Source organism: Nocardia sp. JCM 38205 (assembly GCF_058222935.1).
Map to the genome: position 1 here is coordinate 56,573 of NZ_JBYHFL010000005.1, position 56,579 is coordinate 113,151.

The 56,579-nt window shown below is 68.4% G+C and carries 53 protein-coding genes and 1 tRNA gene (2 of these 54 running past the window's edge); 18 read left to right on the forward strand and 36 right to left on the reverse strand.

Going from position 1 to position 56,579, the window contains the following annotated elements; translation table 11 throughout:
- The 4 genes from AC4HOU_RS19110 to AC4HOU_RS19125 form a co-directional block, all read right to left on the reverse strand.
- Positions 1–497 carry the 5' portion of an alpha/beta hydrolase gene (locus AC4HOU_RS19110; RefSeq protein WP_195020982.1) on the reverse strand. It extends 274 nt beyond the left edge of the window, so the window shows 497 of its 771 coding nt (coding positions 1–497); the start codon lies at positions 495–497; its stop codon lies off the left edge, out of view.
- Between the two features lie 137 nt (positions 498–634).
- A complete protein-coding gene (gene pheT / locus AC4HOU_RS19115; RefSeq protein ID WP_490724874.1) occupies positions 635–3,136 on the reverse strand; it encodes a phenylalanine--tRNA ligase subunit beta in 2,502 nt (833 codons plus the stop codon).
- Between the two features lie 30 nt (positions 3,137–3,166).
- Positions 3,167–4,228: a phenylalanine--tRNA ligase subunit alpha gene (pheS, locus tag AC4HOU_RS19120; RefSeq protein ID WP_163813769.1), complete on the reverse strand. Its 1,062-nt coding sequence runs from the start codon at positions 4,226–4,228 to the stop codon at positions 3,167–3,169.
- 251 nt (positions 4,229–4,479) lie between these two features.
- Positions 4,480–6,015, reverse strand: coding sequence for an MFS transporter (locus AC4HOU_RS19125; protein ID WP_195020984.1), 1,536 nt, complete (start codon positions 6,013–6,015; stop codon positions 4,480–4,482).
- 121 nt (positions 6,016–6,136) lie between these two features.
- Between AC4HOU_RS19125 and AC4HOU_RS19130 the strand changes: the two genes are divergently transcribed.
- Positions 6,137–6,676, forward strand: a complete 540-nt coding sequence (locus AC4HOU_RS19130) for a TetR/AcrR family transcriptional regulator (protein ID WP_163813767.1) — start codon at positions 6,137–6,139, stop codon at positions 6,674–6,676.
- A 30-nt stretch (positions 6,677–6,706) separates the two neighbouring features.
- Here the strand turns inward: AC4HOU_RS19130 and AC4HOU_RS19135 are convergent, their stop codons facing one another.
- The 4 genes from AC4HOU_RS19135 to infC form a co-directional block, all read right to left on the reverse strand.
- Positions 6,707–7,519 carry a TrmH family RNA methyltransferase gene (locus AC4HOU_RS19135; RefSeq protein ID WP_163813766.1) on the reverse strand — a complete coding sequence of 271 codons (813 nt, stop codon included), beginning with the start codon at positions 7,517–7,519 and terminating at the stop codon, positions 6,707–6,709.
- Positions 7,520–7,617: 98 nt separating this feature from the next.
- Positions 7,618–7,998 (reverse strand): 50S ribosomal protein L20, encoded by a 381-nt coding sequence (rplT, locus tag AC4HOU_RS19140; protein ID WP_011208447.1) that lies wholly within the window; start codon positions 7,996–7,998, stop codon positions 7,618–7,620.
- 102 nt (positions 7,999–8,100) lie between these two features.
- Complete coding sequence (rpmI, locus tag AC4HOU_RS19145; RefSeq protein WP_036535836.1) at positions 8,101–8,295, reverse strand: 50S ribosomal protein L35; 195 nt, start codon at positions 8,293–8,295, stop codon at positions 8,101–8,103.
- Between the two features lie 61 nt (positions 8,296–8,356).
- Positions 8,357–9,010, reverse strand: a complete 654-nt coding sequence (gene infC, locus AC4HOU_RS19150) for a translation initiation factor IF-3 (RefSeq protein ID WP_163813829.1) — start codon at positions 9,008–9,010, stop codon at positions 8,357–8,359.
- A 375-nt stretch (positions 9,011–9,385) separates the two neighbouring features.
- Between infC and AC4HOU_RS19155 the strand changes: the two genes are divergently transcribed.
- The 3 genes from AC4HOU_RS19155 (at position 9,386) to AC4HOU_RS19165 (ending at position 11,554) form a co-directional block, all read left to right on the forward strand.
- Positions 9,386–9,907 (forward strand): DinB family protein, encoded by a 522-nt coding sequence (locus tag AC4HOU_RS19155; RefSeq protein ID WP_195020985.1) that lies wholly within the window; start codon positions 9,386–9,388, stop codon positions 9,905–9,907.
- A gap of 33 nt (positions 9,908–9,940) precedes the next feature.
- Positions 9,941–10,282 carry a DUF1844 domain-containing protein gene (locus AC4HOU_RS19160; RefSeq protein WP_048833249.1) on the forward strand — a complete coding sequence of 114 codons (342 nt, stop codon included), beginning with the start codon at positions 9,941–9,943 and terminating at the stop codon, positions 10,280–10,282.
- Positions 10,283–10,849: 567 nt separating this feature from the next.
- The gene (locus AC4HOU_RS19165; protein ID WP_195020986.1) at positions 10,850–11,554 is read left to right on the forward strand and encodes an alpha/beta fold hydrolase; all 705 of its coding nucleotides are present in this window, start codon (positions 10,850–10,852) and stop codon (positions 11,552–11,554) included.
- A gap of 38 nt (positions 11,555–11,592) precedes the next feature.
- Here the strand turns inward: AC4HOU_RS19165 and uvrA are convergent, their stop codons facing one another.
- Positions 11,593–14,520 carry an excinuclease ABC subunit UvrA gene (gene uvrA, locus AC4HOU_RS19170; RefSeq protein WP_195020987.1) on the reverse strand — a complete coding sequence of 976 codons (2,928 nt, stop codon included), beginning with the start codon at positions 14,518–14,520 and terminating at the stop codon, positions 11,593–11,595.
- Positions 14,521–14,719: 199 nt separating this feature from the next.
- Between uvrA and AC4HOU_RS19175 the strand changes: the two genes are divergently transcribed.
- Positions 14,720–15,352, forward strand: a complete 633-nt coding sequence (locus AC4HOU_RS19175; protein ID WP_163813763.1) for a response regulator transcription factor — start codon at positions 14,720–14,722, stop codon at positions 15,350–15,352.
- Positions 15,353–15,355: 3 nt separating this feature from the next.
- Here AC4HOU_RS19175 and AC4HOU_RS19180 read toward each other — a convergent pair whose 3' ends face one another.
- The gene (locus AC4HOU_RS19180) at positions 15,356–16,111 is read right to left on the reverse strand and encodes a sigma 54 modulation/S30EA ribosomal C-terminal domain-containing protein (protein WP_195020988.1); all 756 of its coding nucleotides are present in this window, start codon (positions 16,109–16,111) and stop codon (positions 15,356–15,358) included.
- 164 nt (positions 16,112–16,275) lie between these two features.
- Between AC4HOU_RS19180 and AC4HOU_RS19185 the strand changes: the two genes are divergently transcribed.
- Positions 16,276–18,111 carry a sensor histidine kinase gene (locus tag AC4HOU_RS19185; RefSeq protein WP_228816011.1) on the forward strand — a complete coding sequence of 612 codons (1,836 nt, stop codon included), beginning with the start codon at positions 16,276–16,278 and terminating at the stop codon, positions 18,109–18,111.
- 21 nt (positions 18,112–18,132) lie between these two features.
- Here the strand turns inward: AC4HOU_RS19185 and AC4HOU_RS19190 are convergent, their stop codons facing one another.
- On the reverse strand, positions 18,133–19,278 hold the full coding sequence (locus tag AC4HOU_RS19190) for a beta-ketoacyl synthase N-terminal-like domain-containing protein (protein ID WP_163813826.1): 1,146 nt from the start codon (positions 19,276–19,278) through the stop codon (positions 18,133–18,135).
- A gap of 228 nt (positions 19,279–19,506) precedes the next feature.
- On the opposite strand from AC4HOU_RS19190, the gene AC4HOU_RS19195 reads away from it, so the two are divergent.
- A complete protein-coding gene (locus tag AC4HOU_RS19195) occupies positions 19,507–20,838 on the forward strand; it encodes a diguanylate cyclase domain-containing protein (protein WP_175585893.1) in 1,332 nt (443 codons plus the stop codon).
- Positions 20,839–21,003: 165 nt separating this feature from the next.
- On the forward strand, positions 21,004–23,328 hold the full coding sequence (locus tag AC4HOU_RS19200; protein ID WP_195021505.1) for a HelD family protein: 2,325 nt from the start codon (positions 21,004–21,006) through the stop codon (positions 23,326–23,328).
- A gap of 145 nt (positions 23,329–23,473) precedes the next feature.
- Here AC4HOU_RS19200 and AC4HOU_RS19205 read toward each other — a convergent pair whose 3' ends face one another.
- From AC4HOU_RS19205 to AC4HOU_RS19215, 3 genes are all read right to left on the reverse strand, one after another.
- Positions 23,474–23,926 (reverse strand): universal stress protein, encoded by a 453-nt coding sequence (locus AC4HOU_RS19205; RefSeq protein WP_014350356.1) that lies wholly within the window; start codon positions 23,924–23,926, stop codon positions 23,474–23,476.
- A 463-nt stretch (positions 23,927–24,389) separates the two neighbouring features.
- On the reverse strand, positions 24,390–24,803 hold the full coding sequence (locus AC4HOU_RS19210) for a DoxX family protein (RefSeq protein ID WP_490724875.1): 414 nt from the start codon (positions 24,801–24,803) through the stop codon (positions 24,390–24,392).
- 79 nt (positions 24,804–24,882) lie between these two features.
- A complete protein-coding gene (locus AC4HOU_RS19215; RefSeq protein ID WP_490724876.1) occupies positions 24,883–25,773 on the reverse strand; it encodes a DUF6597 domain-containing transcriptional factor in 891 nt (296 codons plus the stop codon).
- Between the two features lie 52 nt (positions 25,774–25,825).
- On the opposite strand from AC4HOU_RS19215, the gene AC4HOU_RS19220 reads away from it, so the two are divergent.
- A complete protein-coding gene (locus tag AC4HOU_RS19220; RefSeq protein ID WP_194991988.1) occupies positions 25,826–26,296 on the forward strand; it encodes a VOC family protein in 471 nt (156 codons plus the stop codon).
- Between the two features lie 138 nt (positions 26,297–26,434).
- Here AC4HOU_RS19220 and uvrB read toward each other — a convergent pair whose 3' ends face one another.
- Positions 26,435–28,609 (reverse strand): excinuclease ABC subunit UvrB, encoded by a 2,175-nt coding sequence (gene uvrB, locus AC4HOU_RS19225; protein WP_104359525.1) that lies wholly within the window; start codon positions 28,607–28,609, stop codon positions 26,435–26,437.
- 100 nt (positions 28,610–28,709) lie between these two features.
- Here uvrB and AC4HOU_RS19230 point away from each other — a divergent pair, with 100 nt between their 5' ends.
- Entirely contained in the window at positions 28,710–29,234 is a 525-nt protein-coding gene (locus AC4HOU_RS19230) for a ribonuclease FAU-1 family protein (protein ID WP_163813757.1), read from the forward strand.
- Between the two features lie 7 nt (positions 29,235–29,241).
- Here the strand turns inward: AC4HOU_RS19230 and coaE are convergent, their stop codons facing one another.
- Together coaE and AC4HOU_RS19240 are read right to left on the reverse strand one after the other, a co-directional pair.
- Entirely contained in the window at positions 29,242–30,447 is a 1,206-nt protein-coding gene (gene coaE / locus AC4HOU_RS19235; RefSeq protein ID WP_194992560.1) for a dephospho-CoA kinase, read from the reverse strand.
- Between the two features lie 671 nt (positions 30,448–31,118).
- Positions 31,119–31,835 carry a TetR/AcrR family transcriptional regulator gene (locus AC4HOU_RS19240; protein WP_195007339.1) on the reverse strand — a complete coding sequence of 239 codons (717 nt, stop codon included), beginning with the start codon at positions 31,833–31,835 and terminating at the stop codon, positions 31,119–31,121.
- 104 nt (positions 31,836–31,939) lie between these two features.
- Here AC4HOU_RS19240 and AC4HOU_RS19245 point away from each other — a divergent pair, with 104 nt between their 5' ends.
- Positions 31,940–32,617: an NAD(P)-dependent oxidoreductase gene (locus AC4HOU_RS19245; RefSeq protein ID WP_163813754.1), complete on the forward strand. Its 678-nt coding sequence runs from the start codon at positions 31,940–31,942 to the stop codon at positions 32,615–32,617.
- Between the two features lie 142 nt (positions 32,618–32,759).
- Here AC4HOU_RS19245 and rpsA read toward each other — a convergent pair whose 3' ends face one another.
- On the reverse strand, positions 32,760–34,226 hold the full coding sequence (gene rpsA / locus AC4HOU_RS19250; RefSeq protein WP_014350347.1) for a 30S ribosomal protein S1: 1,467 nt from the start codon (positions 34,224–34,226) through the stop codon (positions 32,760–32,762).
- A gap of 167 nt (positions 34,227–34,393) precedes the next feature.
- Here rpsA and AC4HOU_RS19255 point away from each other — a divergent pair, with 167 nt between their 5' ends.
- Positions 34,394–35,251 (forward strand): class I SAM-dependent methyltransferase, encoded by an 858-nt coding sequence (locus AC4HOU_RS19255; RefSeq protein ID WP_490724877.1) that lies wholly within the window; start codon positions 34,394–34,396, stop codon positions 35,249–35,251.
- Between the two features lie 41 nt (positions 35,252–35,292).
- Here the strand turns inward: AC4HOU_RS19255 and AC4HOU_RS19260 are convergent, their stop codons facing one another.
- The 3 genes from AC4HOU_RS19260 to AC4HOU_RS19270 all read right to left on the reverse strand — a co-directional run bounded on the left by AC4HOU_RS19260 (position 35,293) and on the right by AC4HOU_RS19270 (position 37,846).
- Positions 35,293–35,475: a type II toxin-antitoxin system antitoxin gene (locus AC4HOU_RS19260; protein WP_163813752.1), complete on the reverse strand. Its 183-nt coding sequence runs from the start codon at positions 35,473–35,475 to the stop codon at positions 35,293–35,295.
- Between the two features lie 12 nt (positions 35,476–35,487).
- Positions 35,488–36,372 (reverse strand): SPFH domain-containing protein, encoded by an 885-nt coding sequence (locus AC4HOU_RS19265; protein ID WP_163813751.1) that lies wholly within the window; start codon positions 36,370–36,372, stop codon positions 35,488–35,490.
- A gap of 85 nt (positions 36,373–36,457) precedes the next feature.
- On the reverse strand, positions 36,458–37,846 hold the full coding sequence (locus tag AC4HOU_RS19270) for an FAD-binding oxidoreductase (protein ID WP_490724878.1): 1,389 nt from the start codon (positions 37,844–37,846) through the stop codon (positions 36,458–36,460).
- Positions 37,847–37,917: 71 nt separating this feature from the next.
- On the opposite strand from AC4HOU_RS19270, the gene AC4HOU_RS19275 reads away from it, so the two are divergent.
- Positions 37,918–38,850, forward strand: coding sequence for a LysR family transcriptional regulator (locus tag AC4HOU_RS19275; RefSeq protein ID WP_195020995.1), 933 nt, complete (start codon positions 37,918–37,920; stop codon positions 38,848–38,850).
- A 44-nt stretch (positions 38,851–38,894) separates the two neighbouring features.
- Here AC4HOU_RS19275 and AC4HOU_RS19280 read toward each other — a convergent pair whose 3' ends face one another.
- The 4 genes from AC4HOU_RS19280 to AC4HOU_RS19295 all read right to left on the reverse strand — a co-directional run bounded on the left by AC4HOU_RS19280 (position 38,895) and on the right by AC4HOU_RS19295 (position 42,764).
- A complete protein-coding gene (locus tag AC4HOU_RS19280; RefSeq protein WP_163813824.1) occupies positions 38,895–39,647 on the reverse strand; it encodes an amino acid ABC transporter ATP-binding protein in 753 nt (250 codons plus the stop codon).
- A 41-nt stretch (positions 39,648–39,688) separates the two neighbouring features.
- A complete protein-coding gene (locus AC4HOU_RS19285; RefSeq protein ID WP_104359452.1) occupies positions 39,689–40,600 on the reverse strand; it encodes an amino acid ABC transporter permease in 912 nt (303 codons plus the stop codon).
- 1 nt (position 40,601) lies between these two features.
- A complete protein-coding gene (locus AC4HOU_RS19290; protein WP_324197419.1) occupies positions 40,602–41,516 on the reverse strand; it encodes an ABC transporter substrate-binding protein in 915 nt (304 codons plus the stop codon).
- A 156-nt stretch (positions 41,517–41,672) separates the two neighbouring features.
- Positions 41,673–42,764 carry an isocitrate/isopropylmalate dehydrogenase family protein gene (locus AC4HOU_RS19295; protein ID WP_195007338.1) on the reverse strand — a complete coding sequence of 364 codons (1,092 nt, stop codon included), beginning with the start codon at positions 42,762–42,764 and terminating at the stop codon, positions 41,673–41,675.
- A gap of 68 nt (positions 42,765–42,832) precedes the next feature.
- Here AC4HOU_RS19295 and AC4HOU_RS19300 point away from each other — a divergent pair, with 68 nt between their 5' ends.
- The gene (locus AC4HOU_RS19300; protein ID WP_163813746.1) at positions 42,833–43,363 is read left to right on the forward strand and encodes a 2'-5' RNA ligase family protein; all 531 of its coding nucleotides are present in this window, start codon (positions 42,833–42,835) and stop codon (positions 43,361–43,363) included.
- A gap of 48 nt (positions 43,364–43,411) precedes the next feature.
- Positions 43,412–43,783: a thioredoxin gene (gene trxA / locus AC4HOU_RS19305; RefSeq protein ID WP_163813745.1), complete on the forward strand. Its 372-nt coding sequence runs from the start codon at positions 43,412–43,414 to the stop codon at positions 43,781–43,783.
- A 63-nt stretch (positions 43,784–43,846) separates the two neighbouring features.
- Here trxA and AC4HOU_RS19310 read toward each other — a convergent pair whose 3' ends face one another.
- Together AC4HOU_RS19310 and AC4HOU_RS19315 are read right to left on the reverse strand one after the other, a co-directional pair.
- Positions 43,847–44,275 carry an alpha-isopropylmalate synthase regulatory domain-containing protein gene (locus AC4HOU_RS19310; protein WP_194992274.1) on the reverse strand — a complete coding sequence of 143 codons (429 nt, stop codon included), beginning with the start codon at positions 44,273–44,275 and terminating at the stop codon, positions 43,847–43,849.
- A 90-nt stretch (positions 44,276–44,365) separates the two neighbouring features.
- Positions 44,366–44,497: a hypothetical protein gene (locus AC4HOU_RS19315; protein WP_256673274.1), complete on the reverse strand. Its 132-nt coding sequence runs from the start codon at positions 44,495–44,497 to the stop codon at positions 44,366–44,368.
- A 265-nt stretch (positions 44,498–44,762) separates the two neighbouring features.
- Between AC4HOU_RS19315 and AC4HOU_RS19320 the strand changes: the two genes are divergently transcribed.
- Positions 44,763–45,377 carry a PepSY domain-containing protein gene (locus tag AC4HOU_RS19320; protein WP_163813744.1) on the forward strand — a complete coding sequence of 205 codons (615 nt, stop codon included), beginning with the start codon at positions 44,763–44,765 and terminating at the stop codon, positions 45,375–45,377.
- Between the two features lie 38 nt (positions 45,378–45,415).
- Here AC4HOU_RS19320 and polA read toward each other — a convergent pair whose 3' ends face one another.
- From polA to AC4HOU_RS19355, 7 genes are all read right to left on the reverse strand, one after another.
- The gene (gene polA, locus AC4HOU_RS19325) at positions 45,416–48,187 is read right to left on the reverse strand and encodes a DNA polymerase I (protein ID WP_163813743.1); all 2,772 of its coding nucleotides are present in this window, start codon (positions 48,185–48,187) and stop codon (positions 45,416–45,418) included.
- 61 nt (positions 48,188–48,248) lie between these two features.
- The gene (locus AC4HOU_RS19330; RefSeq protein WP_228807136.1) at positions 48,249–48,980 is read right to left on the reverse strand and encodes an ABC transporter ATP-binding protein; all 732 of its coding nucleotides are present in this window, start codon (positions 48,978–48,980) and stop codon (positions 48,249–48,251) included.
- Positions 48,977–49,945, reverse strand: a complete 969-nt coding sequence (locus tag AC4HOU_RS19335; RefSeq protein ID WP_163813742.1) for an ABC transporter ATP-binding protein — start codon at positions 49,943–49,945, stop codon at positions 48,977–48,979. Before AC4HOU_RS19335 ends, AC4HOU_RS19330 begins: the two co-directional genes overlap by 4 nt.
- A complete protein-coding gene (locus AC4HOU_RS19340) occupies positions 49,942–51,369 on the reverse strand; it encodes a branched-chain amino acid ABC transporter permease (protein ID WP_490724879.1) in 1,428 nt (475 codons plus the stop codon). Before AC4HOU_RS19340 ends, AC4HOU_RS19335 begins: the two co-directional genes overlap by 4 nt.
- Complete coding sequence (locus AC4HOU_RS19345) at positions 51,366–52,403, reverse strand: branched-chain amino acid ABC transporter permease (protein ID WP_163813740.1); 1,038 nt, start codon at positions 52,401–52,403, stop codon at positions 51,366–51,368. Before AC4HOU_RS19345 ends, AC4HOU_RS19340 begins: the two co-directional genes overlap by 4 nt.
- A gap of 94 nt (positions 52,404–52,497) precedes the next feature.
- Complete coding sequence (locus tag AC4HOU_RS19350) at positions 52,498–53,694, reverse strand: branched-chain amino acid ABC transporter substrate-binding protein (RefSeq protein ID WP_490725064.1); 1,197 nt, start codon at positions 53,692–53,694, stop codon at positions 52,498–52,500.
- 228 nt (positions 53,695–53,922) lie between these two features.
- Positions 53,923–54,537 carry an ANTAR domain-containing response regulator gene (locus AC4HOU_RS19355; RefSeq protein ID WP_014350328.1) on the reverse strand — a complete coding sequence of 205 codons (615 nt, stop codon included), beginning with the start codon at positions 54,535–54,537 and terminating at the stop codon, positions 53,923–53,925.
- A gap of 222 nt (positions 54,538–54,759) precedes the next feature.
- Here AC4HOU_RS19355 and AC4HOU_RS19360 point away from each other — a divergent pair.
- A tRNA-Leu gene (locus AC4HOU_RS19360) sits at positions 54,760–54,843 on the forward strand.
- Positions 54,844–55,562: 719 nt separating this feature from the next.
- Here AC4HOU_RS19360 and AC4HOU_RS19365 read toward each other — a convergent pair.
- The gene (locus tag AC4HOU_RS19365; RefSeq protein WP_163816290.1) at positions 55,563–55,898 is read right to left on the reverse strand and encodes a YnfA family protein; all 336 of its coding nucleotides are present in this window, start codon (positions 55,896–55,898) and stop codon (positions 55,563–55,565) included.
- A gap of 114 nt (positions 55,899–56,012) precedes the next feature.
- Positions 56,013–56,291, reverse strand: a complete 279-nt coding sequence (locus tag AC4HOU_RS19370; RefSeq protein ID WP_490724880.1) for a hypothetical protein — start codon at positions 56,289–56,291, stop codon at positions 56,013–56,015.
- A 24-nt stretch (positions 56,292–56,315) separates the two neighbouring features.
- Between AC4HOU_RS19370 and AC4HOU_RS19375 the strand changes: the two genes are divergently transcribed.
- Positions 56,316–56,579: the 5' portion of an ArsR/SmtB family transcription factor gene (locus AC4HOU_RS19375; protein ID WP_163816288.1), read on the forward strand. Its footprint extends 102 nt past the window's final position; only the first 264 of its 366 coding nucleotides appear in the window; the start codon lies at positions 56,316–56,318; the stop codon falls past the right edge of the window.

A 56,579-nucleotide genomic window follows, 5' to 3' on the forward strand; every position in this document is an offset into this window, starting at 1 on the left:
CGGGCGGCCTCGCGCATCCCGGTGAAGGTGGACATCAGGATCAGGCCCGCGGGCGGATGCGCGAGTGCGAGCTCGAGCATCACCGCCCCGCCGAGTGATTCGCCCAGATACAGCACCCGCCCCGGATCGACGCCGGGCTGGCCGAGCAGGATCGTGCGGGCCGCTCGGGCATCCAGTGCGGTGCCGCGTTCGCTGGGCCGTCCGGTGCTGCGGCCGTAGCCGCGATAGTCGAAGGCGAGCACATCGAACCCGGCCTCGGCCAGCAGCGCGTAGATCGGCACCCGGTCGCCGATATTGCCGCCGTTGCCGTGCGCGTACAGCACATGCCCGATCGACCGCGGCGCCCGCACCCACCAGCCGTGCAGTGTCTCACCATCGGCGGTCGGGATGGACAGTTCGGCGTAGTCCAGGCCGAGCCGCGCCGGGGTCTGCTCGATCCGCCGCGGTTGTGGTTGGAAAACCAGCGCGTTCAGGACGGGAGTTGCCGGGTGACGCATGCTCTAGTCCTACCGCATCCGGGGCCGGCCTTCATCCCGCCGGATACCCGGCACCCGGCATCGGTACCTGGCGAGGCCGACACATGCCGCGGCCCGGCCGCCGATCGAAGGCGGGCCGGGCCGTGGACACCAGGTAGTTATCCGCGCAGCACCGCGCCGACCGCCTCCGACGCCGCCGCCACCGCCGCATCGCGCGCGGCGCTGGCCTCGTCTTCGGTCAGGGTGCGATCCGGGGCACGGAATCGCAGCGCGTAGGTGAGCGATTTGCGGCCCTCACCGGCCTGCGCGCCCTCGTAGACGTCGAACAGCGCGATGTCCTCGAGCAGCTCGCCGCCGCCACCGCGCAGCGCGGACTCCACCCGGGCGGCCGGTACGGCCTTGTCCACGCTCACCGAAACGTCTTGCAGCACTGCGGGGAACGGCGAGACCACCGGCACCGGACGCGCCTCGCGCAACGGCAGCGCGTCCAGGTTCAACTCGAAGGCACAGGTGCGCGGCGGCAACCCGGAACGCTCCAGCACCGCCGGATGCAGCTCACCGGCATGCCCGACGACCACACCGTCGACCACCAGTTCGGCGCAGCGGCCCGGATGCCACGGCAGGTACGCCCCGGCCCGGCGTTCGATGACCACTCCGGCGGCGTCGGCGACGGCATCGGCCAAGGCGAAGGCGTCGGCGGCCTCGGCCGGGCGACCCTCACCCCACGGGCCGCGCGGTTCCCGGCGTCCGCTCAGCACGGCGGCGACGTGCACCGGCTGGTCGGGCAGCGAGGCCAGCAGTTCGGCGATCTCGTCATCGGTCGGACGCCGATCCACCGGCAGCGGGTCGACCGGGCGGGTGTCCGGGCCCGGCAGCACGACCTGCGCGATGCCGTAGATGGCCAGGTCCTTCGCGCCGCGCGAGATATTGCGTCCGGCGACCTCGAGCAGGCCGGGCAGCAGCGTGGTGGCCAGTTCGGGGCGCTCGACATCGAGCGGGTTGAGCACCGAGGTGGTGGTGCGGCGCGGATCGTCGGCGTCCAGGCCCCAGGTGTCGAACACCCCGGCAGGCAGGAACACCGGCGGCGGCACCTCGACGGCCCCGGCGAAGGCCAGCGCGCGGCTCACCGCGCGACGGCGCCGCTGGGTGGGGGTCAGGCCACGGCCTGCGGGGGCTGCGGGCAGCACCGACGGGATCTGCTCGAGACCCTCCAGCCGCAGCACCTCCTCCACCAGGTCGGCGGGCTGGGTCAGGTCCGGACGCCAGCTCGGCGCGGTGACCACGAGCTGGCCGTGACCGGACTCGGGCACATCGACCTCGACGGTGCAGCCGATCTGCGCCAGCCGCCGCGCGGACGTGCCGGTCGGGTAGGTCACGCCGGCCACCCGGTCGGCGAGGTCGATGTCCATGTGGATCGGCTCGGGCGCGGGCAGCGGCACCCGGATGTCGGTGAGCGCGGATTCGATGGTGCCGCCGGCGATCTCGGCCAGCAGCGTGGCGGCGCGGTCGAGCGCGGCGACGTTGATCTCCGGATCGACCACCCGCTCGTAGCGCTTGCTCGCCTCGGAGACCAGCTTGTGCCTGCGCGCGGTGCGGTAGACCAGCAGCGGATTCCAGGTCGCGGCCTCGAGCACGATATCGGTGGATTCCGCCGACACCTCGGTGCTGGCACCGCCCATCACACCGGCCAGCGAGATGACCCCGGAATCGTCGGCGATCACGATGTCCTCGGCGTCCAGGGCGCGCTCGGTGTCATCGAGGGTGCGCAGGGTCTCCCCCGCGTTCGCCGGGCGCACCACCAGGCCACCGCTCAGCTTGGCGGCGTCGAAGGCGTGCAGCGGCTGGCCCAGTTCGAGCATCACATAGTTGGTGACGTCGACCGCGGGCGAGATCGGCCGCACCCCTGACAGCAGCAGCCGCCGCTGCAACCACCACGGGCTCACCGCGTTCGGATCGATCCCGGTGACCCGGCGCACCGCGAACCGGGTGCACTGCGATTCCGGCTCCAGCCGCACCGGCCAGGCATCGGCCTCGTCGTCGGGCAGCGTGCGCACCGCGGGATCGGCGTATTCCAGGTCGAAACCGCAGGCCAGCTCGCGCGCCAGACCGCGCACCGAGAAGCAGTAGCCGCGGTCGGGGGTGATGTTGAGTTCGATGACGGTGTCGTCGAGACCGAGCAGCTCGTTGGCGTCGGCGCCGGGCTCGGCGGTACCGGGCTCGAGCACCAGAATGCCCGAATGATCCTTGCCGATACCGAGTTCGGCGACCGAACAGATCATGCCGTTGGAGACATGGCCGTAGGTCTTGCGCGAGGAGATGGCGAAACCACCCGGCAGCACGCCACCGGGCAGCACCACGACCACCAGATCGCCGACGGCGAAATTACGGGCACCGCAGACGATTTCCTGCGGCTCGGGATTGCCGACGTCGACCTTGCAGAAGCGGATCGGCTTCTTGAACTCGGTGAGCTCGGTGATCTCCAGGACGCGGCCGACCACCAGCGGCTTCTCGATCTCACCGCCCACCCGCTGCAGGGTGTCGACTTCCTCGACCTCGAGGCCGACGCGGACGAATCCGGCGTCGAGTTCCTCGGGCGTCACCGACCACTCGGGGGCGGTGCGCGCGATGATGTCGGTCAGCCAGGACTGCGCTACTCGCACTTGACGTTTCGCTCTCTCGATCGAAGGTGGTCAGGACCGGATACCGAAGGGCAGCGTGAACCGCACGTCGCCCTCGACGATGTCGCGCATATCCGGAATGCCGTTGCGGAACTGCAGGGTCCGCTCCAGGCCCATGCCGAACGCGAAACCGCTGTACTCCTCGGGGTCGATCCCGCTGGCGATGAGCACCTTCGGGTTCACCATGCCGCAGCCGCCCCATTCGACCCAGCCCGCGCCGCCCTTCTTGTCCGGGAACCACACGTCGACCTCGGCGGAGGGCTCGGTGAAGGGGAAGTAGTTGGGGCGCATGCGGGTCCGCGTCTCGGGACCGAACAGTGCGCGCGCGAACGCGTCCAGCGTGCCGCGCAGATGCGCCATGGTCAGGCCCTTGTCCACCGCAAGACCCTCGACCTGCGAGAAGACCGGGGTGTGGGTGGCGTCGAGCTCATCGGTGCGGAAGGTGCGGCCCGGGCACACGACATAGATCGGCAGTTCGCGTTCCAGCATCGAGCGCACCTGCACCGGCGAGGTGTGGGTGCGCAGCACCTGCCGCGATCCCTCGGGCGCGATGTGGAAGGTGTCCTGCATGGTGCGCGCGGGGTGGTCGGGCAGGAAGTTGAGCGCATCGAAGTTGAAGTGCTCGGTCTCCACCTCGGGGCCCTCGGCGACCTCCCAGCCCATCGCGACGAACACATCGGCGATCTGCTCGGAGATGACGGTGATCGGATGCCGGGCGCCCACCGGCTGCCTGCGCGCGGGCAGGGTGACGTCGATGCTCTCGGCGACCAGCACCGCGGCGTCGCGTTCGGCCAGCAGCGCCGCGCGCCGGGCCTCGAAGGCCTCCGAGACCCGGGTGCGCGCCACGTTGACGCGCTTGCCGGCGTCGGCCTTCTCCGTCTTGGGCAGCGTGCCGAGGGCACGCTGGGCCAGCGCGATGGGTGACTTGCCGCCGATGTGCTCGGTCTTGGCGACCGCGAGCGCATCCAGGTCGGCGGCCGCCGCGAACGCTTTCTCGGCCGCCGCCGCGGCCGCGGCCAATGCCTCCTCGGTCAGCGAGGCGTTCTGCTCGACTGCGCTCTTGTCGTCGCCCACGATCGTTCGTCTCTCCCCTGGGGATCGGTTCTCCGGGTGCGGACCATTCCTTACCCACATTGCTGCTGGTCGAATCGTATGCGATGCGGATCGGGCGATTCATCCGGATTACCTCGGGCCGGGCGCGGGTGTTGTGCTAGCGCCGCCCTCGCGCTGGTCGGCGTGTCGACTCGGCAGCGTGCGCGGTGTGTCGGCCCCATACCGGCGGCCCGGTGGTCGCCGTGGACCACCGGGCGTACCGGGACGGGCGGTCAGGCGGTGCCGACCGGTACCTCGCCGTCCTCGGCCGGATGGAACCGAGCGTCGAGCGACTCCGCGTCGCTGGTTCCGGCCTTGCGGCCGGGCGCTTCGGCGGAACCCGCCGGTTCGATCCGGCTGGGCAACAGCAGCGCGACGAACGCGCCGACCGCGACGATCGCGGCGCCCACCCACACCGCGGGGACCAGGCCGTCGACATAGCGCTGCGGGTCGAGGTAGGAACCGTGCGAGGCGAACACCGACGCCAGTACCGCGACCCCCATCGCGACGCCGACCTCGCGGACGGTGTTGTTGGTGCCGGAGGCGATCGCGCGGTCCTCCGGGTCGGCGGCGGCCATCACCACGGTGGCGCCGGGGGCGAAGGTCAGGCCCATGCCGAGCCCGCCCAGCAGAAACGGACCGACGAAGGCGCTGTAGCTCGTGTCGACGGTGATGACGGTGGCCATCCAGGCCAGCGCCACCGCCAGCGCGACCTGCCCGGCCGCCAGCAGCTGCCGTGCGCCGACCCGATCGACGATCAGCCCGGCGATCGGAGCGACGACCATCGGGGCCAACGTCCACGGCAGCGTGCGGATGCCCGCCGCCAGCGGGTCCAGCCCCTGCACCACCTGGAAATACTGCGCAAGCAGGAAGATCGATCCGAAGACGCCGACGGAGAAGGTGAAGCCGGTCGTATTGCTCACCCGGAAGGCGCGCGAGCGGAACAGCCGCAGCGGAAGCATCGGATCCGGCGTCCGCAACTCCCAGGCAACCAGGCAGGCCAGCAGGATCGCGCCGCCGATCAACGCGCTCAGCACACCGGACGAGGTCCAGCCGTCCTCGGCACCATGGATCACGCCCCACACCACCGCGAGCACGCCCGCCGAGGCCAGCACCAGCCCGACCGGATCCAGGCGGCGCGCACCGCCGCGCGATTCGTCCAGGATCCTGGCCGCGAACGGCAACGCCAGCACACCGATCGGCACGTTGATCCAGAAGATCCACTGCCAGCTCAATCCGTCGACGACGGCGCCGCCGACCACCGGGCCCAGCGCGACCCCGAGGCCGGTGATCCCGCCCCAGATGCCGATCGCGGCGCTGCGCATCTTCTCCGGCACCGCCGCCGACAGCAACGTCAACGACAGCGGCATGACCGCCGCCGCCCCGAAGCCCTGCACCGCGCGGGCGGCGATCAGCTGCCAGGGCTCGGAGGCCACGGCGCAGGCCGCGGACGCGAGCGTGAACACCGCGATGCCGGCCAGGAAGATGCGCCTGCGCCCGAGCCGGTCACCGACCGCGGAGGCGGTGAGCAACAGGGACGCGAATGCCAGCGTGTAGGCGTTGACGAACCACTGCAGGTCGGCCAGCGAGGCGCCGAGTTCGGCCCGGATCACCGGCAGCGCATTGGTGACCACGAGGTTGTCCAGCGTGACCATGAAGGTCGGGATGCCGACCGCAGCCAGCACCGCCGCCAGCGGACGGCTGCCCGGCGTGCGGCGCTCGGTGGACGGTGGCGCGGCAGACGCCGCGGTGGTGAGTATCTCGGTCATGTCCAGCCCTTGTTGTAATCGACTGATAACTAATATCGAGAAGAGTATGCATCGACTGATAACATGTCAATGCATGGCCCGCACGAGACGATCAGGAGCACCTTTGACGACAAGGACCCGGATGAGCGCGACCGAACGCGGCGAGCAGGTGCTGACGGCGGCGATCCAGGCCTTCGCCGAAACCGGTTATGCGGCAACGAAAACCGATGACATCGCCCGACTGGCCGGGGTGTCCCAGCCGTATGTGATCCGGCTGTTCGGCACCAAACAGCAGCTGTTCCTCGCCGCGCTGAACCGGGTGTGCGACCGGATCGAGACGGTGTTCCGGGAAGCGGCGGCGACCGATCCGAACCCCACCGCGGCGACGCTGGGCCACGGCTACAGCACGTTTCTCGCCGAACGCGAACTGCTCCAGCTGCTCCTGCACGGCTTCGCCGCCAGTGCGGACCCGGTGATCGGCGAGCAGACCCGCGCTCGCTTCGGGCAGATCTATGATCTGGCGGGTGCGCTGACCGGCGCGTCGGTCACCGAGGTGCGCAGGTTCATGGCCACCGGCATGCTGCTGACGGTGATGACGTCGATGCAGGTGGCGGGGCCGAACGCGGTGCCTGCGCCATGGGCGGCCGAGATCCTGGAGGACCTGGGAAAGTCCGGCGACTGAGGCCGGCCGGGTACCTTGCGGCCGGCGCGTTCACGGCTGCCGGTAGCGCACCCGCGAGTTCGCGTAGAGACAGATCGAGGCCGCGGTGGCCAGATTCAGGCTTTCGGCACGGCCCCGAATCGGGATGCGCACCCGATGGTCGGCGCGGGCGGCGACAGCCGGATCGAGGCCGTGCGCTTCGTTGCCGAACAGCCAGGCGACGGGGCCGGTGAACAATTCGTCGGCGTCGTCGAGATCGACTTCGCCGCCTGCCGCGGTGGCCAAGATCGTGATGCCTGCGCCCGCGATGTCCTCGAGGATCGCACCGACGTCTCGGCTGCGGGCGATCGGCACATGGAACAGGCTGCCGGCCGCGGCGCGCACGCATTTGCCGTTGTGCGGGTCGACGGAATCGCCCGCGAGGATCACCCCGTCGCCGCCGACGGCGTCGACGACACGGATCAGTGTGCCCGCGTTGCCCGGGTCGGCCATCTCCACGGGCACCGCCAGCATGCGCGGCTCGGCGGCCAGGACCGCGCCCGGTTCGACGTCGAGCGTCTCGCAGACGGCCACCAGTCCCGGCGGCGTCACCGTCTCCCCCAGCGCCTGCGCGGCCCGATCGCTCACCAGCGTGGTCCGCACCCCTTGGGCGGCGGCGCCGGCGACGAGTTCGTGCTCACGGGTCGCGGCGGCGGCCGAGTAGAACAGCTCGCGTACCCGTCCGGTCTCCAGGGCCGCGGTCACCGAATTGGCGCCTTCGGCCAGGAACAGGCCGGACTTGCGGCGCTGCGCGGCGCGATGGAGCTTGACCGCGGCCACGATTCGCGGATTGCGCAGCTCGATCGCCTCAGCAGCCACGATCATCCGCCGGGATCAGACAGCGCAGAACGACCCGTGGGTTGCGCTCGTCGAGCGCGTCCACGGGTCGTTCCGAAAGATGTCCGCGAATCACGGCACCCGGCTCAGGCGGCCGGGGCGTTGACGTCCTGCGGCAGCGCGGCCTTGGCGATGGCGACCAGGCCGGCGAAGGCTTCGGCGTCGGAGACGGCCAGCTCGGCGAGGTTCTTGCGGTCGACCTCGACACCGGCGGCCTTCAGGCCCTGGATGAAGCGGTTGTAGGTGATGTCGTTGAGCCGCGCCGCGGCGTTGATGCGGGCGATCCACAGCTTGCGGAAGTCACCCTTGCGCGCCCGGCGGTCCCGGTAGGCGTAGGTGAGCGAGTGCAGCTGCTGTTCCTTGGCCTTGCGGTACAGCCGCGAGCGCTGGCCGCGGTAGCCCTTGGAGGCCTCGAGGATGGAACGGCGCTTCTTCTGAGCGTTGACGGCCCTTTTGACGCGTGCCACTGGTCAGTCCTGTTCGATCGGGGGGCGCGAGCGGGCGCCCGGGTGTTGTCGGATTGGTCGGCGTCCGTGATCGGAGCGCGCGAGCGTGCCTGTGCGGCGGTATCAGATACCGAGCAGCTTCTTCACGCGAGCGACGTCGGCGGACGCGACGACCTCCTTGCCGTCCAGACGACGAGTACGGCGCGTGGGCTTGTGCTCGAGCAAGTGGCGACGGTTCGCCTGCTGACGCAGCAGCTTGCCCTTGCCGGACACCTTGAATCGCTTCGAGGCGCCGCTGTGGCTCTTCATCTTCGGCATGGATTCCTCAATCTGTCTCGTGCCCGCGGTCGCGCATGGACCGCCGGCGTTCTGATCGGTATTACTGCGGGCCGGCCTGCTCGGCCTGCTCCGCCTGCCCCGCGGTGCTCGGCTGCGGGCGGGCGGCCGAGTCCTGCTGCGCCTTGGCGCGCGTCTTCGCGCCCTTGTGCGGCGCGAGCACCATGGTCATGTTCCGGCCGTCCTGCTTGGCCGAGGTTTCGACGAAACCCAACTCCGCGACGTCGGAGGCCAGCCGCTGCAGCAACCGGAAACCGAGCTCGGGCCTGGACTGTTCACGACCCCGGAACATGATCGTGACCTTGACCTTGGACCCTGCCTCGAGGAAGCGAACCACGTTGCGCTTCTTGGTCTCGTAGTCGTGGTCGTCGATCTTGGGGCGGAGCTTCTGCTCCTTGATGACGGTCTGGACCTGGTTCTTCCGGGACTCGCGCGCCTTCTGCGCGGTCTCGTATTTGAACTTGCCGTAGTCCATGATCTTGCAGACCGGTGGTCTGGCATCCGGGGCCACCTCGACCAGGTCGAGGTCGGCTTCGAGCGCGACGCGTAGTGCATCTTCAACACGCACGATCCCAACCTGTTCACCGCCGGGTCCGATGAGGCGGACTTCGGGAACGCGGATGCGATCGTTGATGCGGGTCTCAGTGCTGATGGGGCCTCCTAGGTCAAGCGGTGTCGTCGGACGACCGCAGGCAATAACTGCAACCCCTTGTTCAACACAAAGGCCCCGTTGCGGTATTTCCCGCTACGAGGCCCGAGGTCGACCGATCATCGCAGGTGATCACACCTGCGATCCCGCATCGAGAGCAATGCGGGAACCCGCCGCGAAGGGCGAGCGACCGGACCGTTGTACCGTACGAATGCTCGCCGGCAACGGTGGGAGTCGGGCTCCACTTATCTGCCCCGGCATCGTCGTGCGCACACCGTCACCGGCCACACGCACGAACCACCCAGGGCGGTCGTCGCAGAACAGCGTAGCAGCTGCGCCGCCCGGAACCCAATCGGGTCGCGCGCACACAGGCAGCGGCGAAAATCGCTTGCCCGCGCATCGGCCGCGTGCGACCGTCCCCCGGTGCCTGATTCTCGCCGCGAGCTGCTGGCCTGGCAATTCGAGCTCACCTGGGCCCTGGCCGATTATCACCTCGACGCCCTGAGCGAGGACGACGTCCTCGCCACGCTCGCCCCATCGCACTGGACCGTCCATCCCGACGCCGACGGGGTCTGGCGCCCGGACTGGGCCGAGACCGAACCCGATCCGGTCCCGGTACCGACCATCGGGTGGCTGACCTGGCATATCGACTGGTGGTGGAGCACCGCCCTCGATCAGGTGCGCGGCCGCGCGCTGCGCTCGCGTGCGAGCGTGCACTGGCCGGGGACGGGCGCGGCGGCCGTCGCGCGGATCCGGCAACTGCACACCGACTGGCTGGCGGCATTGAACGCGCTCACCGACGCCGATCTCGACGCGCCCGTCGCGTATCCATGGCCCTCGGAGGCGGGCCTGACGGTGGCCCACCTGGTGGCGTGGGTCAACGCCGAACTCATGAAGAACATCGCCGAGATCGGCCAGCTGCGAATGATCCGGGCGGCGGCGTGAGCGGGCCCGGCCCGGGGTTCTAGCCTGATAGCCATGACTGAACAGCCCGACAGCTCTGTGCGTGAACTGGCCGATATCCCCGCGGTGGAGGTGATCAGCCGGGCCGCGGTGATGTTGATGAGTTCGGCGGCGGAGAAACTGGGGCTGGCCGATGAGGATCCGGAGACCAGCAGCCGCCGCGATCTGGACGAGGCACGGCGGGTGATCACGGCACTGGCCGGCCTGGTGACGGCGTCGGTGGAGTATCTGGGTCCGCACGCGGGGCCGATCCGCGAGGGCTTGCAGTCGTTGCAGAAGGCCTTCCGGGAATCGTCGGCGCATCCCGACGAGCCGGGTAAGGGGCCGGGCGAGAAGTACACCGGTCCGGTGTACTGACGCGGCGTCGGCACGCCGGACACCACGAAGGCCGGGTCCCGAGGGACCCGGCCTTCGTGCGTCGATCACATCCCTGGCGTCACCGAGATGGCCGAGCCGGTGCTCAGCATGTTCGCGATGGCGGTGAAGATGTCGCCGAGGCCCGCGCTTCCTGAGTTCATGATGGGTGGTTCCTTTCGGTGGATCCGCGCTCAGGCAGGCGTGCCCGGGGTGTAGTTGAGAGACGAGCCACTGCTCAGAAATCCGAGGATCTGAGTGATCAGGGCCCCGATGTCGACGCCTTCCATGGCGGGCATTCCTTTCGTTCGCACCGGCCGCGCCGGCTGTCCATCGCCGCGCCCCAGGCTGCTGGGACGCGGTTGCGGCCGATCCTACACACGCATGTTTCACTTTTAGGACAGTTTTCCGGCAAAAGCGCCTACCCGCCGTCACCGGGTGTCGCCACGACCGGACGAAGCCAGGGGCGTCGACCCTAGAGATTGCGAAACATCGTGTCGCACACCACATTTCATTGAAATCTGCGGAACCGCGCGTTCTCCGGCGGGCCCGGCATGGGATGCTCTCCGAATGGCACGGATACTTCTGGTTCCCGGTTTCTGGTTGGGCGCATGGGCGTGGGACGAGGTCGCGGACGATCTGCGCCGCCACGGTGACGAGGTGCTGGCCCTGACCCTGCCCGGCCTCGACCCGCACGACGCGGACCGGCTCGACGCCACCCTGGAGCGCCAGGCCGAGGCCATCGTCGAGGCCACCGACGGCCGGCCCGCCGTCCTCGTCGCCCACTCCGGCGGCGGCGCGGCCGCCTACCTGGCCTGCGACCTGGCCCCTGAGCGGTTCTCCCGGGCGATCTATGTCGACAGCGCGCCCCTGCCGAACGGTTTCGTGCTCAACTCCGAGCTCGACCTCGCCGCCCGCGAATACCCACTGCCGCACTGGGACGAGCTGACCGCCGACGGGGACAACCTCGCCGGTCTCGACGAGGAAGCCCTGGCGACCTTCCGGGCCCGCGCGGTCTCCGAGCCGATCGCGGTGGCCACGGCGCCGCTGCGGCTCAGCGAGCAGCCCGCGGGCCGGTGGATCCCGACCACGGTGATCTGCAATACCTTCACCGCCGAGGTGGTCGGGAAGCTACGCGACGAGGGCGAGATGCCGATGTTCGCCGAGCTGGCCCGGATGGACGCCGAATACGTCGACCTGCCCACCGGCCACTGGCCCATGTGGTCGAAACCGCACGAGCTCGCCGAGCTGATCCACACCGTCGCCCAGCGGTGACGCGCGCGGGGCGGCGGCGCACCGCCACCCCGCAGCGGTCAGCCGACCGCAGCCGCTTTCTTCGCCACCCGCTTGGTCGCGCGCTTGGGTTTCGCCGCTGTCGACGTGGCGGGCTTGTCGAGCACCTCACGCAGGAATTGCCCGGTGTAGCTGTCGGGCACCGCTGCGATGTCTTCCGGTGTGCCCTGGGCGACGACGGTGCCGCCGCCGGAACCGCCCTCGGGACCCATGTCGATCACCCAGTCCGAGGTCTTGATGACGTCGAGGTTGTGCTCGATGACGATCACCGTGTTGCCCTTGTCGACCAGCCCGTTGATAACGCCGACCAATTTGCGGATGTCCTCGAAATGCAGCCCGGTGGTCGGCTCGTCGAGGATGTAGACCGTGCGCCCGGTGGAGCGTTTCTGTAGTTCGGCGGCCAGCTTCACGCGCTGGGCCTCACCGCCGGAGAGCGTGGGCGCCGGCTGGCCGAGCCGCACGTATCCGAGACCCACGTCGACGAGGGTCTTGAGATAGCGGTGGATCGAGGTGACCGGCTCGAAGAACTCCGCGGCCTCCTCGATCGGCATGTCCAGCACCTCGGCGATGGTCTTGCCCTTGTAGTGCACCTCGAGGGTCTCCCGGTTGTACCTGGCGCCGTGGCACACCTCGCACGGGACATAGACGTCCGGCAGGAAGTTCATCTCGATCTTGAGGGTGCCGTCGCCGGAGCAGGCCTCGCAGCGACCGCCCTTGACGTTGAACGAGAACCGGCCCGGCTGATATCCGCGCACCTTGGCCTCGGTGGTGGCGGCGAACAGGGTGCGGATCTTGTCGAACACACCGGTGTAGGTGGCGGGGTTGGAGCGCGGGGTGCGACCGATGGGCGACTGGTCCACCTGGACCAGCTTGTCCAGATGGTCGAGGCCGTTGACCCGGGTGTGCCGGCCCGGCACCTGGCGCGCCCCGTTGAGCCGGTTGGCCAGCACGGTCGCGAGGATGTCGTTGACCAGGGTGGACTTACCCGAGCCGGACACCCCGGTGACGGCGGTGAGCACGCCGAGCGGGAACGCGACGTCGATGCCCTTCAGGTTGTGCTCGTTCGCACCCACCACGGTGACCTGGCGCTTCTTGTTCACCGGACGCCGCACCAGCGGCACCTCGATCCGCTCACGACCGGACAGGTAGGCGCCGGTCAGCGAGTTCGGGTCGGTGAGCAGCTCCTGGTACGGGCCGCTGTGCACCACCCGGCCGCCGTGTTCACCGGCCAGCGGGCCGATATCGACCACCCAGTCCGAGGCGCGGATGGTGTCCTCGTCGTGTTCGACCACGATCAGGGTGTTGCCGAGCCTCTTGAGCCTGGTCAGCGTTTCGATGAGCCTGCGGTTGTCGCGCTGATGCAGGCCGATGGACGGCTCGTCGAGCACGTACAGCACGCCCACCAGGCCGGAGCCGATCTGAGTGGCCAGCCGGATGCGCTGCGCCTCACCACCGGAGAGGGTGGCCGCGGCGCGGGAGAGCGTCAGGTATTCCAGGCCGACGTCGAGCAGGAAGCCGAGCCGGGCCTGCACCTCCTTGAGCACCTGCCCGGCGATGGCGGCCTCGCGCTCGCCGAGGGTGAGCGCGTTCAGGAACGCCGAGCAGTCACCGATGGACAGATCGCACACCTCGGCGATGGACTTGCGCTCGCCCTCGGCGGCGAGGGTGACGGCGAGAATCTCCGGACGCAGCCGGGCACCGTTGCAGACCGGGCACGGCACATCGCGCATGTACCCGTCGTAGTGCTCCTTCATCTGCTCGGACTCGGTGTTCTCCATGCGCCGCTGCAAGAACGGCATCACGCCTTCGAAATCGGCGTAATAGGAGCGCTTGCGCCCGTACCGATTGGTGTAGGAGACGTGCACCTGATCGGAGCTGCCCTCCAGCACCGCCTTGCGGGCCTTCGCCGGCAGCTCCCGCCAGGGCGTGTCCATGGAGAAACCGATGGCCTCGGCCAGACCCGAGAGCAGCCGGGTGAAGTACTCGGCCGTCTGTCCGCGCGACCAGGGCGCGATCGCGCCATCGGCCAGACTCAGATCGGGATCGGGCACGACCAGTTCCGGATCGACCTCTTTGCGGATGCCGAGGCCGGTGCAGTCCGGGCAGGCGCCGTAGGGCGAGTTGAACGAGAACGAGCGCGGCTCGAGATCCTCGATATCGAGGGGGTGGCCGTTGGGGCAGGCCAGCCGCTCGGAGAAACGGCGCTCGCGGTCGTGAGCGTGTTCGTCGCGGTCGACGAAATCGAGCACCACGATGCCGTCGGCCAGCCGCAGCGCCGTCTCGATGGAATCGGTGAGCCGCTGCTTGGAACCGGGCTTGACGGCCAGGCGGTCGACGACCACCTCGACATCGTGCTTTTCCTGCTTCTTCAGCTTCGGCGGATCGGTGAGCGGATACACCACGCCGTCGACCCGCACTCGCGCGTAGCCCTGGGTGTTGAGCTGGTCGAACAGGTCGACGAACTCACCCTTGCGGGTGCGCACCACCGGCGCGAGCACCTGGAACTTGATGCCGGGCTCCATCGCGAGCACCTGATCGACGATCTGCTGCGGGGTCTGCTTCTCGATGAGTTCACCGCACACCGGGCAGTGCGGGGTGCCCGCGCGGGCATAGAGCAGACGCAGGTAGTCGTAGACCTCGGTGATGGTGCCGACGGTGGAGCGCGGATTGCGGTTGGTCGATTTCTGGTCGATCGACACCGCGGGCGACAGCCCCTCGATGAAGTCGACATCGGGCTTGTCCATCTGCCCGAGGAACTGGCGCGCGTACGCCGACAGCGACTCCACGTAGCGCCGCTGACCTTCGGCGAAGATGGTGTCGAAGGCCAGGCTCGACTTGCCCGAGCCGGACAACCCGGTGAAGACGATCAGGCTGTCGCGGGGCAGGTCGAGATCGACCCCTTTGAGGTTGTGCTCCCGAGCTCCGCGCACGGTGAGGCGTTCCGCCACCAGGTGGGTCCCTTCTCTCTTCGATGTCCCGCGTACCGGGTTCTGGCATGCCGATATGTCCCCGGCGGCCATGCTAGGCCGGACCACCGACAAGTTTTCCCGGGCGAGGGGCGAGGCCCGCCAGATGACTTTCGGCCATCCCCCACGGCCGTTCGGCGAGCTACCTTGACCAGGGTAGACAAACGAACAGGAGTCGGCTGTGCTCGAGGTGTTCCTGGTCGACGATCACGAGATCGTCCGCCGCGGTCTGATCGACCTGCTGGAGAGCGATCCGGATCTCACCGTCGTCGGCCAGGCCGGTGACGTCGCGTCGGCGATGATCGGCATCCGCGCCCTTCGCCCCCGAGTCGCGGTGCTGGACGTGCGATTACCCGACGGCAACGGCATCGAGCTGTGCCGCGATCTGCTGGCCGAGTTCGACGATCTGCGCTGCCTGATCCTCACCTCCTACACCGACGACCAGGCCATGCTCGATGCGATCCTCGCCGGAGCCTCGGGATATGTGGTGAAGAACATCAAGGGCATGGAGCTCGCCGACGCCGTCAAAGAGGTCGGCGCGGGCCGTTCACTGCTCGATACGCGTGCCGCGGCGGCGCTGAAGACGCGGCTGCGGCGCAGCACCGAGGACGACGGCCCGCTGGCCGGGCTCACCGAGCAGGAACGCAAACTGCTGACCCTGCTCGGTGAGGGGCTCACGAACCGGCAGATCGCCGCGCGCATGTTCCTCGCCGAGAAGACAGTGAAGAACTACGTCTCCCGGCTGCTCGCCAAGCTCGGCGTGGAGCGGCGCACCCAGGCCGCGGTGCTCGCCACCAAGCTCGGCGAGCGGTAGGCGCTAGCGGGCCGGGCGCACCAGGGCCAGGTCGCCGTCGTAGCGGCGGTAGAGCAGATGACCGCGGCCGGTGCGGGCATCGGTATAGAACAGGAACGGCAGGCCACGCCAGCACAGCTGGGTGGCGGCATCGCCCTCGTCCAGCCGCGGGGCGGGTGCGGCGTCCACGGTCAACGCCATCGGCGCGGGTACGGCCTCGGTGGGCGCGGTGCTGTGCTGGCGGATCATGTGCACCCCGTCCGGGTCGATCCAGTGCACCACGGCTTCCTCGCCGGTCGCGGCGTCGGTGAACAGGTGCGCGTCGTAATCCATGGCGTCGAGCACCTCGATCGCCTGCGCCGGGGTGCCCGTGAGCAGGGCGTAGTCCTTGCGCCGGGTGATCGGCCGCTGCTCGGTGACCCGGGCCAGCGGCGGCCGGGCCGGATCCGGCCAGACCCGCGGGACCGGATCGGCGCCGAGCCGGGCGATCTGGCGGTCCAGCCGTTCGGCGGCGAAGGTGACCGCGAAACCGCGTGGGCCGGGCACCTGCACCCGGGTGCGGGTATCGCGGGAATGGATATTGGCCTGCACGACCGTCGGCTGATCGGCGTCGGCCGGTGCGGTGACGCGCACGTGCGCGGCCGCGTCGAGATGATGACGGCGCAGTACCCGCCCGATGGCCCGCACCGCACGGGTCACGTCGGCCGGCGGTACCGCGCCACGGGTGGTGACCGCGAGGTCCGGCTCGGTCGCGGTGTCCCACAGCTCCAGCGAATTCATAGGAAACCCCTGCTTTCTATTCTCGCCGTGCGGATATGCCACCATCACGCGGAGATCACGAACAGGGCCGAAAGTCCCCGATCGCGCCATAGCATTGGTTACGACGCCGCATCGGACCGCCGCTGGGGGACGGGCCGCCTCGCGCGCAGACGACAAGGAAGCCGATGGCCGAGCAGACCGGAGCCCACCGCCGCGGGTCCTCGGGCGCCGACTCCCGGCCGGCTCGCCACACCGCTGCCGGGGCGGACTCGGCCGCCGCACCGACTCACCGGGCCACGAAGGAACGCATCGGCCCGCCCGCCGTGCGCGGCGCCCTCTACCAGCAGCGGTTGCGTGAACTGCTGGCCGAGGTCAGCGATCGGGTCGAGGTGTCGGCCGATTCCCGCGGCCGGATGGACGGGCTGATCGAAGCCATGCTGACGGTCACCTCCGGGCTGGATCTCGACGACACGCTGAGTGCGATCGTGCGGACCGCGACCACCCTCATCGACGCCCGCTACGGCGCGCTGGGGGTGCGCGAGCACAGCGGCAAGCTCTTCCAGTTCGTCGCCGAGGGCATCGACGACGCGACCAGGGCCAGGATCGGCGCCCTCCCCGCGGGCCACGGCGTGCTCGGGGCGGTCTTCGCCCAGCCCACGCCGCTGCGGCTCGACGATCTGACCGGCCATCCGGCCTCGGTCGGATTCCCGGCGCACCACCCGCCGATGCGCAGCTTCCTCGGCGTGCCCGTCCGGATCCGCGACGAGGTGTTCGGCAGCCTCTACCTGTGCGAGAAGTCCGGCGGACAGCCGTTCACGGCCGAGGACGAGGTCCTGGTGCAAGCGCTGGCCGCGGCGGCAGGCATCGCGATCGACAACGCGCGCCTCTACGAGTCGGCACGCACCCGGCAGGAATGGATCGAAGCCACCCGTGATGTCGCCACCGAATTCCTGGCCGTCGGCACACCGGGCAAGGCTCTGGAACGGGTGGTCGATCATGCGCGGGCGCTGACCGGCTCGCAGCTGTGTTTCCTGGCCGCGGCCGGTCCGGGCGACGTCAGCGAGTTGCTGATCACCCACTGGTCCGGCCCCGACGCGCGCCGGGCCGGGCATCCGATTCCGCTGACCGGCACTGCCGTCGGTGAGGCGTTCGGCCGCCGCACCCCGCTGCGCTTCGACGACGCCGGGCAGGTGACGCTCGGCATCACCCTGCCCTCCCCCGGGCCCGCGCTGATCCTGCCGCTGTGCACCCCGGACGCCACCCATGGCACGCTGGTCACCGTGCGCCGCGCCGGCTCGGCGCCGTATTCCGACGAGCTGGTCGAGCTCACCGCCGCGTTCACCGATCAGGCGGCACTGGCGATGCAACTGGCCGACGCGCAACGACGGATGCGTGAGGTCGACATCCTGGCCGATCGCGATCGCATCGCCCGCGACCTGCACGATCATGTGATCCAGCGGCTGTTCGCGATCGGGCTGACCTTGCAGGGTGCGGTGCCGCGGGCGACGGTGCCCGAGGTCCGCGACCGGCTCTCACGAGTGATCAACGATCTACAGGAGGTCGTGCAGGAGATCCGCACCTCGATCTTCGATCTGCACGGTGGCGCCGACAGCGCGCGGCTACAGCAACGCATCGAACACGCCATCCGTCAGCAGACCGCCGATACCGAGATCCGCGCCACCGTGCAGTTCTCCGGACCGCTGTCGGTGCTCGAACCCGAGCTGGCCGATCATGCCGAGGCGGTGGTGCGGGAGGCGGTGAGCAATGCGGTGCGCCATTCCGGCGGCGACACCGTCACCGTCGACATCGGGGTGTCCGACGATCTGACCATCGTGGTCACCGACAACGGTTGGGGCGTGCCGAACCACGTCATCCGCAGCGGGCTGCGCAACCTCGAGCAGCGCGCCGAGGAGGCCGCGGGCCGGTTCACCGTCACCGCCGCGGTGGCCAGGCACTCGCGCGCCGAGAGCGCGGACGCACTGCCGGGGACCCGGCTCTGCTGGACGGCTCCCCTGCCGTGACCGCCGATCCGTCGCGGCGGCTCACTCCGGCGGTGCCAGCACCACCATCGCGTTGTTGCCGCCCATCCCCAGCGACAGTTTCGCCGTGATCGCGCCCGCGCTCGCCACCGGCCCGTCCAGCAACCGCGGATGCGGTGACGCGACGATCGGCGCGGCGGGCACGAGCGAGCGTTCGAAGCCCATGGCCGCGGCGGCGATCTCCACCGCGGCCGCCGCACCCTGGCAGTGGCCGGTCAGCGGCTTGAGGGCGTAGATGGCGGGCCGGTCGTCGAAGACCTCGGCCAGCAGCGCCCGTTCGGCGTCGTCGCACTGGCGGGTGCCGGTGCCGTGGGCATTGAAATAGGCCACCTGATCCGCCGATACGCCTGCCGCGCGGAGCGCCCGGCGCGCGCATTCGATGATCTGGCCGTGCCCCGGATCCACCGACACCACGTGATAGCCGTCGTTGGTCATCGCACCGCCGAGCACCCGGGCATACGGGCGCGGCGCCGAGCGGCTGAGCACGAAACCCACCGACGCCTCCCCCATGCTGAAACCACGGCTGCCTTCCTGGAACGGGCGGCAGGCCTGCAGCGGTTCGGCATCGGTGACGGCGGCGCCGAGCCGCACGAAATGCTCCACCATCTCCGGTGTCGCCGACAGGTCGCTCACCACGCACACCACGTCGTCGGCCTGGCCGCTGTCGAGCCACAGCTTCGCGGTGAGCAATCCGGCATTGCCGGAACTGCACGCCGCGGACACGTTCATCGCCGGACCGTGGAAACCGAACTCCTGCATCACCACCGAGATCGGCGTGGACGGCAGCAGCGGAAGATACCCGCGGGAACGCCGGTGGCCGTCGTCGACGGTGTAGAAGTCACGCCAGTTGGCCACGTCGCCGAGCACGATCGCGTGCAGCAGGCCCACCGTGCGGCCCGGCCGCCAGCCACGGGCGCGCGCATCCTCGATGGCCTCGCGCGCCGCCGCGTGCACGGCGCGCCCGTATCGGCTGCCGCTCACCCGCGGATCGCCGCCCGACGGGACCAGCGACACCCATGCCGGCTCATCGCGTCCCACGCCGTAACCGGGCTGCACGCCAGCCGCCGACTTGCCGCTCAGCAGTCCGCGCCACAGCGCCTCGCGCCCCCATCCGTACCCGGTGACAGCGCCGACACCGGCAATGGACATATGATGATCAGGTTCGGACATGGCATCGCTCCTCGGCCCGATCTCCTCCGGCCACTCGCGCCGGCCCGCCGTCGTGAAGAACCGGTTCTGTCATGATCACCGGATCGAGCCCGGGCGCAGTACCCGACACACGGCAATCGCGTCGATCATGTGAACGGCGCACATGTCGGATCCAGAATAATCCCGTGCTCCAATGACCAGCTATCGGTGGACGATCGGGGGTTCGAGGTGGGAGAGGACAGGCTCAGCGCCGCCGAGCAGCTGGCGCAGCGGTACCGGTCTCTGGTCGAACACACTCCGGACGGTATCTGCGTGCACGAACGCGGCATCATCGTCTACGTCAACCCGGCGACGGTGCGCATGCTGGCCGCCTCGGGCCCGGAAGATCTGGTCGGACGCCCGCTGGTGCAGTTCGTGCACCCGGATTCGGTGCCCGGCATGCTCGACCGCATCTCCCGGCTCACCCGGGCGGGCGCGGCCTCCACCCCCGCCGAGATGACATTGCTACGGCTGGACGGCACGCAGGTGCCGGTGGAGACCGTCTCGGTGCTCACCGTCTGGCACGACCAGGCCGCCTACCAGGTCGTCATCCACGATCTGAGCGCCCAGCGCGCCGCCGAGGCCGCCCAGCGCCGCGCCGAACAGCACTTCACCACGGTGGTGTCCCAGCTCGAGGAGGGCGTGGCAGTCATCGACCGGGACGGCCGGATCGAATCGGTCAATCCGGCCGCGCGACGCATCTTCGGCATCGAGGACGCCGGTGACCTGGCCGGGGTGAGCATCGCCGAGCTGCCGCTGACGCTGCTGGACACCAACGCCCAGCCGATGTCCACCGCCCGACATCCGGTCGCGCGCACCCTTGCCACCGGCGAGACCATCACCGGCTATGTCTTCGGCGTCGACCGCTCCGACGGGCAACGGCGCTGGCTGTCGGGGTCGAGCAGGCTGCTCAATCCCGGCGATCCGGATTCCTCGGCGGTGTCTTCGTTCGCCGATATCACCGAATACCGGGCCAGCAGGCGGCACCTGGAATATCAGGCCACCCACGATTCGCTGACCGGGCTGGCCAACCGGTCGCTGATCTTGTCGCAACTCGCGGGCGCGCTGGCCGCCAGCGAAGATCTGCCGGTGTCGGTGGTGATGTTCATCGACCTGGACGGATTCAAGGCGATCAACGACTCCCTCGGCCACGCCATCGGTGACACGGTGCTGCAGATCGTGGCGCAGCGTTTGCAGCGGGCGCTGCGCGCCGACGACATCGTCGGCAGGCTCGGCGGCGACGAATTCCTGGTGCTGCTGTCCGGGCGCACCCGGCAGGCCGATCTGGACGCGCTGATCCTGCGGTTGCAGCGGACGATGGCCGAACCGATCGTCGCGCGTGGGCATCGCATCGAGGTCAACGCCTCGATCGGGGTCACCGCGCTGCGCCCGGGCGACCGGCGCACCCCCGAAGCGGTGCTGCACGACGCGGACGTGGCGATGTACCGCGCCAAGCCGGCCGGGCATCGCGAGGGCCTGATCGGGCCCGCCCGCAGGCCGAACAACACCCACGCGTCCTGAGCGCGGCGGCGACCACGCCGAACGCGCAGTAGACTGGACGATTCCGTTTTCCGATCGTCCGCGCCTTCCACCACCGCTGTCGTCTGCCTGCCCCACTGGTGCCAGTCACCGGGTGACAAGGAGTTCGTTTTGCCCGACCGCCTCACTCAGGATCACCGCTCCCCGATCCCGGACACCGAGACCACCACCGCATCGAGCACCGGCACCGATATCGATCGGGAACAGGCCCATCTGAACGTCCTCTACGACCGCCTCGACGGCATGCGCAAGTACGCCACCGAACGGCTGCGCACCGTCCTGCTGGAGACCGGCGGCACCCCACAGGCACGCAGCGAACGCGAATCGTTCACCCAGCTCTACACCGAGGACCTGGCCAAATACGATGCCGCCGAACACGGCCTGTGCTTCGGCCGCATCGATCTCGACGGCGACGGCACCGAGGACGGTGAGCCCGAGGCCGAGCGCCGCTACATCGGCCGCCTCGGCATCCTCGACGAGCACAACGACTACGAGACCCTGCTGCTGGACTGGCGCGCCCCGCTGGCCCGGCCGTTCTACCTGGCCACAACCGCCGCGCCGGACGGCGTGCTGCGCCGGCGCCACATCCGTTCCCGCAATCGCCGGGTCACCGCGATCAACGACGAATACCTGGATCTGGAGGCGGCCGAACGCGCCGGCGTCACCGAGGACGACGGCGGCGTCGGCAGTGAGAGCGCCCTGCTGTCGGCGTTGAACGCCGCCCGCACCGGCCATATGAACGACATCGTCGAAACGATCCAGAGCGAGCAGGACGCGATCATCCGCGCCGAGCACAAGAGCGTGCTGGTGGTGCAGGGCGGGCCGGGCACCGGCAAGACCGCGGTCGCGCTGCATCGCGCCGCCTACCTGCTCTACACCTACCGGCAGCAGCTGGCCAAGGCCGGTGTGCTGATCATCGGGCCGAACGCGACCTTCCTCGATTACATCGGCCAGGTGCTGCCCTCGCTCGGTGAGACCGGCGTACTGCTGTCGACCATCGGCGACCTGTATCCCGGCGTGAAGGCCACCCGGGAGGATTCCTTGCGGGCCGGTGAGATCAAGGGTTCGCTGAGCATTCTGGAGGTGCTCAAGCAGGCGGTGCGGGACCGGCAGGAGGTGCCGCAGGAGCCGATCGCGCTGAGCTTCGACGGCTATCCGCTGACGCTCAACCGCAAGATCGTCACCAAGGCCAGGGGCCGGGCCCGCTCCTCGCGGCGGCCGCACAATCTGGCCCGCCCGATCTTCGCGTCCTCGGTGATCGACGCGCTCACCGAACAGCTGGCCGCGACCATGGGCGCCGACCCCGTCGACAGTGCGCGCAGCCTGCTCAGCAGCACCGATCTGGCCGAGATCGCCGACGAGATGCGCTCGGATCCGCAGATCCAGCGTGCCATCGGCGCACTGTGGCCGATCCTGACCCCGCAGCAGGTGCTGGCCGATCTGCTGGCCGATCCGGCCCGCCTGGACCGGGCCGCGAGTTCGCTGGACCCGGCCGACCGCGCCGAACTGTTGCGTCAGGACACCGGCGAATTCAGCGCCGCCGACGCTCCGCTGCTGGACGAGCTGGCCGAACTGCTCGGCATCGATGACGCCGAGGAACGCGAACGCGCCCGCCGCCGCTGGCGCGCCCAGCTGGCCGAGGCCCAGGACGCGCTCGACATCCTCACCGGTTCCGCACCGCAGGATCTCGAGGACGAACTCGACCCCGAGATCCTCATGGCCTACGACCTGATCGATGCCGGGCAGCTGGCCGAACGCCAGCAGGTGCGCACCCGCCAGACCACCGCCGAACGCGCGGCGGGCGACCGCACCTGGACCTACGGCCACGTCATCGTCGACGAAGCACAGGAGCTGTCGGAGATGGCGTGGCGGATGGTGATGCGCCGCATCCCGAACCGCTGGATGACCGTGGTCGGCGATGTCGCCCAGACCGGTGACCCGGCGGGCGCCTCCACCTGGCAGACGGTGCTGGAACCGTATGTGGCCAAACGGTGGAAGCTCACCGAACTCACCGTCAACTACCGCACGCCCGCCGAGATCATGGACGTGGCCGCGCAGGTGCTGACCGCCATCGATGCGAAGGCCCGAGTACCACGCTCGGTCCGCGAGTCCGGGCATCCGCCGCAGGCGCATCGGTGCGACGAGCCTGCCTTCGGCACCGAATTGGCGCGGCTGCTCGCGGCCGAGCAGGGGCCGGGCACCACGGCGGTGATCGTGCCGCACGCACTGGCCGGCGAACTGGCCGGACTTGCGGCGGAATCGGTGCGCGTGCTGACGGTGCACGAGGTGAAGGGCCTGGAATTCGACGCGGTGTATCTGGTGGCGCCGGAGCGGATCATCGGTGAGTCGCCGCGCGGGCTCAACGATCTGTACGTCGCGCTGACCCGCGCGACCCAGCGGCTGACGGTGCTGCACAGCACCGATCTGCCCGAGGTGCTGAGCTCGCTCGAGGCGCGCCCGGCCGTGGCATAGGGCCACACGCAGGCGTGGGTGCCCCCCAGGAAGCGGCAACCCCAATGGCGGTGTCCGCGAAAAATGTGCACGAGCATCCTGGGGGGGCAGAGGACAACACGCGGGTGTGTCAGCCGCCGGTGCGGCGGCGACCACGCGGCTGGTGTCAGCGAACGGTGTGCACGATGAGGACGTCCGAGCGCGATTTGCGGGCGACGTCCGAGGGCACCGAGCCGAGCAGGCGCCCGGTCAGGGTGTTGAGGCCGCGGTTACCGACGACGAGCAGATCGGCCTGGGTCTCCTTGACCAGGTCGAGCAGCGATTCGACCGGCTCGCCGACGATGGCGCGCTCGACGATCTCCTTGGCGCCCGCGGCGGTGGCCCGGTCGCGGGCGGTGCGCAGGATCTCGTTGGTCGGCGCGGAACCGCGCACCTGGTAGGCCTCGTCCTTGAGCACATCGGCGGCCGCGGCGACCTCACGGTCGTCGGTCGGGTAGTAGGCGCAGGCAACGATCAGGGTCGAGCCTGCGGCCCCGGCCAGTGCGGCGGCCTTGTCGACGGCGACATACGACGAGTCCGAGCCATCGGTACCGACGACAATGGTCCGGTAGGCGGTCATCTCTCCTCCAACTGTGCGGGTCGGACGCCTGCGTCAGGTTTTTCGTCCCGGCGTGTCGGGGCTTCGGCGCGGCGACTGGGTCGACCATAGCGGCAATACGCCCGGAATTATCAGAATTCGCAACACATCACATTCGGAGTGTTCACCCGCGGTGGCAGCGGCCCGGCCTGGGCGAATACCGCATGGCCTGCTCTACCTGGGCGGACCCAAACCGGCCCGGGCTGGGCTGTGATATGCCACAACATCGGTGAACGACGTTGCCGCTCTGGGACATTCATCACATGCCCGGTGCCGGAAACAGCTCCGGCCCGTCCGCGATCACGAACGGGCCGGCGGCCGGCAGGTACTGGGCTCAGGGCCACTGCCGGTAGTCGGCCCAGAAAATACCCAGAATCGCGCCGATGATGTCCATGCGTTCCCTTTCACTGCGGATGCGGACCGCAATATTAGCGCGTGCGCTCCGTCACAGGCTGAAAAGCGGTCCGGTGATGGTCAATCCCAGTTCGTCGGTGTGGGCGAAGAAGGCGAACAGCATCAGCGACGCTCCCGCCAGCGCCAGATCCTTGTTGAACTGGATCATCTCCATCTGCTTGGCCTCCGCATCGGTTTCGGACCAGAACCCGTGCATGAGCACCGCCGTCGGCAGCAGCATGATGAACAGCAGCAGCGCCCCGAGATCGGCCCAGATGCCGAGCAGCACACTCAGACCGCCGAGCGCCATCAGCAATCCCGAAGCGAGCACTCCGGCCTTGGCCGCGGGCACACCCCTGCTCTGCGCGTATCCGGTCATCGCCTCGGTCTGGGTGAGGTGACCGATGGCCGAGCCGAAAAAGAGCACAACGAACAACACCCGGCCGATCAACACCACGACATCCATGTCCAGCTCCTCGTTTCGCCGGTGGGTAGATGATGCGTAATTCAACCACTCGACCGGCCGGTGTTCGGCCGGAAATGATCTATCGGAACTGTTCCGGTATCTCCGCGCCGCGCGGGAGCATTTTCGCGGTGACCTCGTTGCGGGCGCGAAGGGTGTGCTTGGCATATTCCGCCGGCGCCATTCCGACTTCCGCGGTGAATTCGCGGGTGAAATGCGCCTGATCGTAATAGCCGAGCTCGGCCGCCAGTGCCGCCAGATCCTCGGCCCGGCCCCGGGCGAGCAGGTCGGCCGCGTCTTGTAGCCGGTAGCGGCGCAGCACCCATTTCGGACCGGCGCCGACATAGCGCCGGAACAGCCGTTGCAGGGTGCGGATCGACACCGCGTAGCGCTCGGTGACCTGATCGACACGGGTCAGTTCCTGGTCGCCTGCCATCGCCGCGACGATGCGCCGCACCAGGTCGTAGTTCGGGTCGGGCGCGGACAGTCCGCGGCCGAAGAACGATTCGACGATGTCGCGGCGGCCCGCATCGCCGGGCTCGGCCAGTACCGCGGCGGTGAGCCGATCCGCGTCGGGCAGCACCTCGGCAAGGGCGACGGTGCGGTCGCGGAATTCGCCGACGTCGAGTCCGGTGAACGCGCCGAATCCGCCCGCGCGGAACCGGATCCCGAACGTTTCACCGGCGCCGGACAATTCGCGGACGAACTTGGTGGTGCAGACGCCGTTGACGAAGCCGCCGGTCTTGACGTCGGACCGCTCGAAGGTGACGTTCACGCACGGAAACGGCAGCACCTCGGCGATATACGGCGGCCGGCCGCGTAGATCCCAGCGCACCGACCAATACCAGTCGATGAACTCGGCCACCGCCGGACCCACCGGCAGCCGGTTCAGGGTGCGATACCTGGCCTGCTCGTCCGGATGCAGGATCCCTTTGCGCCCGGTGAGGGCGCCGCGATCACCCCGCTCGGCCATGATGTCGCTTTCTTACAAGATCACGGCGTCCGTGGCGCCGAGGATGAAAGACATGACAAGCACTGTGAATCCGATTCCCGACGGCTACCACTCCATCACTTGTTTCCTGGCCGTCGCCGACGCCAACAAGGCGATCGACTTCTACACCGAGGTCTTCGGCGCCGAGGTGATCACCCGCAACGATCTGCCCGACGGTCAGCCCGCCCACGCGGAGCTGAAGATCGGCGATTCCACGCTCCAGCTGGGCATGCCGATTCCGGACAACGGAGTGCTCGCACCGAACGGCGAGTGGGTGCACACCTCCCTCGTGCATTACTGCCCCGACACCGACGCGGCCGTCGCCCGTGCGGTCGAGCGTGGGGCCCGCTGTGTCGAAGAACCGCAGACCTTCGTCACCGGCGATCGTTTCGGCGTGATCATCGACCCGTTCGGCCACCGGTGGGCGGTGATGACCAAGGTCGAGGATGTCTCGCGGGAAGAGGCCGAGCGCCGCGTGAACGAATGGATGGCAACCCAGGGCTGAGCACTGTTCCTTCCGGGCCGTGCGGCCGGGCGCCGTCGGCTGCGGCGGCACCCGGCCCGGGAGCCGCCGCGGGGCCGGCCGGCGAGCGGCGGCCCCGCAGCGCTCCGGACGACGAGACCCGATGGCCGGCGACACCACTCAGCTCAACCCGGCCGCATCCATTCCGCGTAGCTCCTTTTTCAGGTCGGCGATCTCGTCGCGTAGCCGACCGGCGAGCTCGAATTGCAATTCGCGCGCGGCGTTCATCATCTGGTCGGTCAGTTCCTTCACCAGGTCGGCCAGTTCGGCGCGTGGCATGGACTTCACATCGCGGCCCTCGATGACGCCTGCGCTCACCGCCCGCCCCGGCTCGCCCTGGGCGCGCCTGCCGCGGCTGGCGTTGCGGCCCGAGCCGCCGACGGCGACCTCGTCGTCGGCCTCCTGATACACCTGGTCGAGGATGTCGGCGATCTTCTTGCGCAGCGGCTGCGGGTCGATGCCCATTTCCTCGTTGTAGGCGATCTGCTTGGCGCGGCGGCGTTCGGTCTCGTCGATGGCGTGCCGCATCGAATCGGTGATCTTGTCCGCGTACATGTGCACCTCGCCGGACACGTTGCGCGCCGCGCGGCCGATGGTCTGGATCAGGCTGGTGCTGCTGCGCAGGAACCCTTCCTTGTCCGCGTCGAGGATCGCCACCAGCGACACCTCGGGCAGGTCGAGGCCCTCACGCAGCAGGTTGATGCCGACCAGCACGTCGTATTCGCCGAGGCGCAGCTGCCGCAGCAGTTCCACCCGGCGCAGGGTGTCGATCTCCGAATGCAGATACCGCACCCGTACCCCGAGACCGAGCAGATAGTCGGTGAGGTCCTCGGCCATCTTCTTGGTGAGGGTGGTGACCAGGACGCGTTCGTCGCGGTCGGTGCGTTGACGGATCTCGTGCACCAGATCGTCGATCTGGCCCTTGGTCGGTTTGACGATCACCTTCGGATCCACCAGACCGGTCGGGCGGATGACCTGCTCGACCACCTCACCACCGGATTGCCCCAGCTCGTAGTTGCCGGGGGTGGCCGACAGGTAGACCGTCTGCCCGATCCGCTCGGCGAACTCTTCCCAGGTGAGCGGCCGGTTGTCGATGGCCGACGGCAGCCGGAACCCGTATTCGACGAGGTTGCGCTTGCGCGACATATCGCCTTCGTACATGCCGCCGATCTGCGGCACCGTGACGTGCGACTCGTCGATGACCAGCAGGAAATCCTCGGGGAAATAGTCGAGCAGCGTCGCGGGCGCCGACCCGGCCGGGCGGCCGTCGATATGGCGCGAATAGTTCTCGATACCGGAGCAGAACCCGACCTGACGGATCATCTCCAGGTCGTACTGGGTGCGCATGCGCAATCGCTGCGCCTCGAGCAATTTGCCCTGCCGTTCGAATTCGGCGAGCCGCTGCTCGAGCTCGGCCTCGATATCGTGAACCGCGCGCTCCATCCGATCGGGGCCGGCCACATAGTGGGTGGCCGGGAAGATCCGCAGCGTATCCACCTGGCGCACCACATCACCGGTGAGCGGATGCAGGTAATACAGCGCGTCGATCTCGTCGCCGAAGAATTCGATACGGACCGCGAGCTCCTCATAGGAGGGGATGATCTCGACGGTATCGCCGCGCACCCGGAACGAGCCGCGCGTGAAGGCCATGTCGTTGCGGGTGTACTGCACATCGACCAGCAGCCGCAGCAGCGCGTCCCGATCGACCTCGGTGCCCACCTGCAGCTGCACCGAGCGGTCGAGATAGGACTGCGGGGTACCGAGGCCGTAGATGCACGACACCGACGCGACCACCACCACATCGCGGCGCGACAGCAGGCTCGACGTCGCCGAATGGCGCAGCCGCTCGACATCGTCGTTGATCGAGCTGTCCTTCTCGATATAGGTATCGGTCTGCGCGATATAGGCCTCGGGCTGGTAGTAGTCGTAGTACGAGACGAAATACTCGACCGCGTTGTGCGGGAGCATCTCGCGCAGTTCGTTGGCCAGCTGCGCGGCGAGCGTCTTGTTCGGCGCCATCACCAGCGTCGGCCGCTGCAGCCGCTCGATCAGCCACGCGGTGGTGGCCGATTTACCGGTACCGGTGGCGCCGAGCAGCACCACATCGCGCTCCCCCGCCTTGATGCGGCGTTCGAGCTCATCGATGGCGGCGGGCTGATCACCTGCGGGCTGATGCGGGCTGACGACCTCGAACCGGCCACCGGCGCGTTCGATCTCGCCCACCGGACGGAACTCCGAATGGGCCAGCGGGGTGCCGCCCTGTTCGTCGGCCGGGATCTCGGTTGCGAATGCCATGGTCACCAGGGTAGGCGCAGCCACCGACAGATTTCGGCCGAGGAGAGCCGCGCCACGACCGGCCTGGACAACGGCATCGCTGACGGTAGATTCTCGGGACATGACTCAGGCACCATCCGTGCACGTGCACCGGCCGAAGGTGGAGTACTTCAACGTCGCCGAGCTCACCAACACCGATCCCAAGGGGTTCGTCCGGCCGGTGCAGAACTACCGCGTCGAGCCGTGGGGCCTGTACATGGCGCGCACCGCCGATCATCCGTCGTTCCACTACATGGAGTCATGGCTGCTGCCCGAGCTGTCGATCCGCGCGACGGTGTTCCACTACACCGCCGCGCATCTGCGTAACCAGGACTACTACATCGACATCGGCGAGTTCACCGAGGTCGAACCCAAGAAGTGGCGGTCGGTGGACCACTATCTGGATCTGCTGGTGCGCACCGGACGCGATACCCGTCTGCTCGACGTGGACGAACTGCTGGCGGCGCTGCAGGCCGGTCTGGTGGACGCGGCCACCGCGGAAAAGGCGATCGCCACCGCCACCGCGGCCATCGACGGTATCGCCGCGCACGGCCACGACCTGCTGGCCTGGACCGCTTCGCGGGGTATGCCGCTCAGCTGGCTGTGAGCGGCGATCAGGCCTGCTCCGCGCGCCACCGCATGATCTTCGGGTACGCCTGGTCGAACCACGGTTCCTTCACCGCCAGGTAGGCCACCATCGCCTCGTCACCGGACAAGCCCGCGGCCTTCGACTCCCCCTCGCGCTTGACCCGCGCGTACTCCTCGCGGGCGCCGGCATCCGCGCGCAGCCAGTCCCGGAAGGCCAGCGCGAACTGCTGACCGGGCGAGCCGTCGACACGCAGGTGCACATTGGCCGGACGGCCCGGGTCGGCGCTGCCGTGGAACCGCTTGGCCCACAGCTCGGTGTCGACGCCCTCGGGATCGGCCTCGGTCGGCTTCGGGTTGTCGTGCGCGATCCGGGAGACCACCGGGAATCCGGCCGCGCCCAGTGCGTCACGCAGGCCGTCGGCGGCGGCGAGATCGGCCACGGTGATCTGGATATCGATGACGTCCTTGGCGAGCAGTCCCGGCACCGCGGTCGATCCGACGTGATCGATGCGCGAGGCCGCCGCCCCCGCGACCACCCACAGCCGGGCGATCAACCGCTGCGCCTGCGCCGCCCACTGCGGAGCGGGTGCGACCAGCCGCAGTTCGGTCTCGGCCACCCGGGCGGTGCGCATGTTGTGCTCGAAGGGCACAAGTCGTTCGTCCCACAGCTGGTGTACAGCGGATTCGATGGCTTCGGCCGGCCCGTTGTTGTCGAGCAGGACGTCGGCGACGGCCCGTCGCTGCTCATCGGTGGCCTGGGCCGAAATGCGGGCGCGCGCATCGGCTTCGGGCACGCCGCGCGAGTGCACGAGCCGCTGGATGCGGGTCTCGGCGGCCACGTCCACCACGATCACCAGATTCATCAGCGGCGCCAAGCCGTTCTCCACCAGCAGCGGAATATCTTGCACGACAATGGCATCCGGCGCGGCAGCGGCCAGCAGTTCAGTGGTGCGGCGGCCGACCAGCGGGTGCGTGATCGCGTTCAACCGGGCGCGCGCGTCGTCGTCGGCGAAGGCTCTGGCCGCCAGCGCGGGCCGGTCCAAACTACCGTCGGCGGCCAGAATATCGGGGCCGAAGGCCTCGACCAGAGCGGCGAGCCCCTCGGTGCCCGGCGCGACGACCTCGCGCGCGATCGCATCCGAGTCGATCACCACCGCGCCCCGTTCGGCGAGGATCCGCGCCACGGTCGACTTGCCGGCACCCATGCCTCCGGTGAGGCCGATTCGTAACATCCGACCAGTTTCGCATCCGGGCGGCCGAGCTCCCATTCGGTACCCATCCACGGGCGGTGCCGCCACGAACAGTGGATGCGGGCCGACGACGCCCCGCGTGAATCGGGGCCGGAAATCCGCGGCACCGCATGGAATCGGCCTTCGCTTTCGCGAGCAATATGCCGACCATGTTGGATACCCACTCCCGCATCCCTTTTCACCACCCTGCACCGCAATTGCCCGTTCCGTGACGCGGCCGAGACCATCTCGCAACATTTCCTTTCGAAGTCGGTTTCCAAGCGATAACTTTCCGACACGCCGGGCAATTACTTCGGCAAAATACACTGCCGACGACTTCGGGTCCGCTAATCTTCGCCGTGGCGATCCAGGCCAGAACCATCAAGCAAAGGAAGACCATTGGGCACCAGTAACAACCAGACGGGTCGCCACCGCCTGGGAATGGCGGGAGGCGTGCACTGCATCGAAATCCCCGCCGTCGCGGCTGCGCTCGCCGAGCACCGCCGCACATGGTTCACCTCGTTGATCAGTCCGGCTCGGCATAGTTTCGCCGCCATGCGCCGACGTTCCGCGACGCCCTCGGTGCGCTGGGTTCCCGCCACCGCGGGCTGACGCCCACTTCCACGACAGTGGCCCGGTCCTCGCGACCGGGCCACTGTCGTGCGCGTCGACGACTATCGCCGCGGCAGCTGCGGCGACAGTCCCAGCGAATGCACCAGGTCGAGCATCTCGGCCCGGAACAGCCGCGCCGGATCCTGCGCCAGCGGGCGCAGATGGCCGTACACCTCGAGCGCGACCAGCCCGTGCATCCGGCCCCACATGCGCAGCGCGAGGGCCAGACCCGCGGGCGGGAGATCGGGGAAATCGGTGCGCACATGGTCGACCAGATCGGCGTCGAAATCCGTCCACGCGAATTCCGGAGAGGTGTCCGCGCGGCCGTCGGCGCCGTGCGGCCAGGCCGCGGCAGCCAGCCCGACCAGGCCGGTGCAGGCCCGTAGCCGCGCCCCGGCGGCGGGGCCGCCGGGCGGGGGTTGGTAGCCGGGGACCGGATCACCGTAGATCAGCCGGAATTCGGCGGGTCGCGCAACCGCCCAGTCCCGCACCGCCTCGCCCCACGCGATGATGCGAGCACCCGGATCATCGGCGGCGATGGCGTCGCGGGCCGCTTCGACGCGGTCCAGCAGCGCCGTGTAGACCTCGGTGATCAGCGTCGAGATGAGTTCGTCGCGAGTGGCGTAGTAGCCGTAGATGGCGCCCGCCGTCATGCCCATCTCGCGGGCGATGGCCCGCAGTGTCACAGCATCGGGACCGCCCTCGTCGAGCAATCGCAGCGCGACCGTCTTGATCTCCTGCGCCGTCTGAGCACGCAGCCGCTCTCGCCGACTCGTCATCGCCTCCACCACGGTTGACACTCTACAGCGTGCGAGTACTATCTGCCGTGCAGTCACTGAACGCCGTGTAGTAATTGCACGGCATGTACAGCAGAGGAGTCGGGATGGATATCGGGGTGTTCGGCGCGAGCGGGGTCATCGGTTCGCGGGTGGTCGAGGAGGCGCGGCGGCGCGGGCATACGGTGCGGGCGTTCGCCAGTGATGCGGCACGGTTTCCCGCGGCGCGCGAGGGCGTCAGCTGGCAGGTGGCGGACTGGCGCGATGCCGATAGTGTCGCGGAGGCTATCGCCGGCCTGGATGTGGTGGTCAGCGCGGTGAATGCGGGACATGGAATCGAGGACACCATTGCCAAGGCCGACGATTTCGTGGTCGGTGCGCGGGCGATGGTGCGGGCGATGACCCGTCATCCGGCGCTTCGGCTGATCGCAGTGGGCGGTGGCGGAAGTTTGGAGGTCGCGCCCGGGATGCAGCTGGTGGATCAGCCGGGGTTCGCCGAGGGGCTGCCGGAGAATCTCGGGGTCCCGGTCGAGTATCACCGGGTGATCTCGGCGCTGCGCGAGGCGTTGAACGTGTACCGGCTCTCCGACCGGCAGTGGACGTACCTGAGCCCGTCCTCGGGGCGGATCGATCCGGGTGTGCGCACCGGCCGCTACCGCCTCGGCGGCGATCAGCTCCTGGCGGCCGATACCGATATCTCGGCCGAGGATCTCGCGGTCGCGCTCATCGACGAGGCCGAGAATTCCCGGTTCGTGCAACGCCGGTTCACTGTCGCCGCCGCCTGATTGCCCCCTCGCCGCAGGTCCTGCCTGCGGCGATCCGGGCGGGCGGCCGAGATCACCGGGCCCCGCACCGGTGATCGGCCCGGACAAGCCCGAAGGCCCCGGTCCATTGCGGACCGGGGCCTTCGGTGTTGCTCTAGCCGTATCAGGCGTTGCCGGAGAGCTTCTCCCGCAGAGCCGCGAGCTGGGCGTCGCTGGCGAGCGAGCCGCCGGCGGACTCGGGCTGGCTGGAGGTGGACTGCGAACCGCTCTCGGAGGAGTAGTTCGACGAGCCGCCACCGTTCGCGGCCTCGGCCGCGGCGTCGGCCGCCATCTTCTCCATCTGCGCGGTGTGCATCTTGTGGCGACGCTCCGCCTCGGCGTAGCGGCCTTCCCACTCCTCGCGCTGCTTGTCGAAGCCCTCGAGCCATTCGTTGGTCTCGGGATCGAAGCCCTCGGGGAAGATGTAGTTGCCCTGCTCGTCGTAGCTGTCGGCCATGCCGTACTTCGACGGGTCGAACTCGGCGTGGTAATCCTCGTTCGCCTGCTTCAGCGACAGCGAGATCCGGCGACGCTCCAGGTCGATGTCGATGACCTTGACCATCGCGTCGTCGCCGACGGCAACGACCTGGTCCGGCACCTCGACGTGGCGCTCGGCCAGCTCGGAGATGTGCACCAGGCCCTCGATGCCCTCTTCGACGCGCACGAACGCACCGAACGGAACCAGCTTGGTGACCTTGCCCGGCACGATCTGACCGATCGCGTGGGTGCGGGCGAACTGACGCCACGGATCTTCCTGGGTGGCCTTCAGCGACAGCGAGACGCGCTCGCGGTCCAGGTCGACGTCGAGCACCTCGACGGTGACCTCGGTGCCCACCTCGACGACCTCGGACGGGTGGTCGATGTGCTTCCAGGACAGCTCGGAGACGTGCACCAGACCGTCGACGCCACCCAGGTCCACGAAGGCACCGAAGTTGACGATCGAGGAGACCACACCCTTGCGGACCTGGCCCTTCTGCAGCTGGTGCAGGAACTCGCTGCGGACCTCGGACTGGGTCTGCTCCAGCCAGGCGCGACGCGAGAGAACCACGTTGTTGCGGTTCTTGTCGAGCTCGATGATCTTGGCCTCGATCTCCTTGCCGACGTACGGCTGCAGATCGCGGACCCGACGCATCTCGACCAGCGAGGCGGGCAGGAAGCCACGCAGCCCGATGTCGAGGATCAGGCCACCCTTGACGACCTCGATGACGGTGCCCTTGACGGCCTCGTCCTTCTCCTTGAGCTCCTCGATCGTGCCCCACGCGCGCTCGTACTGCGCCCGCTTCTTCGACAGGATCAGGCGGCCTTCCTTGTCCTCCTTGGTGAGAACCAGGGCCTCGACCTCATCACCCACGGAAACGACCTCGTTGGGGTCGACATCGTGTTTGATGGAGAGCTCACGGGAGGGGATGACGCCTTCGGTCTTGTAACCGATGTCGAGCAGGACCTCGTCACGATCGACCTTGACGATGGTTCCCTCGACGATGTCGCCATCGTTGAAGTACTTGATCGTGGCGTCGATGGCGGCGAGGAAATCCTCGGCGGAGCCGATGTCGTTGACGGCTACCTGCGGCGAGGTGACGGTGGTGGGCATATGTGGATTTGCTCCGGACGGATTGTGGTCGGTTGCGGACATTGGATCTTTCGGTACTGTGCGACACACCGAAATTGGGCGCGGTGTGATCACTCGCGCGTTCAGCGTACGCGACCTGCATCGGGCCGGGCAAACCGGTCCCGTCGCCACGCCGATACTCTTACGGCGTGTCGGACGATCGCCATGCGCAAGCAAACGAACTGCTCGGAACCGTTGGTCCGGCACGTGCCCGAATCGATTCCACGGACTCCGAACGTGCCAGCCGGCGCTGGTGGGATGCCGACGCCGGCCAATACCACGATACCCATGCCGAATTCCTCGGTGTCGACTCCCCCGGCGGTGAATTCGTCTGGTGTCCCGAGGGACTGCACGAGGGCGATTGGCATCTGCTCGGCGATATTGCGGGACAGCGCATTCTGGAGATCGGTTGCGGTTCGGCGCCGTGTTCGCGCTGGCTGGCGAGCAATGGCGCGTTCCCGGTCGGCCTGGATCTGTCGGCGGGCATGCTCGCGCACGGGCTGGCCGCGATGGCACGCGGCGGTCCACGGGTGCCGCTGGTGCAGGCCACCGCCGAGGCGCTGCCCTTCGCCGGGGAATCCTTCGACGCCGCCTGCTCGGCGTTCGGCGCGATCCCCTTCGTCGCCGATTCGGCCCAGGTGATGCGCGAGGTCGAGCGGGTGCTGCGGCCCGGCGGGCGCTGGGTGTTCTCGGTGAACCATCCCATGCGCTGGATCTTCCCCGACGATCCCGGGCCGGCGGGGCTGGTGGCCACCACCCCGTACTTCGACCGCACCCCTTATATAGAGGTCGATGCCGACGGCGAGCCCACCTACGTCGAACACCACCGCACCATCGGCGATCGGGTCCGCGAGATCGTCGCCGCCGGCCTGATCCTGGAGGACATCATCGAACCGGACTGGCCGGAATGGCTGGACCGGGAATGGGGCCAGTGGAGCCCGCTGCGCGGCGCGCTGTTCCCCGGCACCGCGATCTTCGTGGCCCGCAAACCCGGCGCCACGACATGAACGACCGGACCGCACGTCGTTCCCGAGCGTGCGGTCCGGTGTCATTCGCCGTCGTCGGCCGATGACCGGCCCGGCCGGGGTTTGCGCCCGGCATTGTCCAGGGCAAGGCGCAGTGCGTATTCGATCTGCGCGTTGACGCTGCGCAGGTCGTCGGAGGCCCAGCGGGCCACCGCCTCGTACACCGCCGGATCGAGCCGGAGCAGGATCTTCTTACGGTCGGCCATCGCGCTCGCCGGTCAGGAGTAGAGCGATCCGGCGTTGACCACGGGCTGGGTCGGTCGATCACCGCACAGCACCACCAGCAGGTTCGACACCATGCCGGCCTTGCGCTCCTCGTCGAGTTCCACCATGCCCTGGGCGGCCAGCCGCTCGAGCGCGAGACCGACCATGCCGACCGCGCCTTCCACGATGTGGGTGCGGGCCGCGACCACCTGCGACGCCTGCTGGCGCACCAGCATGGCCTGGGCGATCTCGGGGGCGTAGGCGAGGTGGGTGATGCGGGCCTCCAGCACCTCGATACCGGCCAGTTCGGTGCGTTCCCGCAGTTCGACGGTGAGTTCCTCGGCGACCTCGCTGCCGTCACGCAGGCTGGTGCGCTCGTCGTCGTGGGCATCATAGGGATGGGTGGTGGCCAGATGCCGGACCGCGGCTTCGGACTGGGTCTCCACATATTCCTCGTAATCGTCGACGGCGAACGCGGCCTTGTAACTGTCGACCACCCGGTAGACGACCACCGCGGCGATCTCGACCGGATTGCCGTCGGCGTCGTTGACCTTCAGCTTCTGGGTCTCGAAGTTACGCACCCGCAGCGAGATGCTGCGCCGGTCGGTCAGCGGCAGCACCGAGAAGAAGCCCGGTTCGCTCACCGAGCCGATGTAGCGGCCGAAGAACTGCACCACTTTCGCCTCGTTCGGGTTCACCACGATCAGCCCGGTGATCGCGAGCAGCAGCGCGACCAGCACGACCGATCCGGCGATGCCGGCCCCGATCGCGGCGGCGTTGCCGTCCTTGGTGCCGACGACGAAGGCGAGCGCGGTGGCGCCGCCGACGGCGAGCGTCAGCACCAGCCACGTCAGTAGCACCACGAACCCGTTGACGTGGACAGCGGCACGAAGCTTCATGACATCCTCCCGGTATCAAAGTGATATCACGACAATAGCATGGTGCCGCCGTCGTAGACCTGGTTCGTTCCGATCTGCGGGCGGATCAGCTCGCCGGGCGGATATTGCGGTTGAAACGGAACATGTTGTGCGGGTCGTAGACCGCCTTCAGCGCGGCCAGCCGCCGGTAGGTCTCCTCCCGGTACCCGCCCCGGGTCTGCGCCTCGTCGGCCACATCGCCGGCGCCGTAGAGGAAGTTGAGACTGTGGCCGATCGTCCACGGCGCCAGTGCGGCGCGCACCGGAGCGCCGGGCTCGACGGGGCCGGCCCCCGGCTCCGGCATGGTGATCGCCCGCACCACGTAGCGGGCCTCGCGGTGGTCGAGGGCCAGATCCTCGCGGGCCGTACGCAGCGCGCCACCGAGATGCCGGATATCGATGACGGCGCCGAGCCCGGAATCGGGTCCGGCCACCGACAGCAAGGCCTGCAATGCCTCCGGCGTGAGGTCGTCGAGCAGGGCGTTGGTGGCGGCGTAGGCGTGCGGATCGGCCGGATCGGAGTGGATGGTGTGCGATTCGGTGTAGGGCATGCGGCGCAGATCGTCCTTCAACGGTGTGCCGATCGCCCGGAGCGGCGCGACCAGGCGCTCGCCTGCCTCGGCGTCGCCGGCGATCGCGATCCGGATGGAGGCGACGAACCGGCCACGCAGCGGCTGCGGCACCGGCGGGCTATCCGGGAAGGCGAGCATGGCGACGGTGGAGGTCACCGTGTCGGGCACGGTCGTGGTCCATTCCCGCCACGCCTCGAGCGCGCGCGGCACCTGGGCGGTGTCGAACATGAGTTGACCGCCGTAGACGGTGGTCACCGGCACCAGGCCCACTTCCAGCGCCGTCACGACGCCGAAATTACCGCCGCTGCCGAGCACCGCACCGAACAGTTCGTCACCGGGGCGCAGCGTGCGCACCCGGCCGTCGGCGGTGACCAGCTCGATCGCGCGGACGTGATCGGCGGCGTAGCCGTAGGTGCGCCCGAGCAGGCCGAGCCCGCCGCCGAGGACGTAGCCGACCACACCGACCGAGGGCGACGACCCGTTCAGCGGCGCAAGTCCGTGCCCGGCCGCGGCGTCGATCAACGCGCCGGCCTGTACACCCGCGCCGATACGCGCGGTCGCGGCGTCGGCATCGATGTGGATGCCGGTCATGCGCCGGGTGCTGATGAGCACGCCGCCCTCGGCGGCGACCGACAAGCCGTGTCCGGTGGCCTGCACCGCCACCGGCAGCCGGTGCCTGGCGGCGAATTCGACGGCGGCCCGGACGTCTTCGGTGTGCCGGGCGGCCACGACCACGGCCGGACGGTGCTGGTAGGCGGTCTGGAATCCGGAGATCTCGGTGGCGTACTCCGCGTCCGCCGGCCGGAGCACCGGCGCGGGGAAGGACGGCAATTCCGCCTCGGCGGCTGGAGTGAGAGCGAGGTATTCGGCTGCGATGTTTCCCATGCCTTCGACAGTGCCCCGGCCAGGGCGATAAGGGAAACAGCTAGTTTGTCTTGCTGCCATAATCATCAGTTATGGAATTGCGGCAACTGCGCTACTTCGTCACCGTGGTCGACGAAGGCGGTTTCACCCGCGCCGCGCAACGGCTGCATCTGACCCAGCCCGGGCTGAGCGCACAGATCCGGCAGCTGGAACGCGAGCTGGGCCAACCGCTGCTCGAGCGTGGTACGCGCCGGGTCACACCGACCGAGGTCGGCGCCGCGGTACTGGCCGATGCCCGCGCCGCGCTCGCCGCCGCCGAACGGATCGCGCAGACCGTCGACGAGTTCACCGGGCTGCTGCGCGGGCAGGTGCGGGTCGGGCTCATCTCCGGCGCCGCGATGGAGGCCTTCGATGTGCCCGCCGCGCTGGCCGCCTTCCACGACGATCATCCGCAGGTCGGCATCGTGCTCACCGAGGACACTTCGCAGCGCATGCTGGACGCGGTGGGCAGCGGCGAGCTGGATATCGCGGTGGTCGGGTTGACCGGGGCGGAACTCGATCCGGGTATCGCCGTCGACGTCATCCTCGACACCGCGGTGGTGGCCGCCGTCGCCGCCGACGACGGCACCGAGGGCGCGCTGATGCCGCTGCGCGATCTTCGCGACCGCCCGCTGATCTGCCTGCCCGCAGGCACCGGCATTCACGGCGTACTCCAACGTGCGTGCGCGGCAGCGGGTTTCACCCCGAATATCGCGTTCGAAGCCGCGGCGCCGCCACTGTTGCTGCGGCTGGCGGCGCATGGGCTCGGTGTCGCGGTGGTACCCGAACTCACCGAGGCCGAGGCCGCCGCGTTCGGCGTCCGAGCGCTGCCCATCGTGCAACCCGAACTGCGCGGGCAGTTGGCCATCGCCTGGCGCACCGCCCGCCCCATGCCTCCGGCGGCGAAAGTGCTGCTCGGCCAGCTACGCATCGCCCTGGCACGGCCGACGGGCGCGACGCCGGCGGCCCCGGGTCCGGCGCGCTGACACCGCACCGGATCGTCCGAACGCCGCGTCCGGGAATCTCGCGATCAGAGCAGCCGCGACAAGAACGCCTTGGTGCGTTCGTGTTTCGGCTCCGCCAGCACCGCACGCGGCGCGCCGGCCTCGACCACCACTCCCCCGTCCATGAACACCAGCTGGTCGGCGACCTCGCGGGCGAAACCCATTTCGTGGGTGACCACGACCATCGTCATGCCGTCGTCGGCGAGCTCGCGCATCACGGTGAGCACCTCGCCCACCAGCTCGGGGTCCAGCGCGGAGGTCGGCTCGTCGAACAGCATCAGCTTCGGGTCCATCGCCAGTGCCCGGGCGATCGCCACCCGCTGCTGCTGCCCGCCGGACAGCTGCGCCGGATACGCATTGGCCTTGTCCGCCAACCCCACCCGATCCAGCAATTCCTTGGCCCGGCCCACCGCCTCGGACTTGCGCATCCTCTTGACCTGAGTCGGCGCCTCGATGATGTTCGCGAGCGCGGTGCGGTGCGGGAACAGGTTGAAGTGCTGGAAGACCATGCCGATATCGCGGCGCTGCCTGGCCGCTTCCCGCGGATGCAGCTCGTAGAGCTTGTCGCCCTTCTCCCGGTAACCGACCAGCTCGCCGTCGACGTAGAGCCGTCCGGCATTGACCTGCTCGAGATGGTTGATGCAGCGCAGGAACGTCGACTTGCCCGAACCTGAGGGCCCGACCAGGCACAGCACCTGCCCACGCTGCACCTCCAGCGAGATCCCCTTGAGCACCTGGAGCGCCCCGAAGGATTTGCACACCCGATCGGCGACGATCATCGGCTCGGCCGCGGAATCGGCGCCACCCTTCATCGCATCGCTCATTTCGCCTTCACCACATTCTGCGCATCGGCCAGTTCCTGCAACTGTTTGGCGGTCAGCTGCCGCGAGACCCCGCGCGAGAAGTAGCGCTCCAGGTAGTACTGCCCGACCATCAGCACGCTGGTGATGGCCAGGTACCAGGTGGCGATGACCAGCAGCAGCGGGATCGGCAGGAAGTTGACGCCGTAGATATCGCGGGCGCGGCCGAACAGGTCGGTACTGAGCGGGATCGCGGTCACCAGCGAGGTGGTTTTGAGCATGCCGATCAGTTCGTTGCCGGTGGGCGGGATGATCACCCGCATCGCCTGCGGCAGCACCGTCCGGCGCATGGTCTGCGACCACGTCATGCCGAGCGCGACCGACGCCTCGCGCTGCCCCTCACCGACCGAATTGATGCCGGCGCGCACGATTTCGGCCATATACGCGGCCTCATTGAGGCCGAGGCCGATCACCGCGAAGGCGAACGCGGCCTGCAAGCCCTGCACATCCAGCTCCACCAGCTGCGGCCCGAACGGCACCCCGAGGGTGATCTGCTTGTACAGCGAGGGCACCAGTCCCCAGAACACCAACTGCACGAACACCGGTGTGCCGCGGAAGATCCACAGATACACCCACGCGGTCGACCGCAGCACCGGATTCGGTGACAGGCGCATCACCGCGAGCAGCGCGCCGAGCACCACCGCGATCGCCATGGACAGCACCGTCAGCTCGAGCGTGACGACGGCGCCCTCGGCGATGCGACTGTCGCGCAGGTACCGCCAGTAGACGTCCCAGCGGTAGGCCGGATTCGTCGCGGCGCCATAGATGAACAGCCCGACCAGCACCAGGATGGCGGTCGCGGCGAGCCAACGCCCCGGCCTGCGCAGCGGGACGGCCTTGATCGGCTCCGGCTCGGTCTGTGATTCGCTCATTTCATCCCTTCGGCGCGCCGTTGATGACGGACTCGGTGATCGCGCCCTCCTGCACACCCCAGTTCTCGGTGATCTGGCGGTACTTGCCGTTGTCGATCAGATGTTGCAGCGCCTGCTGCAGCACCGGGGCCAACGGCGACCCCTTGGCCACCGCCCAGCCGTAGGGCGCGGCGTCGACGACCGGGCCCGCCGGTTCGATCTTGCCCTCGGTGAGCTTGATGGCATACGCGGTGACCGGCGAATCGGCCGACATGGCGTCCACCTGGCCGAGCACCAGCGCATTCGTCGCCGCGCTCTGCTCATCGAAACTCTGGATGATGATCGGGTCCTTGCCCGCCGCTTCGCAGGCCCGGCTCTTGGCGGGCAGTTCTTCCAGATGCTCGAAGGTGGTGGCCTGCACCGCCACCCGCTTACCGCAGGCATTGTCCGGGTCGACCGGCCGGTCGGCGCGCTGGGCCCATTGCACGCCCGCGCTGAAGTAGGTGACGAAATCGACCTGCTTCTCCCGTTCGAGCGAGTCGGTGATCGAGGACATGCCCACGTGGTAGGTGCCGGCCTGCACGGCGGGAATGATCTTCTCGAACGCCGACTCGATGTATTCGGCGCGCAAGCCGAGCACTGTGGTCACCGCGTCCATCAGGTCGACGTCGAATCCGGCGATATTGCCGTCGCTGTCGCGGTACTCGTTGGGCTGATACGGCACGTTCACCCCCACCTTCAGCACCCCGGACTGCCGGATCTCCGGCGGCACCAGCGCCGCGAGCTCGGGCACCTCGCTCACCGGCACCTTCGCGACGTCGGGTAGATCCTCGGTGTTGTGCGTGCAGCCGGTGACCGCGAGCACGATGGCACCGAGCACGGCGGCCACCAGTATCGCCCAGCGTCCACGCCTGCCGGGTTCGGTTCGATCAGCCACCGCAGCCTCCACCTTCCGGTCCGGAGTACCCGACCCCACCCTTCTCGCGATCCAGGCGACCGAGCACCCGCGTACCGGACAGTAGCGGAGAATCCGGCCCCTGCGGTCCAATACACACCGAGCCGTAATGCGCGCTCGCCCGCCTCCGGTGCGCGCTCATCGGCGATGCACCCGCGCGCTCACCTGCTCGGTGAACTCACTCGTCGAGGCCAGTCCACCGAGGTCGGCGGTCGCGATCCCGGCTTCCAGCGTCGTCGCGACGGCACGCTCGATGCGCTCGGCGGCCTGGGTCAGCACCGGGTCGGCACGGCGAATTCCCATCCAATGCAACAACATTGCCGATGACAATTGCAGGGCGGCAGGGTTGGCGCGGTTGCGTCCGGCCAGCGTCGGCGCCGCGCCGTGCACGGCCTGCGCCATGGCGCGATCGGCCGAACAGTTCAGCGACGCCGCAAGACCGAGCGAACCGCTCAGCTCCGCGGCCAGATCCGAGAGGATGTCGCCGAAGAGATTCTCGGTGACCAGGACATCGAAGTCGCCGGGCGCGCGGACCAGGTGCGCGGCGGTGGCGTCGACGTGTTCGTCGTCGACGCGCACACCCGGATACTGGTGCGCCACCTCGTAGCAGACGTCGCGGAACAGGCCCATCGTCATCGGCAGCACATTGGCCTTGTGCACGATCGTCACCCGTTTGCGCCGGGTGCTCGCCAGCCGCATGGCCTCGTGCGCGATCAGTTCGCAGGCTCGACGGGTGACCACGCCGACGGACATGGCGACGTCTTCAGTCGGCCGGAACTCACCGGTTCCGGCGAACATATTGCGGTCGGCGTAGAAGCCCTCGCTGTTCTCCCGCACGATCACCAGGTCGATATCGGGGGCGGCCGCGCGCACACCGGGGAACGCCCTGGCCGGACGGATATTGGCGTACAGGCCGAAATGTTTGCGGATCGCGCCGCCCGGAGCCGCCCGGTGTTCGGGCGGATAAGAGGCGTTGTCGTGCGGGCCGAGGATCCAGCCGTCCAGCTCGGCGAGCGCGTCGAGGGTGTGCGGCGGCAACGCGCTGCCGTACTCGGCGATGGCGCGGTGGCCGATCGGTAGCCGCACCCAGTCCACGGCGGCCGCGCCGGAAGCCACCAGGGCCTCGTCGACCACGGCGCGTGCCGCGCCCACCACCTCGGGGCCGATGCCGTCGCCGTCGATCAGCCCCAATCGCAGCGGTTCACCACCTGTTTGCTTCGACTCGTGCACCCCGACATCCTGCCGTCGCCGTCGAACCGGCCCGCGCCCGGGTCCGCGGCGGCTAGTTTCTGCAGATCATGGTGCAGTCGGTGGAACTGGTGCTCGACGACACGGGCGAGGAGTACATCCGTCAGCAGTGGTCCGCGCTGGCCGCGGCGGGCCTGACGGGCGTCATCCGCAAGCCCGCCGCGGGCGATCCGCCCAAACGCCCGCACATCACCCTGGCGGTGGCCGGCCAGATCTGGCCGCGCATCGACCACGACCTGGAGAAATTGCCGTTTCACCCGTTTCCGGTGCGGCTGGGTGGCGTACTGGTGTTCGGGGCGCGCCGGCCCATTCTGGTGCGGCTGGTGGTGCCGTCCGAGCAGTTGCTGGCCTGGCAGCGCCGCGTCCACGCACTGGTTGCGCCGTGCCCTGGAGTTCCGGGCAATATGCATCCCGATCAGTGGACCCCGCATGTCACACTGGCCAGACGCGTGCCACCACCGCAGCTCGGCGCGGCGATTCTCGCTGTCGCGTCGGATCGTGATTTCACCGCGACCGCGGTGGGTATCCGGAGGTGGGACGGCGACGAACGGCGGGCCTGGCCGGTCGCCGGTGGAAGATAATACCGGCGCCCGGCGTTGGACCCGGCACACCCACACGAGAGGACGCCCATGGCAACGCAGACGCTGACCGACAAGAATTTCGATGAGGTCGTCACTGGAAACGACGTGGTACTCGTCGATTTCTGGGCCGAGTGGTGCGGTCCGTGCAAGAGCTTCGCCCCGACCTTCGAGAAGTCCTCGGAGCAGCACCCCGACGTGGTGCACGGCAAGGTCGACACCGAGGCCGAGCAAGGTCTCGCGGCCGCGGCCAACATCCGGTCCATCCCGACGATCATGGCCTTCCGCGAGGGCGTGCTGGTGTTCGCCCAGCCCGGCGCGCTGCCCCCGGCCGCACTCGAGGACCTGGTCACCCAGGTGAAGGCCCTCGACATGGACGAGGTGCGCAAGCAGCTGGCCGAACAGCAGGCTTCCACGGAGTAATACCGCAGACCGTGACGACGGGTCCGGCCCTCCCGATCGGGAGGGCCGGACCCGTCTGTCGTGTCAGGCGCCGAGGCGGTTGAGCCCGGCGATCATGGCGCGCACGGTGGATTCGGCACCGTCGCCGGCCAGGGCGGCGCCCCAGCCGCGGCGGCCGTTGAATTCGCACTGGACGAAGGTGGCGGTGGCCGAGCCGGTGCGGCGCTGATGGAATTGCAGGATCTCGACCGGGTAGCCCTCGTCGTAGAGGGCCGAGGTCATGGCCGCGACCGGGTTGCCGGTGGCCACCACGGTGCGCAGGTGACCGGCGAATTCGAGGGTCGCGGTGAAGGTGGCGTTCCGGTTCCCGGCCGGCGACCAGTCACCGAGGCGGATCGGCCCGGTGCTTTCGCCGTAGCGGTCGCGGAACTGGTCGGGGGTCAGGCCGGCGCTTTCGGAGCGCAGGCTCCGTGGGGCGGCGGCGATCAGGTCATGGCTATCGAGGGTGAGCATGGTCACGTAGGTCTTCCCGAGAATGCGTGAGGCGGCAGAGGGGACCAGCAACAAACGTCAAACGGCCCGCAGCGAGGGGGCCGGTCCGAATCAGACCCCGCTGCGGCGGGTTACTACGAGCAGTAGCCGACGCGCCACCATCGCGGTGTGCGGAACTAGCGCAACGCTGTCGCGGTCGGCGACATGCAGCGGCGCGCTGTGGCGGTCGGAGGGATTCGGCACGCGTCCGAGGATAGAGAGTCGATGCGGCGAAGGCAACCACATTTGCTTGTCGTTTCCTTTCGTGCCGGATGCTGTTCGCCCAGGTCATCGGGCGCGACCGGGTTACGCGCGAGTAGCAGGCGGGTAGCCGGAATCACCTACCCGGTCTCTTGGGACATCGTGCTCGCGCACCAGGTCGTTTCGCTCGGTCCCGGCGTGCGCGGAACAGGTTTCGGCGCACGTCGGCGGGGCACGCCCGTGCAAACAGCGGCGAACGGAGGAACAGATGCGAGTCCCAGGTGGTTCGGGTCCGAAGAGCCGGTACGGCGCGCCGGTGGTGCTGGCCGGTGCCGCACTCCTCGCGGTGAGCGGGTGCGCCGACGGCAGCGACAACGATGCGGTGGCGACCACGGCGCCGCCGGCGACGACGGTGTCGGCATCCGTGACGGGCTCGGCAGCGGCAGCCCTCGACACCGACGCCTTGCACAAGGCGGGCAGCACCGCGACGGCCGCCGTGGCCGGTAGCACGCTCATCTCCATCGAGACCGAACGCGACCACGGCTGGGAGGTCCAGGTCGTCACCGCCGACGGCATCGAGCACGAGATGGAGGTGTCCGGCGACGGCGCGACCGTGACCATGGGGCCCGTCGCGAAGAACGAGGACGACGCCGACAAAGCCAAGCATCGCGACCGCATACAAACCGCTCGCGTGGACTACCGGGCAGCGGCCGACAGCGTACTGCGGGAAGTTCCGGGCGGCACCATCACCGAATTGAATCTCGACAGCGACAACGGGACCACCGTGTGGGAGTCGGACGTGATCGATCCCTCCGGCACCAAGCATGAGGTCACCATCGACGCCGTTTCCGGACGAGTGATGGCGAATACGACCGAGCGCTGAATCCGCGACCGACGCACCGGCCGAGACCGGTACGGCTATCAGTGCGCGGCGGCGTCCCAGCTGCGGCCGGTGCCGACGGACACATCCAGCGGCACCGACAGGTCGATGGCCGCTGCCATCTCCCGCCTGGCCAGTTCCTCCAGGGCTTCCCGTTCACCGGTGGCGACCTCGAAGAGCAGTTCGTCGTGGATCTGCAGCAGCATCCGCGACTTCAGGCCCGCGTCCTGAATGGCCTTGTGCACGTTGATCATCGCGACCTTGATGATGTCGGCGGCGGTGCCCTGGATCGGCGCGTTCAGCGCCATCCGTTCGGCGGCCTCGCGGCGCTGACGGTTACTGGAATCCAGGTCGGGCAGATAGCGGCGGCGGCCGAACAGGGTCTGGGTGTAGCCGACCTTGCGGGCCTGTTCCACCACCTCGTGCAGGTAGTCGCGGATACCGCCGAACCGGGCGAAGTAGACCTCCATCTGGTCCTTGGCCTCCTGCGTGCTGATCTTCAGCTGCGCGGACAGGCCGTAGGAACTCAGACCGTAGGCCAGGCCGTAGGACATGGCCTTGATCCGGCGCCGCATCTCCGGATTCACCTCCGAGATCGGGATGTCGAAGGCCTTGGATGCGACGAAGGTGTGCAGATCCTCCCCGGAGTTGAAGGCCTCGATCAAGCCGGCGTCGCCGGACAGATGCGCCATGATCCGCATCTCGATCTGGCTGTAGTCGGCCGTCATCAGCGATTCGTAACCGGGGCCGACGACGAAGGTGTCGCGGATCTGGCGGCCGGTGTCGGTGCGGATGGGGATGTTCTGCAGGTTCGGCTCGGTGGAGGACAACCGGCCGGTGGCGGCGATGGTCTGGTTGAAGGTGGTGTGGATGCGGCCGTCGTCGGCGACGGACTTGAGCAGGCCGTCCACGGTGACCTTGAGCCGGGTGGCGTCGCGGTGGGCCAGCAGATGCGCAAGGAACGGATGCTCGGTCTTCTCGTAGAGCGATTCGAGCGCGTCGGCGTCGGTGGTGTAGCCGGTCTTGGTGCGCTTGGTCTTGGGCATGTCGAGCTCGTCGAACAGCACCACCTGCAACTGTTTGGGCGAGCCGAGGTTGATCTGCTTGCCGATCACGCCGTAGGCCGCCTCGGCGGCCTCGTTCACCTTGTCGGCGAACTGGCGTTGCAGCGTTTCCAGCTGGTCGACGTCGACGGCGATGCCCGCGTCTTCGAGCGTGGCCAGCACCTCCAGCAGCGGCAACTCCATCTCGCCGAGCAGTGCGGTGGATTCGATGTTCGCCAGCTCGCCGTCGAGGGCTTCGGCGAGATCGGCGACGGCGCGGGCGCGCAGCATCTCGGCCTTGGCGAGTTCGGTGTCGACGGCGTCTTCGTCGTCGAGCAGCGACAGCTGCGGGGTCTCGTCGGTTTCGGCGCGCAGCTCCCGGTGCAGGTAGCGCAGCGACAGATCGTCGAGGTTGAAGCTGCGCTGCCCCGGCCGCACCAGGTAGGCGGCCAGCGCGGTATCGCTGGTGAGCCCGGCCAGCGTCCACCCGCGCCCGCGCAGGGCGTGGATCGCGGACTTCGCCTCGTGCAAGGCTTTGGGACGCGCCGGATCGGCCAGCCAGGCGCCGAGGCGGGCTTCGTCCTCGGGCGTCATTCCGGTGACGTCGATATAGGCGCCCTCACCGTCGGCCGCGGCGATGGCGATCGCCTTGACGTCGCCGTGCGCCGGCGCACCGGAACCGACCACCGACACCCCGTGGCGCACCCCGGCCGGCGCGTGATCGGTGAGCCAATCGCCGACGCTGCCCGGCGCCAGCGACGAACCGCTGATCTCGAAACCGGACTCCGCCTCCGGACTGGGCGGTGCCAGCGTTTCGAACAGCCGGTCGCGCAGCACCCGGAATTCCAGGTCGTCGAAGAGCCGGTGGATGCGTTCACGGTCCCACGGCCCCTGAGCGAGCTGATCGGGGGTGTAGGGCAGCGGCACATCGCGCACCATCTCGGTGAGCTGACGATTGAGCACCACGCTGCTCAGGTTGGCGCGCAGCGCGTCGCCGACCTTGCCGCGCACCTCGTCGACCTTGTCGACCAGGGTGGCCAGATCACCGTATTCGCGGATCCACTTGGCGGCGGTCTTCTCCCCCACGCCGGGAATGCCGGGCAGGTTGTCGCTCGGGTCGCCGCGCAGCGCTGCGTAGTCCGGGTACTGCGCCGGGCTGAGACCGTATTTGGCCTGCACTTCCTCGGGGGTGAAGCGGGTGAGATCGGAGACGCCCTTGCGCGGGTACAGCACGGTGACGTCGTCGTTGACCAGCTGGATGGAATCACGGTCGCCGGTGACGATGAGCACCCGGTAACCCTGCGGCACCGCCTGGGTGGTGAGCGTGGCGATGACGTCGTCGGCCTCGTAGCCGTCGATGGCCATCACGGGGATGCCGAGCGCACCCAGCACCTCCTTGGTGAGCTCGACCTGGCCGCGGAACTCGTCCGGCGTGGTGGTGCGGTTGGCCTTGTATTCGGGGTAGGCCTCGGTGCGGAAGGTCTGGCGCGAGACGTCGAAGGCCGCCGCGATATGGGTGGGCTTCTCATCGCGCAGCAGGTTGATCAGCATGGCGGTGAACCCGTACACCGCGTTGGTGGTCTGGCCGGTGACGGTTTTGAAGTTCTCCGCCGGTAGCGCGTAGAAGGCGCGATAGGCCACCGAGTGGCCGTCGATCAGCAATAGCGTCGGCCGCTCCCCCGTGGCCGTCGCGGCGGCACTCGACGCGGTGCTCGGTGCCGTGCCGGATCCGGAAGAGGCAGAACGCGGGGCTGTCGTCGGTGAACTCACCCCCCAGAGTGTAGGGACAGCCACCGACAAGTCGAACCGCCGACACCCGGGCGCGCGCCACTCACCCGACACCCAGGTACGCCGACTTCACCGCCGGGTCGACCAGCAGGTCCGCACCGGTACCGGACTTGGTCACCGCACCGGTCTCCAGGATGTAGCCGCGATCGCTGCGTTTGAGCGCCTGCCTGGCGTTCTGCTCGACCAGCAGCACCGTGGTGCCCTGCTGGTTGATCTCGCTGATGATGCGGAAGATCTGCTGGATCACCATGGGCGCCAACCCCATCGAGGGTTCGTCGAGCAGCAGCAGGCGCGGGCGCGCCATCAGCGACCGGCCGATCGCCAGCATCTGCTGCTCGCCGCCGGAGAGCGTGCCGCCGACCTGTTTGCGCCGCTCTTGCAGCCGCGGAAACAGCTCGAACACCCGCTCCAGGGTCGCGGCGTAGTCGGCCTTCTGCTTGAAAGGCCGTGCGTAACAACCCATGTCCAGATTTTCCTGCACGGACATACCGGGGAAGATGCCGCGGCCCTCCGGTGCCTGGATCAACCCGGCCACGACCCGTTCGTGGGCTTTCATCCGGCTGATGTCGCGACCTTCGAAGACGATGCGGCCCTTGGTCAGCGGCAGCAGCCCCGACAGCGCGCGCATCGTCGTGGTCTTGCCCGCACCGTTGGCGCCGAGCAGGGTGACCAGTTCGCCTTCGGCCACGCGCAGCGAGATGCCGTGCAGCGCTCGGATTCTGCCGTAGTTGACGTAGATCTCGTCGACTTCGAGCATCGAAGTGGCTGTGCTCATGCGTCCTGTCCGTCCTCGTCGTCGGGCACACCGAGATAGGCGGCGATCACCGCCGGATCGGCCCGGATGTCGGCGGGCAGGCCATCGGCGATCTTGCGGCCGAATTCGAGGACGACGATCCGGTCGGTCACCCCCATCACCAGCCGCATGTCGTGCTCGATCAGCAGCACGGTGAACCCGTCGTCGCGGATCTTGCGGATCAGGTCCATCAACGCCGACTTCTCGCTCGGATTGAACCCCGCCGCCGGTTCGTCCAGGCACAGCAGCTTCGGTTCGGTGGCCAGCGCACGGGCGATCTCGAGGCGACGCTGATCGCCGTAGGACAGGTTGCGCGCCTTCTCCACCGCGCGCGGCGCGATACCGACGAATTCGAGCAACGCCATGCCGCGTTCGATGGCGTCGCGTTCCTCGCGCCGATGCCTGGCCGTGCGGAAGATCGCGCCTGGCACCGAGGTCTTGTGCCTGGCATCGGTGCCGACCACCACGTTCTCCAGGGCCGTCATCTCCCCGAACAGCCGCACGTTCTGGAAGGTGCGGGCGATGCCGAGGCGGGTGATGGCGTTGCGTTTGGTCTTGGTGAGCGGCTTGCCGTCGAAATACACCGTGCCCGCCGAGGGCCGGTACACGCCGGTGATGGCATTGAAGCAGGTGGTCTTGCCGGCACCGTTGGGGCCGATCAGGCCGAGGATCTCACCTCGGCGGATCTCGAAGCTGACGGCATCGAGTGCGGTCAGGCCGCCGAACTTCACGGTCAACCCCTCGGTGCGCAGCAGCGGCGCGCCGACCTCGGTCTCGATCTCGCGACGCGGAGCGACCGCCTCGGCGACCGCGGCCGCATCGGCCAGCGCCGGGTCGACGGCCTCGACGTCGACGGTGCCCGCCGACTCCACCTCCGGTTCCGGGGCATACCCCGCGGCCATATCTTCGTTGTCGAACAGTGCGTCGCCCGCGCCCGGCCCGGTCATCGCTTCGCTCCCACCGGTTCGGCCGTCATCGGTCTGCGCACCGCGAGATAGATCTGCCTGCCGTAGGCCAGCAGTTTCTGCCGCATCGGGAAAAGACCTTGTGGCCGCAGGATCATCATCACCACCAGCGCGATGCCGAAATACAGATACTTCAGGTCGCCGAGGGTCTGCGCGCCCTGCGGCCGGAACAGCAGCACGCTGCCGAGCAGGACCAGCCAGTACACCCCGAGCACCACCGTGACGGTGACGAACAGCCTGCGCGCCCACACGCCGCGCTCGTGCATCCACCGCTTCCACGCCAGCGCGAGTCCGGCGAACACCACCGCCAGCACGCCGAGCTGGATATAGCCCGCGGTTTCATCGGTGACCAGCTGCACCGACATCAACCGGTTGGGCAGGTACACGATCAGGAACGCCCCGATGATGACGCCGAGTTTGTTGCCCTGACCGCCGATCACCACCGCGCACAGGAACAGCATCGAGTTGATGATGTTGAATCCGGTCGGATTGATGAACTGCACCTGGCCCGCGTACAAGGCGCCGGACAATCCGCCGACGGCGGCGCCGATCATGAATGCCCACAGCTTGAATTTGAACGCCGGCACGCCCATGATCTCGGCCGCGTCCTCGTCTTCGCGGATCGCGACCCAGGCCCGGCCCACCCGGCTGCGTTCCAGGTTGCCGACGATGAGCAGCACCACGATCACGCAGATCATGCCGAGCCAGTACCACCAGGTGCCGGAGTTGGCGCGGTCGAGCAGGTTCGCGCTGTCGCCCGCACCGACATTGCCCGCCGAGAACACCCCGGTCGGTCGCTCCTCGGATTCGCCGACACGCGGGTAGGCGATGCCGGACAGGCCGAGGCTGCCGTTGGTCAGATCGCCGAGATTGTCGGCGAGCAGTCGCACGATCTCACCGAACCCGAGGGTGACGATGGCCAGGTAGTCACCGCGCAGCCGCAGGGTCGGCGAGCCGAGGATCAACCCGGACACCGCGGTCACCGCGATGGCCAGCGGCACACACGCCAGCCACGCCCAGTCGGAGTCGAGCCAGCCGCCGTCGGTCTGATTCCACGGGCTGTTCGGGCTGGTCAACAGGCCGACGGTGTAGGCGCCGACGGCGTAGAAGCCGACATATCCGAGGTCGAGCAGGCCCGCCTGCCCGACCACCACGTTCAACCCGATCGCGATCAGCGCGTACATCGCGAACTGAGCCATCACGCCGCCGAAACTGGTGCCGGGGGTGTCCAGCAGCGGCGGCGGGAACAGCGGAAGCAGGGCGAGCGCGATGATCGCCGGAACGCCGACCGCCCACTGTGCGGGCCGGCTCAGCCCCTCCCACCAGCCGCGTAACGCGTCGCCGACACCGTGCATCGGCCGCGGCGGCGGCTTCGGAGCCTCGATCGGCGTGGACTTCTCACTCATGCGCGGGCCCTCCCGAGACTCTCACCGAGGATGCCCGTCGGCCGGAACATCAGCACCAGCACCAGCACCACGAACGCCACCACGTCGCGCCATTCGGTGCCGAACAGGATCTGCCCGTAGTTCTCGGCCAGCCCGAGCAGCAGCCCGCCGAGCAAGGCGCCGCGAAGATTGCCGATGCCGCCGAGGACCGCCGCGCTGAAGGCCTTGATACCGAGCACGAAACCGCCGGAATAGATGATGCCGTTGGGAATCTTCAGCGCGTACAACAGCGCCGCCGCACCGGCCAGCACACCACCGATGAGGAACGTCAGCATGATGACCCGTTCCCGCGACACCCCCATCAGCGTGGCGGTATCCGGGTCCTGAGCCACCGCGCGGATGCCGCGCCCGAACTTGGTGCGGTTGATCAGCATCTCGGCTGCCGCGGCGAGCACCACCGCGGCCACCACGATCACGATCGTCACATTGGTGACGTCGGCGCCGCCGACACTGAACTGCACCGTCGGCTCGACCAGGATGATCGGTTGCTGGGCATTGGTGCCACCCAGATCCGGCCACAGTTTCGGCAGGATGAAATGCACGAATTCCTGGAGTACGAACGACATTCCGATCGCGGTGATCAAAAAGATCAATGGTTTGGCGCCGCGACGGCGCAACGGCCGATAGGCGACCCGCTCCAATCCCACCGCCGCCGCACCCGAGACCGCCATCCCGAACAGCATCGCCAAACCCAGATAGGTGACGGTGAGGATGACACCTTGGGAATACACATCACCGCTGGGCGAGAATCCCAGCAGCATCAACCCCACGTACTGCCCGAACATGCCGAGCATGAACACTTCCGAATGCGCGAAGTTGATCAACCGCAGCACGCCGTACACCAGCGTGTAGCCCACCGCCACCAGGGCGTAGATCGCGCCGTAGGACAGTCCGTCGACGGTCAGTCGCCAGAATTGATCGATCACCCCCTCGTAGTTGAAGTCGATCGAACCGTCGGCAAGCGGTAACGCGCCGACGTAAACGGTAGGAGTCATCCGTGCCTTGCCCTCATCGCTGTCGCCCCTGACGGATCGGCGCGTACCCCGACCCTCCGGCAGGGTCGTGGGGCACGCGCCGGTACCACTCCCGCTACTTGACCTCGTACACCCAGATCAGCGCGTTGGACAGTTCGCCGTCGGGGTTCCACTTGTACTGCCGGGCCAGGCCGGCGCCGTCATAGGAGCGGACGAATTCGAGCAGGTCGGGCCGGGTGAGCTTGCCCGAGTCGATGCCCTTGGCCAGGATGGTGGCCAGGTCATAGGCCTCCACCGAGTAGACGCCGGGGGCCTGGCCGTTGAGCGCCTCGTATTCGGAGGTGAATTCCTTCGGGGCCGGACCGCAGGGGCACGACAGCACCGCCCCCTTGGCCGAGCTACCGGCCTGAGAGACGAACTGCGGGTCGTTGCTGCCGTCGGCGGAAACGAAGGTGGCGTCCACGCCGCCGGACTTCAACTGCTTGGCCAGCGGTGCGGCCTCGGCGTAGTAGCCGGAGTAGAAGATCGCGTCCGGGTTCGCGCTGGCGATCTTGGTGACGGTGGCGGAGAAGTCCTTGTCACCCTCTTTGATACTGGCCGCGCACGCCGGATCGGCCACCGGGCCGAGTGCGGCGGTGACGCTGGCGGCGAGGCCGGTGCCGTAATCGGTGTTGTCCTGGACGACGCACACCTTCTTGTAGCCGGCGGTATTGATCATGTAATTGGCCACGGACGGGCCCTGCACGTCGTCGTTGGCCAGGCCGCGGAAGAAGCTGCGCCAGCCGTTCTGGGTGAGCGAGGCGTTGGTGGCCGAGGACGACACCGCCACCAGGCCCGCGTCGCTGAGGATCTGGCCGGTGGCCTTGGTCTCGCCGGAGAAGGCCGGGCCGACCAAGCCGATGACGGTGGGATCGTTGACGATCTGCGGGATGATCTGCGTGGCCTTTTGCGGGTTGCCCTCGGTGTCGAAGTCCTTCAACTCGATCTGGCAACCCGGATTGGCCTTGTTGTGCTGGTCGATCGCCAGCTTCGCGCCGTTGAGGATATTGATGCCGAGCGCGGCATTCGGTCCGGTCAGTGCGCCCGCCATGGCGATCGAGGTGTTCTCCGGGCAGGTCGCCGAACCGTCACCGGCGGGATCGGCGGCCGCGGCGGTGTCGGTGGACGGAACTTCCTTGCCCTGGGCGTCGATCTGCATCACCGGCTGAATGGACAGGCCCCCGGTGTCGGCGCCGGTGGCCTCCGAATCCCCCGTCGATTTATCGCTGCATCCGGTCAACACCAGGGCTACGGCCGCACCGGCCCCCAGCACTCGCACCGTACGGTTTCGCCACGTCGAACTAAGCACGATTCACCTCTGCGTTCCTGTGCTTCCCCCGGGCAACCGAGGAGGCCGACCACTCAGCCTGCGCAGAAACATAGCGTCGGCAGGTTAGATCCGCATCACATTCGGATCATGCAGATGACATCGTGTCGAATTCTTTTTCGCGATCATGTTTCCGCGATGTAAATCGCGTCGGGTATAAGGCCCGAGCGGCGGTCACTGCGGGGTCAGATTCTCCAGAACCACTTCCGCGACCGCCTTCATGGTGGTACGGCGATCCATCGCGGTGCGCTGAATCCATTTGAAGGCCTGCGGCTCCGACAGCCCCTGGGTCTGCATCAGCACGCCCTTGGCCCGCTCGACCAGCTTGCGGGTCTCCAGCCGCTCCGACAGGCTCGCGACCTCACCCTCGAGCGCGGTGATCTCATGGAACCGGCTCGCGGCCAACTCGATCGCGGGCACCAGATCCGACTTGGTGAACGGCTTCACCAGATAGGCCATCGCCCCGGCGTCGCGTGCCCGCTCGACCAGATCGCGCTGACTGAACGCGGTCAGGATCACCACCGGCGCAACACGTTTGGAGGCGATCTCGGCGGCCGCGTCGATTCCATCGCGGCGCGGCATCTTCACGTCCATGATCACCAGATCCGGCCGGTGCTCCACCGCCAGATCCACCGCCTGCTGGCCGTCGCCCGCCTCACCGACCACCTGATAGCCCTCTTCGGTGAGCATCTCGACCAGATCCATGCGAATCAAGGCCTCGTCCTCGGCGACGACGACACGCTTGGCCCCGGCGCCTGCCTTCGCGTCCGCGCCCGCAGTAGTGCTCATAGAAGACCCCTCTGGTTCGATGCTCGAGCCCCGACACGATCGACCGCGGCCAGAGCCGGACGAACCGGCCGACGACCCACCGTCACGCAATCGAGTGATGTAAAGAGTACCTTTCACCTCGGCATCGAACGCATATACCCAGCGCACACCCCCTACGTCACAACCGTGAGGCGACCGGTTGGGCGATTACCCCACTCACCCGCTATCATTTCCACCCGGTGCGCCGAGTTGGCGGAACTGGCAGACGCGACGGTCTCAAAAACCGTTGTCCTCACGGACGTGTGGGTTCGAGTCCCACACTCGGCACTCACATCCCTTCGCCCACCCCTGTTCGCGGAAAGCGCTCACCAACGGGGATGTTCGTCGTGTTCTCCGGGGGTGCAACCCCCAGACCCCGCCCGGCGGGCTCCGCCCCCGGACCCCCTCTTAGTGGCCCTTCCCGGCAGTGAGGGCCCCACCACGGCGAACCTGGGCTCCCGCGAGTTCTGGGCGCACCCGGTGAGTTACCCGGATACTGACGAAATCAGTCGTTGCGTCGGCCATGCGATGTAGTCGATCGCCGTCGCCGCGGCATTCAGCGATGCTCGGGCGCGGGCGAGGATGGTGCCGAGCGTTCACCCATACCGCTGCGATGCCTCCGGATGGTCGCCGGCGAAGGCGTTCCCACACCTCGCCCCCGTTGGCCATCAGCGACGTAGACGATCGTCTCGGCCAAGCCGCGGTATGCGTCGAGATCGGGGCTGCGGCCGCGAATCCGGCGATGGTGCCGTCGATTTCGGCGATCCATCGGTGGACGGGTAGCCACGCCTTGGCGACGGGTGCGCCGCTGGGAGATTCGGTGTGGAAGCCGGTATCGCCCGTGGCGATGCCGTCAGTGTGGATCTCGCGCACGGCTTCCCAATCGCTCTCGGTCATACGCCCGACGGTGATGTCGTCGGGGAAGACGGTGGGCTGCCCGATTCCGCCCGGATGCCGAAAGACGCCAGTAGGACAACCTGTGTCGACCGCAGAAGCGACGGGCCGAGTCAGGCCGGGCGTGGTGCGTACATGATGACCGCGACCCCGATCAGGCAGATGCCGGCACCGATCATGTCCCAGCGGTCGGGGCGGAAGCCGTCGAAGGCCATACCCCAAGCCAGCGATCCGGCGACGAATACCCCTCCGTAGGCGGCGAGGATGCGTCCGAAATTCGCATCGGGCTGCAACGTGGCGACGAAACCGTAGACGCCAAGCGCGATGACGCCCGCACCGATCCAGGCCCAGCCGCGGTGCTCGCGCACGCCCTGCCAGACCAACCAGGCTCCGCCGATTTCAGCGACAGCCGCCAAGACGAACAACAGCACCGAACGCGCAACAGTCACAGCCGGTCAGCCTAGGCGGCGGGCCGAGCGCCATGGACGTGCCGGATAGTCATCGACACTGCCGCCCCATGCCCGGACGAGAGGCCCTTGCCGACGGAGGTAGGACGTTGTTCCCTACTCGGCACGACCGCGGGGCCCTTCCCTCCGGTCTGTGAACGGCACCGGGCAATCAGGGCTTTCGCTGCATGCGAGCAGGTCATCGCAGCCGGCCGCCAGCGCCGCACGCAGGGTGTCACGCACAGCGGTCAGCTCCGGGCCCGGCCGGTGACCGGCGCGCACATCGGCGGCGAAGAACCGGTCGAACTCGGCGATCCGGATCGGGCGGTCAACCGCCCGCACAGTCCGGTCCTGCGATCCGCGCAACCGTTCACCGGAAGTTCGCTTGCCGACCATTTCGATAACTGTCAATATCGATGCATGTCTAAACCAGGGTTGCTCGCGGCGGACTGCGTGTGCGCGCCGATTGTGCGTGAACCAGTGGATGCCGAGACCGCTGCCGAGTTGGCGGTGGTGTTCAAGGCGCTGTCGGACCCGATGCGGCTGCGGCTGCTGAGCACGATCGCCTCCCGGCGCGACGGTGAGGCCTGCGTGTGCGACCTGTCCGAAGGGATCGATCTGAGCCAGCCGACGATCTCGCATCACCTGAAGGTGCTGCGTGAGGCCGGTCTGATCACCAGCGAA

Coding starts and splice junctions, on each gene's coding strand:
- AC4HOU_RS19125 (WP_195020984.1), bottom strand. CDS start 6,015: ATGACCGAGATACTCACCACCGCGGCGTCTGCCGCGCCACCGTCCACC.
- AC4HOU_RS19130 (WP_163813767.1), top strand. CDS start 6,137: ATGAGCGCGACCGAACGCGGCGAGCAGGTGCTGACGGCGGCGATCCAG.
- AC4HOU_RS19135 (WP_163813766.1), bottom strand. CDS start 7,519: ATGATCGTGGCTGCTGAGGCGATCGAGCTGCGCAATCCGCGAATCGTG.
- rpmI (WP_036535836.1), bottom strand. CDS start 8,295: ATGCCGAAGATGAAGAGCCACAGCGGCGCCTCGAAGCGATTCAAGGTG.
- AC4HOU_RS19160 (WP_048833249.1), top strand. CDS start 9,941: ATGACTGAACAGCCCGACAGCTCTGTGCGTGAACTGGCCGATATCCCC.
- AC4HOU_RS19165 (WP_195020986.1), top strand. CDS start 10,850: ATGGCACGGATACTTCTGGTTCCCGGTTTCTGGTTGGGCGCATGGGCG.
- AC4HOU_RS19180 (WP_195020988.1), bottom strand. CDS start 16,111: ATGAATTCGCTGGAGCTGTGGGACACCGCGACCGAGCCGGACCTCGCG.
- AC4HOU_RS19185 (WP_228816011.1), top strand. CDS start 16,276: ATGGCCGAGCAGACCGGAGCCCACCGCCGCGGGTCCTCGGGCGCCGAC.
- AC4HOU_RS19190 (WP_163813826.1), bottom strand. CDS start 19,278: ATGTCCATTGCCGGTGTCGGCGCTGTCACCGGGTACGGATGGGGGCGC.
- AC4HOU_RS19205 (WP_014350356.1), bottom strand. CDS start 23,926: ATGACCGCCTACCGGACCATTGTCGTCGGTACCGATGGCTCGGACTCG.
- AC4HOU_RS19210 (WP_490724875.1), bottom strand. CDS start 24,803: ATGGATGTCGTGGTGTTGATCGGCCGGGTGTTGTTCGTTGTGCTCTTT.
- AC4HOU_RS19215 (WP_490724876.1), bottom strand. CDS start 25,773: ATGGCCGAGCGGGGTGATCGCGGCGCCCTCACCGGGCGCAAAGGGATC.
- AC4HOU_RS19220 (WP_194991988.1), top strand. CDS start 25,826: ATGACAAGCACTGTGAATCCGATTCCCGACGGCTACCACTCCATCACT.
- uvrB (WP_104359525.1), bottom strand. CDS start 28,609: ATGGCATTCGCAACCGAGATCCCGGCCGACGAACAGGGCGGCACCCCG.
- AC4HOU_RS19230 (WP_163813757.1), top strand. CDS start 28,710: ATGACTCAGGCACCATCCGTGCACGTGCACCGGCCGAAGGTGGAGTAC.
- coaE (WP_194992560.1), bottom strand. CDS start 30,447: ATGTTACGAATCGGCCTCACCGGAGGCATGGGTGCCGGCAAGTCGACC.
- AC4HOU_RS19240 (WP_195007339.1), bottom strand. CDS start 31,835: ATGACGAGTCGGCGAGAGCGGCTGCGTGCTCAGACGGCGCAGGAGATC.
- AC4HOU_RS19245 (WP_163813754.1), top strand. CDS start 31,940: ATGGATATCGGGGTGTTCGGCGCGAGCGGGGTCATCGGTTCGCGGGTG.
- rpsA (WP_014350347.1), bottom strand. CDS start 34,226: ATGCCCACCACCGTCACCTCGCCGCAGGTAGCCGTCAACGACATCGGC.
- AC4HOU_RS19260 (WP_163813752.1), bottom strand. CDS start 35,475: ATGGCCGACCGTAAGAAGATCCTGCTCCGGCTCGATCCGGCGGTGTAC.
- AC4HOU_RS19265 (WP_163813751.1), bottom strand. CDS start 36,372: ATGAAGCTTCGTGCCGCTGTCCACGTCAACGGGTTCGTGGTGCTACTG.
- AC4HOU_RS19270 (WP_490724878.1), bottom strand. CDS start 37,846: ATGGGAAACATCGCAGCCGAATACCTCGCTCTCACTCCAGCCGCCGAG.
- AC4HOU_RS19275 (WP_195020995.1), top strand. CDS start 37,918: ATGGAATTGCGGCAACTGCGCTACTTCGTCACCGTGGTCGACGAAGGC.
- AC4HOU_RS19280 (WP_163813824.1), bottom strand. CDS start 39,647: ATGATCGTCGCCGATCGGGTGTGCAAATCCTTCGGGGCGCTCCAGGTG.
- AC4HOU_RS19285 (WP_104359452.1), bottom strand. CDS start 40,600: ATGAGCGAATCACAGACCGAGCCGGAGCCGATCAAGGCCGTCCCGCTG.
- AC4HOU_RS19300 (WP_163813746.1), top strand. CDS start 42,833: ATGGTGCAGTCGGTGGAACTGGTGCTCGACGACACGGGCGAGGAGTAC.
- trxA (WP_163813745.1), top strand. CDS start 43,412: ATGGCAACGCAGACGCTGACCGACAAGAATTTCGATGAGGTCGTCACT.
- AC4HOU_RS19310 (WP_194992274.1), bottom strand. CDS start 44,275: ATGCTCACCCTCGATAGCCATGACCTGATCGCCGCCGCCCCACGGAGC.
- AC4HOU_RS19320 (WP_163813744.1), top strand. CDS start 44,763: ATGCGAGTCCCAGGTGGTTCGGGTCCGAAGAGCCGGTACGGCGCGCCG.
- AC4HOU_RS19330 (WP_228807136.1), bottom strand. CDS start 48,980: ATGAGCACAGCCACTTCGATGCTCGAAGTCGACGAGATCTACGTCAAC.
- AC4HOU_RS19335 (WP_163813742.1), bottom strand. CDS start 49,945: ATGACCGGGCCGGGCGCGGGCGACGCACTGTTCGACAACGAAGATATG.
- AC4HOU_RS19340 (WP_490724879.1), bottom strand. CDS start 51,369: ATGAGTGAGAAGTCCACGCCGATCGAGGCTCCGAAGCCGCCGCCGCGG.
- AC4HOU_RS19345 (WP_163813740.1), bottom strand. CDS start 52,403: ATGACTCCTACCGTTTACGTCGGCGCGTTACCGCTTGCCGACGGTTCG.
- AC4HOU_RS19355 (WP_014350328.1), bottom strand. CDS start 54,537: ATGAGCACTACTGCGGGCGCGGACGCGAAGGCAGGCGCCGGGGCCAAG.
- AC4HOU_RS19370 (WP_490724880.1), bottom strand. CDS start 56,291: ATGGTCGGCAAGCGAACTTCCGGTGAACGGTTGCGCGGATCGCAGGAC.